General features: G+C 66.5%; 41 protein-coding genes and 2 pseudogenes (1 of these 43 running past the window's edge). 20 read left to right on the top strand and 23 right to left on the bottom strand.

Annotated elements, in window-relative coordinates; translation table 11 throughout:
- The 4 genes from AC1RWI_RS11330 to AC1RWI_RS11315 all read right to left on the bottom strand — a co-directional run.
- Positions 1-873: the 5' portion of a CaiB/BaiF CoA transferase family protein gene (locus AC1RWI_RS11330; RefSeq protein WP_492866440.1), read on the bottom strand. 342 nt of this gene lie to the left of the window's left edge; the window shows 873 of its 1,215 coding nt (coding positions 1-873); its start codon is at positions 871-873; its stop codon lies off the left edge, out of view.
- Between the two features lie 255 nt (positions 874-1,128).
- Positions 1,129-4,860, bottom strand: a complete 3,732-nt coding sequence (locus AC1RWI_RS11325) for an alkyl sulfatase dimerization domain-containing protein (protein ID WP_492866438.1) — start codon at positions 4,858-4,860, stop codon at positions 1,129-1,131.
- Between the two features lie 166 nt (positions 4,861-5,026).
- Complete coding sequence (locus tag AC1RWI_RS11320; protein ID WP_492866436.1) at positions 5,027-6,202, bottom strand: porin; 1,176 nt, start codon at positions 6,200-6,202, stop codon at positions 5,027-5,029.
- Positions 6,203-6,585: 383 nt separating this feature from the next.
- On the bottom strand, positions 6,586-7,485 hold the full coding sequence (locus tag AC1RWI_RS11315) for an enoyl-CoA hydratase/isomerase family protein (RefSeq protein ID WP_492866434.1): 900 nt from the start codon (positions 7,483-7,485) through the stop codon (positions 6,586-6,588).
- A 247-nt stretch (positions 7,486-7,732) separates the two neighbouring features.
- On the opposite strand from AC1RWI_RS11315, the gene AC1RWI_RS11310 reads away from it, so the two are divergent.
- Complete coding sequence (locus AC1RWI_RS11310; RefSeq protein WP_492866432.1) at positions 7,733-8,935, top strand: acyl-CoA dehydrogenase; 1,203 nt, start codon at positions 7,733-7,735, stop codon at positions 8,933-8,935.
- A 150-nt stretch (positions 8,936-9,085) separates the two neighbouring features.
- On the opposite strand, the gene AC1RWI_RS11305 is transcribed toward AC1RWI_RS11310, so the two are convergent.
- From AC1RWI_RS11305 to AC1RWI_RS11260, 10 genes are all read right to left on the bottom strand, one after another.
- Complete coding sequence (locus AC1RWI_RS11305) at positions 9,086-10,513, bottom strand: aldehyde dehydrogenase family protein (RefSeq protein ID WP_492866430.1); 1,428 nt, start codon at positions 10,511-10,513, stop codon at positions 9,086-9,088.
- Positions 10,514-10,557: 44 nt separating this feature from the next.
- A complete protein-coding gene (locus AC1RWI_RS11300; protein WP_492866428.1) occupies positions 10,558-11,568 on the bottom strand; it encodes a Bug family tripartite tricarboxylate transporter substrate binding protein in 1,011 nt (336 codons plus the stop codon).
- Positions 11,569-11,696: 128 nt separating this feature from the next.
- A complete protein-coding gene (locus AC1RWI_RS11295; protein WP_492866426.1) occupies positions 11,697-12,152 on the bottom strand; it encodes a MaoC family dehydratase in 456 nt (151 codons plus the stop codon).
- Positions 12,149-13,315, bottom strand: coding sequence for an acyl-CoA dehydrogenase family protein (locus AC1RWI_RS11290; protein ID WP_492866424.1), 1,167 nt, complete (start codon positions 13,313-13,315; stop codon positions 12,149-12,151). The genes AC1RWI_RS11295 and AC1RWI_RS11290 overlap by 4 nt, the downstream gene beginning before the upstream one ends.
- Before the next feature lie 21 nt (positions 13,316-13,336).
- Positions 13,337-14,530 (bottom strand): acyl-CoA dehydrogenase, encoded by a 1,194-nt coding sequence (locus AC1RWI_RS11285; protein WP_492866422.1) that lies wholly within the window; start codon positions 14,528-14,530, stop codon positions 13,337-13,339.
- Between the two features lie 60 nt (positions 14,531-14,590).
- The gene (locus tag AC1RWI_RS11280) at positions 14,591-15,502 is read right to left on the bottom strand and encodes an SDR family NAD(P)-dependent oxidoreductase (RefSeq protein ID WP_492866420.1); all 912 of its coding nucleotides are present in this window, start codon (positions 15,500-15,502) and stop codon (positions 14,591-14,593) included.
- A 69-nt stretch (positions 15,503-15,571) separates the two neighbouring features.
- Positions 15,572-16,156, bottom strand: a complete 585-nt coding sequence (locus AC1RWI_RS11275) for an AMP-binding protein (protein WP_492866418.1) — start codon at positions 16,154-16,156, stop codon at positions 15,572-15,574.
- A gap of 375 nt (positions 16,157-16,531) precedes the next feature.
- Positions 16,532-20,362 carry a LuxR C-terminal-related transcriptional regulator gene (locus AC1RWI_RS11270; protein WP_492866416.1) on the bottom strand — a complete coding sequence of 1,277 codons (3,831 nt, stop codon included), beginning with the start codon at positions 20,360-20,362 and terminating at the stop codon, positions 16,532-16,534.
- Between the two features lie 103 nt (positions 20,363-20,465).
- Entirely contained in the window at positions 20,466-22,361 is a 1,896-nt protein-coding gene (locus tag AC1RWI_RS11265; RefSeq protein WP_492866414.1) for an AMP-binding protein, read from the bottom strand.
- Positions 22,362-22,409: 48 nt separating this feature from the next.
- Positions 22,410-23,411 (bottom strand): Bug family tripartite tricarboxylate transporter substrate binding protein, encoded by a 1,002-nt coding sequence (locus AC1RWI_RS11260; RefSeq protein WP_492866412.1) that lies wholly within the window; start codon positions 23,409-23,411, stop codon positions 22,410-22,412.
- Positions 23,412-23,720: 309 nt separating this feature from the next.
- On the opposite strand from AC1RWI_RS11260, the gene AC1RWI_RS11255 reads away from it, so the two are divergent.
- The 8 genes and pseudogenes from AC1RWI_RS11255 to AC1RWI_RS11220 all read left to right on the top strand — a co-directional run bounded on the left by AC1RWI_RS11255 (position 23,721) and on the right by AC1RWI_RS11220 (position 31,221).
- Positions 23,721-24,230: a hypothetical protein gene (locus AC1RWI_RS11255; RefSeq protein ID WP_492866410.1), complete on the top strand. Its 510-nt coding sequence runs from the start codon at positions 23,721-23,723 to the stop codon at positions 24,228-24,230.
- Positions 24,231-24,277: 47 nt separating this feature from the next.
- Positions 24,278-24,853 carry a DUF2889 domain-containing protein gene (locus tag AC1RWI_RS11250; protein WP_492866408.1) on the top strand — a complete coding sequence of 192 codons (576 nt, stop codon included), beginning with the start codon at positions 24,278-24,280 and terminating at the stop codon, positions 24,851-24,853.
- Positions 24,854-24,933: 80 nt separating this feature from the next.
- Complete coding sequence (locus AC1RWI_RS11245) at positions 24,934-25,920, top strand: Bug family tripartite tricarboxylate transporter substrate binding protein (RefSeq protein ID WP_492866406.1); 987 nt, start codon at positions 24,934-24,936, stop codon at positions 25,918-25,920.
- Between the two features lie 78 nt (positions 25,921-25,998).
- On the top strand, positions 25,999-27,165 hold the full coding sequence (locus tag AC1RWI_RS11240) for a thiolase family protein (RefSeq protein ID WP_492866404.1): 1,167 nt from the start codon (positions 25,999-26,001) through the stop codon (positions 27,163-27,165).
- A 4-nt stretch (positions 27,166-27,169) separates the two neighbouring features.
- On the top strand, positions 27,170-27,568 hold the full coding sequence (locus AC1RWI_RS11235; protein ID WP_492866402.1) for a Zn-ribbon domain-containing OB-fold protein: 399 nt from the start codon (positions 27,170-27,172) through the stop codon (positions 27,566-27,568).
- Positions 27,569-27,622: 54 nt separating this feature from the next.
- Entirely contained in the window at positions 27,623-29,728 is a 2,106-nt protein-coding gene (locus AC1RWI_RS11230) for an acetate--CoA ligase family protein (RefSeq protein WP_492866400.1), read from the top strand.
- A 697-nt stretch (positions 29,729-30,425) separates the two neighbouring features.
- A pseudogene (locus tag AC1RWI_RS11225) lies at positions 30,426-30,584 on the top strand (tyrosine-type recombinase/integrase); the annotation flags it as partial.
- 52 nt (positions 30,585-30,636) lie between these two features.
- Complete coding sequence (locus tag AC1RWI_RS11220) at positions 30,637-31,221, top strand: DUF1294 domain-containing protein (protein WP_492866398.1); 585 nt, start codon at positions 30,637-30,639, stop codon at positions 31,219-31,221.
- 86 nt (positions 31,222-31,307) lie between these two features.
- On the opposite strand, the gene rpoD is transcribed toward AC1RWI_RS11220, so the two are convergent.
- The 3 genes from rpoD to AC1RWI_RS11205 form a co-directional block, all read right to left on the bottom strand.
- A complete protein-coding gene (gene rpoD, locus AC1RWI_RS11215; protein ID WP_492866396.1) occupies positions 31,308-33,269 on the bottom strand; it encodes an RNA polymerase sigma factor RpoD in 1,962 nt (653 codons plus the stop codon).
- A 366-nt stretch (positions 33,270-33,635) separates the two neighbouring features.
- Positions 33,636-34,961 (bottom strand): type II toxin-antitoxin system HipA family toxin, encoded by a 1,326-nt coding sequence (locus tag AC1RWI_RS11210; protein WP_492866394.1) that lies wholly within the window; start codon positions 34,959-34,961, stop codon positions 33,636-33,638.
- Positions 34,951-35,286, bottom strand: coding sequence for a helix-turn-helix domain-containing protein (locus AC1RWI_RS11205; RefSeq protein WP_043351885.1), 336 nt, complete (start codon positions 35,284-35,286; stop codon positions 34,951-34,953). Before AC1RWI_RS11205 ends, AC1RWI_RS11210 begins: the two co-directional genes overlap by 11 nt.
- A 220-nt stretch (positions 35,287-35,506) precedes the next feature.
- Here AC1RWI_RS11205 and AC1RWI_RS11200 point away from each other — a divergent pair, with 220 nt between their 5' ends.
- Positions 35,507-36,292: a TatD family hydrolase gene (locus AC1RWI_RS11200; RefSeq protein WP_052494592.1), complete on the top strand. Its 786-nt coding sequence runs from the start codon at positions 35,507-35,509 to the stop codon at positions 36,290-36,292.
- A 66-nt stretch (positions 36,293-36,358) separates the two neighbouring features.
- Here the strand turns inward: AC1RWI_RS11200 and AC1RWI_RS11195 are convergent, their stop codons facing one another.
- The 3 genes from AC1RWI_RS11195 to AC1RWI_RS11185 all read right to left on the bottom strand — a co-directional run bounded on the left by AC1RWI_RS11195 (position 36,359) and on the right by AC1RWI_RS11185 (position 39,893).
- A complete protein-coding gene (locus tag AC1RWI_RS11195) occupies positions 36,359-38,227 on the bottom strand; it encodes a flavin monoamine oxidase family protein (RefSeq protein ID WP_492866391.1) in 1,869 nt (622 codons plus the stop codon).
- A gap of 37 nt (positions 38,228-38,264) precedes the next feature.
- Complete coding sequence (locus AC1RWI_RS11190; RefSeq protein ID WP_492866389.1) at positions 38,265-39,569, bottom strand: cytochrome c; 1,305 nt, start codon at positions 39,567-39,569, stop codon at positions 38,265-38,267.
- 138 nt (positions 39,570-39,707) lie between these two features.
- Positions 39,708-39,893, bottom strand: a complete 186-nt coding sequence (locus tag AC1RWI_RS11185) for a DUF2970 domain-containing protein (RefSeq protein ID WP_043346490.1) — start codon at positions 39,891-39,893, stop codon at positions 39,708-39,710.
- Between the two features lie 191 nt (positions 39,894-40,084).
- On the opposite strand from AC1RWI_RS11185, the gene AC1RWI_RS11180 reads away from it, so the two are divergent.
- A complete protein-coding gene (locus AC1RWI_RS11180) occupies positions 40,085-41,500 on the top strand; it encodes an aminotransferase-like domain-containing protein (protein WP_492866387.1) in 1,416 nt (471 codons plus the stop codon).
- A gap of 56 nt (positions 41,501-41,556) precedes the next feature.
- Here the strand turns inward: AC1RWI_RS11180 and AC1RWI_RS11175 are convergent, their stop codons facing one another.
- Positions 41,557-43,062, bottom strand: coding sequence for a glycine betaine ABC transporter substrate-binding protein (locus tag AC1RWI_RS11175; RefSeq protein WP_492866509.1), 1,506 nt, complete (start codon positions 43,060-43,062; stop codon positions 41,557-41,559).
- A gap of 258 nt (positions 43,063-43,320) precedes the next feature.
- Between AC1RWI_RS11175 and AC1RWI_RS11170 the strand changes: the two genes are divergently transcribed.
- The 9 genes and pseudogenes from AC1RWI_RS11170 to AC1RWI_RS11130 all read left to right on the top strand — a co-directional run bounded on the left by AC1RWI_RS11170 (position 43,321) and on the right by AC1RWI_RS11130 (position 53,964).
- Complete coding sequence (locus AC1RWI_RS11170; protein WP_492866385.1) at positions 43,321-44,367, top strand: LysR family transcriptional regulator; 1,047 nt, start codon at positions 43,321-43,323, stop codon at positions 44,365-44,367.
- Positions 44,364-45,857, top strand: a complete 1,494-nt coding sequence (locus tag AC1RWI_RS11165; RefSeq protein WP_492866383.1) for an NAD(P)-binding domain-containing protein — start codon at positions 44,364-44,366, stop codon at positions 45,855-45,857. Before AC1RWI_RS11170 ends, AC1RWI_RS11165 begins: the two co-directional genes overlap by 4 nt.
- The gene (locus AC1RWI_RS11160) at positions 45,854-46,840 is read left to right on the top strand and encodes an ABC transporter permease (RefSeq protein WP_043346505.1); all 987 of its coding nucleotides are present in this window, start codon (positions 45,854-45,856) and stop codon (positions 46,838-46,840) included. The genes AC1RWI_RS11165 and AC1RWI_RS11160 overlap by 4 nt, the downstream gene beginning before the upstream one ends.
- Positions 46,837-47,769: an ABC transporter permease gene (locus AC1RWI_RS11155; RefSeq protein ID WP_492866381.1), complete on the top strand. Its 933-nt coding sequence runs from the start codon at positions 46,837-46,839 to the stop codon at positions 47,767-47,769. Before AC1RWI_RS11160 ends, AC1RWI_RS11155 begins: the two co-directional genes overlap by 4 nt.
- Positions 47,766-48,776: an ABC transporter ATP-binding protein gene (locus AC1RWI_RS11150; protein ID WP_492866379.1), complete on the top strand. Its 1,011-nt coding sequence runs from the start codon at positions 47,766-47,768 to the stop codon at positions 48,774-48,776. The genes AC1RWI_RS11155 and AC1RWI_RS11150 overlap by 4 nt, the downstream gene beginning before the upstream one ends.
- Positions 48,773-49,810, top strand: a complete 1,038-nt coding sequence (locus AC1RWI_RS11145; RefSeq protein ID WP_492866377.1) for an ABC transporter ATP-binding protein — start codon at positions 48,773-48,775, stop codon at positions 49,808-49,810. The genes AC1RWI_RS11150 and AC1RWI_RS11145 overlap by 4 nt, the downstream gene beginning before the upstream one ends.
- A 92-nt stretch (positions 49,811-49,902) precedes the next feature.
- The gene (locus AC1RWI_RS11140) at positions 49,903-51,477 is read left to right on the top strand and encodes an ABC transporter substrate-binding protein (RefSeq protein WP_492866375.1); all 1,575 of its coding nucleotides are present in this window, start codon (positions 49,903-49,905) and stop codon (positions 51,475-51,477) included.
- A gap of 13 nt (positions 51,478-51,490) precedes the next feature.
- On the top strand, positions 51,491-52,789 hold the full coding sequence (locus tag AC1RWI_RS11135; protein ID WP_492866373.1) for an acyl-CoA thioester hydrolase/BAAT C-terminal domain-containing protein: 1,299 nt from the start codon (positions 51,491-51,493) through the stop codon (positions 52,787-52,789).
- A gap of 45 nt (positions 52,790-52,834) precedes the next feature.
- Positions 52,835-53,964 (top strand): annotated as a pseudogene (locus AC1RWI_RS11130) (CMD domain protein).
- 19 nt (positions 53,965-53,983) lie between these two features.
- Here AC1RWI_RS11130 and AC1RWI_RS11125 read toward each other — a convergent pair.
- Together AC1RWI_RS11125 and AC1RWI_RS11120 are read right to left on the bottom strand one after the other, a co-directional pair.
- Positions 53,984-54,352, bottom strand: a complete 369-nt coding sequence (locus tag AC1RWI_RS11125) for a cupin domain-containing protein (protein ID WP_144409814.1) — start codon at positions 54,350-54,352, stop codon at positions 53,984-53,986.
- Between the two features lie 34 nt (positions 54,353-54,386).
- Complete coding sequence (locus AC1RWI_RS11120) at positions 54,387-57,074, bottom strand: DNA translocase FtsK (RefSeq protein ID WP_492866507.1); 2,688 nt, start codon at positions 57,072-57,074, stop codon at positions 54,387-54,389.
- Between the last annotated feature and the right edge of the window lie 597 nt (positions 57,075-57,671).

Below are 57,671 nucleotides of genomic sequence, written 5' to 3'. Positions count from 1 at the left end.
CACCATGCGGTACAACGCATGGATGTGCTTGTTGCGCTCGACAATGGTGCTGAAGCGCGGATCCGACTCCATCAGGTCGGGCTGGCCGATCAGGGCCAGGAACCTGCGCCACTGCTTGTCGTTGTAGAGCAGCACGCACAGGTAGCCGTCCTTGGTCCTGTACGGACGGCGATGCTCGTTGAGGATGCGCGCGTAGCCGCTCGGGCCGATGGGCGGCTCGAAGGTCAGGCCGCCCATGTGGTCGCCCAGGATGAACTGCGCCATCGTTTCAAACATCGGCACCTCGATGGACTGCCCCTCGCCGGAACGCTCGCGGTGGTACAGGCCGGCCGTCACGGCGTTCACCGCGGCCAGCCCGACGATGCGGTCGGCAATGGCGCTCGGTGCATAGCGCGGCACGTCCCCGCCGGCCAGCTTGGCCAGTGTGGGAATGGCGACTGCGCCCTGGATCAGGTCGTCATAAGCGGACTTTGCGGCATAGGGGCCACCCTGGCCATACCCGTACAGGCCCACGTAGAGGATGCGCGGGTTGACCCTGGCAAGCTCTTCATAGCTCAGGTTCAGCCGTGCCATGGCCTGTGGGCGCACGTTGTAGATCAGCACGTCGGCCTCGGCCGCGATCCGCAGCAGTGCGTCACGTCCGCCTGGCGCCTTCAGGTCAAGGACGATGCTGCGCTTGCTGCGGTTGGCATGCAGGAAGATGCCGGACATGCCTGCGTGGCGGCGCGGACCGACTTCGCGCACGGTGTCGCCGTCGGGCGGCTCTACCTTGATCACGTCGGCGCCCAGGTCGCCCAGGATCTGGGTAGCGTACGGGCCCATCAGCACCGTCGTCATGTCGATGATGCGCACGCCTTGCAAGGGGCCGCTCATGCCTGGCTCCCTGCGGGTGCCATGCGCTTCGGATTGCGGGCAACGGCTGTCATCTTGTCTTCTCCAAACGTATTGATGGTGATGCTACGTTTGCCGATGACACTCGAAAAATACTTTATGTATGTCGAGCAATACACAGCTTGTATCAACCGAGCAATGACAGGTGGAGCTGCCGCAGGACAGTCGCGCTCGATTGCCGGGATCACGCGCCTTCTCCCGCAAGCGGGAGAGGGCGCACATTGCCGGCGTGGCCACTTACGGCGTGACGATGTTGAATGCCGGATCGAAGGTCGTGAGCATGCCCATCAACTCCGGCAGCTTCTGGCCGTTTCCCTCCACCTTGATCTCTGCCTGCCGCAACGCGGTGGGAAAATCGAGCTGGCGCAGGCTGATGCGGTCCAGTGTCGTCTTGCTCATGGTGACAGTGGCATCCGCGTTGGCATGCAGGCTGCCTTCCCGATAAGTCAGCACACCGTTGCGAACAGTGAGCGCAAACGGCTTGCCCTGGTCGGAGAACACCCAGTTCAGCGTCATGTCATGGCCCCGGGCCTTGTCCGAGTCCAGCCGCACGGCCATGTAGTCGAAGAACATCGCGGGCTCCAGCGCCCTGACCAGGTCCGCAGTGCTGCGTGCCGCGGCAGCTTGAGTACCGTCGCGCAGTTCCCGCGCGCCCGTCAGATACATGTTGCGCCACAGCGAGTTCTCGCTCTGATAGCCGAGCTGCTCCAGCGCGTCGGCCTGTGCCTCTCGCGCCGCCGTGTTGCCGGGGTCGGCGAACACCAGGTTGTTGCCCAATTGCGCGGCCCAGCGGTAGTCGCCTTTGTCCAGGGCCTCACGCACCAGCCCGAGCACTTTGCCCCCGCCACCCATCGCCTGCACGTAACGCCGGCTGGTTTCGACCGGCGGCAGCGGGTTCAGGTTGGCCGGGTTGGCATCGTAGAAGCCCAGGTAGCGCTGGTAGACGGCACGCGAGTTGAAGCTGAGCGAGCCATAGTAGCCGCGGGTGTACCACTTCTTCTCCAGATCGCCCGGCAGCTTCTGCATGGCTTCGGCGATTTCCACCGGCGTGAGCCCCTGGTTCAGCAGGTGCAGCGTGCGGTCGTTGAGGAAGGTGTACATGTCGCGCTGGTCGGCCAGCATGGTGCGGATGTGCTCGCCGCCCCAGGTGGGCCAGTTGTGCTGGGCCAGCATGACATCGGCCTTGTCGCCGTAGCGCACCAGGCTTTCGTCCAGGAACTTGCCCCAGGCCTTCGGGTCGCGTACCAGGGCGCCGCGCGGGGTGAGGATGTTATGCATGGTCTGTGTGGCGTTCTCGGCCATGCACAGCGCACGCATCTGCGGCAGGTAGAAATTCATCTCCGCCGGCGCTTCGGTTCCCGGTGTGAGCTGGAATTCGAACTCGACGCCGCCGATGCGGTGAGTTTCATAGCGGCCCTTCACCAGCACCGTGGGGGCGATCAGGCTGATCGTGCCGCCCGTGGCGCCGCCCTTGCCGATGCCCGTGTCGACCTGCCCCCGCTCGTTGCGGGGCACGCCCGCGCCGGACTGGAACAGCGCACGGCGGAACATGGCCGTGCCCGCAAAAACGTTCTCGCTGACTGCCTCCTCCATGAAACCGGCAGGCGCATAGATTGCCACCTTCCCTGCCCTGACGTCGGCCTCCTCCACGACACCGCGCACGCCGCCGAAGTGGTCGGCATGGCTGTGCGTGTAGATCACCGCAACGACAGGCTTCCTGGCGCGATGGCTGTAATAGAGTTCCAGCGCCGCCCTGGCGGTCTCCACCGTCATCAGCGGATCGACGACGATGATGCCGTGCTCGCCCTCGATGATGGTCATGTTGGCCAGGTCCAGGCCCCGCACCTGGTAGACCCGGTCCGTGACCTGGAACAGGCCGGCATTGGTGTTGAGCTGCGCCATGCGCCACAGGCTGGGATTGACTGTGTCCGGGCTCTTTGCCGCCTGCTCGAAGTCATAGGCTGCCGTGCTCCAGATCACCCGGCCCGCGGCATCCTTGATTTCGCCGCGAAACGGTGCCACCAGGCCGCGCCGGACCGACTCGTAGTCGCTCCGGTCGCTGAAGGGCAACTGCCGGAGCACGGCAGCATTGGCGGCGACTGTGGCTGCGCTCGCCGGCTTGCCCGGCGTGGGCGTCACCGATCGCGGCTCGGCTGCGTGGATGCCCGTGGTCAAAGCGAGCGCCACGGCAGTGGCAAGCAGTCTGCTGCCGCGCATGGCGGTAGTCTCCGCGTGCTCGGCCCGGCTGTCTTTGCGGCCTTGCGCTGCGGCCGAAGTCTCGGGCTCCACGGCCGCGGCACGCCGGTCGTCCCGCGGTGCCGCCGTGGCCATTGCGCCGGCCCGCTCGATGCCGCGCACCAGGTCTGCCGCCTTTTCGCCGATCATGATGACTGGCGCGTTGGTGTTGCCGCCGACCAGCGTGGGCATGACCGAGGCATCGGCCACGCGCAGGCCTTGCACACCCCGCACGCGCAGCTGCGCATCCACGACGGACTGCGCATCGCTCCCCATGCGGCAGGTACCCACCGGATGAAAAATCACGTCCGCGTGCTGGCGAATCAGCTCGCGCACGGCTTCGTCGTCGCTGCCGTCAAAGCGCAGGTGCCCGTGGGTATGCGGCTTGCCACCCAGCCGGGCAAGCGATTCCTGGTCCAGCACGCGCTTCACGACATGCAGCCCCGCCAGCATGGTTTCCATGTCGCGGGTGTCGCCCAGCAGGTTCTGGTCGATCCTTGGCGCCTCACGCGCATCCGCAGATGCCAGCAGGACCTGTCCCCGGCTGTGAGGGCGCAGCACGCACACATGGAGGCAATAGCCATGCGTGCTGCGTGCCTTGGCATCGCCAAGCGTCGTGGAAAAATGCAACTGCAGGTCGGGATCCGGCAGGCTGGCATCGCTCTTGATAAAGCCGCCGGCCTCCGCGATGTTGGACGCGAACATGCCATAGCGCTCCTTTTTGTAGCGGCGCCATTCGCGCAGCAGGCGCAAGCCGCCGCGCAGGGTGAAGGCATATAGATCGGTGCTGGAGAGCTGCTGCTGCAGCTTCATGTCGGGGTGTTCCTGCAGATTCTGCCCAACCCCCGGCGTATCGTGCACGACGTCGATGCCCTGCGCGCGCAGGTGCCCGGCCGGGCCGATACCCGACACCATCAGCAGCTGCGGCGATCCGAAAGTGCCGGCGCTGAGAATGATCTCGCGCCTGGCCCGCAGCGTGTGCCGGATCCCGCCGCGCTCCACCAGCACGCCCACCGCGCGTTTGCCTTCGAACAGAATGCGCAGCACCTGGCTATCGGGCAATACGTCAAGATTGTCGCGGCCGCCATTGAGAGCGCCAGCATCGCCGCCGTGAAGGTAGGCGCGCGCCGCATTCCAGCGCTCGCCGTCGCGCTGTGTGCGCTGATAAAAGCCGACGCCTTCCTGCTGCGCACCGTTGAAGTCATGGTTGTAGCGGTAGCCGGCGGCTTCGGCGGCTTCGATGAAGCGGCGGTCGAAGGGGTTCAGCGAGCGCGTATCGACAACGTGCAGCGGGCCGCGCCCGCCATGCCAGTCGTCTTGCGGCAGGCCTCCAAGGCGTTCATTGCACTCGGCACGCTTGAAATACGGCAGCACTTCGTCCCATGCCCAGCCGTCGCAGCCCAGCGCGGCCCAGCGGTCATAGTCGGAAGGCGTGCCGCGGATGTAGATCATGCCATTGATCGACGAGGAGCCCCCCAGTCCGCGGCCGCGCGGCTGGTAGCCCCGCCGCCCGTGAAGCGCAGGTTGCGGCTCGGTAGCGAACCCGTAATTGAACGGACCGGCCCTGGGCACGGTGGCGGCAATGCCGATGGGAATCGTGATGGCAGGCTTGCAATCGTGCCCGCCTGCTTCCAGCACGGCAACGCTGCCGTCGCCGGCATCGGCCAGGCGGCTCGCCACGGCACAGCCGGCCGAACCCGCGCCGACAACGATGTAGTCATAGGTATCGTGCATTTCGTTTCCTTGATGAATGATGCGAGTCTGGGAGGCAGCCGCCCGATCCAATGGCATCCCGCGATCCGGGCAGACGTCTCAGTACCGCAAACCGCAGTGCAAAGCGCAGGCGGGGAGCCTCCGCATGGGCAGGCTCCCCGCTGGTACCACATGCTCAAGACGGGAGTCAGAAGATGTGGCGGATACCCGTAGTCACGCCAACCATGCCCTTCTGCCCGGCCATCGTCGGGTAGTTATAGAGGTACAGCGTCTGTGACGAGTCGAAGTTCAGGCCGGCGTTGCGCGAATAGGCGACCGACACATAAACATCGGTGCGCTTGGACAGGCTGTAGTCGGCGAGGAAGGACGCCTGCCACGGGTTGGCCGGATTGCTGGCCAGGGCGGTCTGGCCCAGGCTCAGGCGCTTGAAATCCGAGTAGTAGTAGGCCAGCGACAGGGCCAGCGCGCCGGTGGCCTGATAGTTGACGCCCGCCCAATAGTAGTCGTCGCGCCCCAGCGTATTGCCATTGGCAAAGTCCACCTTGGCCCAGCGGTAGCCGGCCATCGCCTTGAAGGGGCCGGTGGCATAACTGAGCGCACCGCCTGCCTTGCGGCTGTTACCCTGTTGGCCCGAGGTAACGGTCGGGTGCCACTGGTCATACGCAATCGTGGCACCAAAGCCGTTGCTCAGGTACGTCAGCGATGCGCCGTAGCCATTGTTGTCACGGAACGAGCCTGGCGTCTCGCCTGCACCACCGTTGGCCAGCGGCGACGAGCCGATTGCCGGTACGCCCACGCCGAACGAGTAGTGGGCCACGGCCTGCAGCGGGCCATAGTTGCCGACGTACTTGACCACGTTGTCTTCGCGGTAGTTTATACCCAGTTCCCAGGCCACCGGTTCATAGGTGGTGGCAAAGCGCATTGGCGCGAAATTGGCCATGCCTTCAAAGAAGGAGGTGTACTGTCGGCCCAGCATCAGCTTGCCGTAGGTGCTGTTCTGCAGACCGACGAAGGACTGGCGGCCGAACAGCCTGCTCGACTGCATGGTCCCGGTATCGGGGCCAAAGCCGCTTTCCAGCACAAAGATGGCGCTGTTGCCGCCGCCCAGGTCTTCCACGCCGCGCAGGCCCCAGCGCGACGGCGAAAGGCCGCCTAGAGTCGGCATGGAAAAGCGGCTGCCACCATTCGTTGCAAACGCCGGCTGGCCGTTCACCACGGTAGGCTGAGCCGATGCAACGCGGTTTACATACTCAATGGAACTATCGATCACGCCGTACAGCGTGACGCTTGAATCCGCCCATGCTGTCTCGCTAATTCCGCCGAAAGCACCCAGCGCCGCCAGTGCGAAAATCGTCTTCTTCATTTGTCATCTTCTCCATTTTGTTTAACTGCACCGCCAGGACCTGCCGCTTCCCCGACCGGCGCCAGCCGCACCTCCCTCCTGAAGGCGCGCCGCTTCACGCTTGTTCTGCTCGTGTGCGCACCTGCAAGGAGACCACTGCCCGGGCCATGCGCCCCCCCCTGTCGGGAGGCGTTTTCCCTACCCGCACACCCCCTCAGGTCGAGGGGGAGCAAGCCCGCCCCGATCATGGGTGGACATCCACGCCAGAGAAAAAAAGCTCCGGCGCCAGGGCCGGAGCTAACATCCCGTCACATCGAGAAATGACGGGCGTGGAGACAACTGGAATCGTGCAAGGCACTGCTGGCGCCTGTCACCTTATGCGCCGCAATGGCCGCAACATGCGGCTAGGCCTGCTTGTTCGCTCCGCGGCATTGCGTAGCCATGCGCGCCCCTTCGTCTGCAACAGCAGGACCAGGACTTTCCCTGTCCCAGTCGAAGCGGGCCGGCTTGCCGCTCAGGAAAGCGTCGACCGCCTCGGCGTAGTACGGCATGGCCGAGGCCAGGGCTTGCGCCTGGCACTCCAGGTCGAGCACAGCGTCATAGGAGCTTTCGAAGGTGCGATTGAGTGCCCGTTTCATCAGCGCCAACGCTTCCTGCGGCGCCGTAACAAAGCGCCGCGCAAAGCGCCTTGCCTCCGCCGCCAGGCTGTCGGCGGGGTAAATGGCATGGACAATGCCGCAGCGCTTGGCATCGGTCACGTCCAGGCGCTTGCCCGTAAACATCAGTTCCTTGGCCAGCATCATGCCCACCGCGCGAGGCAGCGCGTACAGCGAGCCCATGTCCGGCAGCAGACCAACCTTGGCAAAAGACATGCAGAACGACGCGCGCTCGGACGCCAGCACAAAATCCGCAGCTAGCGCCAGCGAAAACCCGGCACCCGCGGCCGGGCCGTCCACTGCGGCGATCACCGGAATCTCGAGGTCGCGCAGGCGCCGCAGCCATCTGTGGATGTCCTGCAACCGGCGCCGCATTGCATCGGGCGCGCGGGCCGACGGATCCGGGCTGGCGAACATCTCCTTGATCGATTTCAGGTCGCCGCCCGCGCAGAAGCTGCCGCCGGAGCCGGTCAGGATCAGCGCGCGGATACTCCTGTCCCCCTCCACACGGTCAAGCATGTCGTGGTAGTCCTGCCGCATCTCCAGCGACAGCGCATTGCGCGTCGCCGGGCGCTGGTGGGTGAACTCCGCCACGCCGCCGGCAAAGGTGAGTTGCGCATGGCGCAATGGGATCTGCTGGGCCTGCATAGTCGTCTGTCCTCGCTAAGGGGTGGGATAGCCTGCAGTGTCATGAGCCACAGTGTCGCGCCCTCGGCCCGGTCCCGCCCTACTCTTCTTAAGGGGGAACGCAGGCCGTTGCTGATGAACCGGCGCGTATTACCCGGTATGGACCCCCAACGGTGGGGGGCGTTGCCAGGCAGCGCGCCCCTTAATGTGGAAGGCATCAAGAATGCGGGCAGGCATGCCGTCCGCCAACATATTGGAGAGCCTTTTCATGAACTTCCAACCTGACCCGAACCTGGATGTCTTCCGCCAGGAGGTACGCGAATTCCTGCGCCTGAACCTGCCGGCCAACCTGGCGCGCCGCAAGGACGGGCTGCGCTCGCCGCGCGCCGACGTGGTGCGCTGGCAGCGCATCCTCAATGCCCACGGCTGGGGCGCGCCGTACTGGGCAAAGGAGCATGGTGGCACCGGCTGGAGTGTGCTGCAACGGCTGGTGTTCGACGAAGAGTGCGCTGCCGCAGGCACGGCCTCCCAGGACTCATTCGCGCAGAAGCTGGTTGGGCCGGTGATCAACCACTTCGCCACGCCGGAGCAGAAAGCCGAGCACCTGCCACCTATCCTCAACGGCGACCGGCTGTGGTGCCAGGGGTTCTCGGAGCCCGGCTCGGGGTCGGACCTGGCCTCGCTGCGTACCCGCGCCGACCGGGACGGCGACCATTACGTCGTCAACGGGCAGAAGATCTGGACCAGCTATGCCCACCATGCCGACTGGATCTTCCTGCTGGTACGCACCAATCCGGAGGCCAAGAAACAGGCTGGCATCAGCTTCCTGCTGGTGGACATGAAGACCCCCGGCATCACCGTGCGCCCCATCATCAGCATTGACGGCTGCCACCACCTGAACGAGACCTTCTTCGACAACGTGCGCGTGCCGGTGAAGAACCTGGTGGGTGCGCAGGGCGATGGGTGGAAACTGACCAAGTTCCTGCTCAACAACGAACATGCCTCCACCGCCGACCTGCCCACCCTGCGCCGCCTCATGGGTCAGCTGCGCGCGCTATCCAGCACTGCGCGGGCCGGCGGCAGGTCCCTCGCCGAGCGCCATGAATTCCTGTTGCGCCTGGCCCGCTACGAGGCGGAACTCAAGGCAATCACGGTGATGGTCCAGCGCGTCGCCGCCATGGAGGAAGACCACAGCCCCGCGGCACATGCGATAGGCTCGATGCTCAAGATCCGCGGCACCGAGCTGCAGCAGAAGATGAGCGAGTTCCTGGTCGAGACGCTGGGCGACCACGGCGCTGTGGCCTATCCCGGCACCCATGCACAAGGAGCCGGAGAGCAGTCGGTGCTGCCGATGCAGGACACCGCGCAAGGGGTGGCTGCCGAGATGTTCTTCCGCCGGGCCACAACCATCTATGGCGGCACCAGCGAGGTTCAACGCTCGATCATTGCGAAGTCGCTGTTCCAGTTTTGAGGAATGGTGATAACCCCGTTGCTCCCGCCTGTGCGGGACGACGGACAAGGAAACAGAAAGGTCCTTCAGCAAACCGCCTGAAGGACCCGCTGCGCACCGCAGCCTTCGACGCTCCATGGCGGAGCACCGGCGGGAGCACCCGCACTCGGACTAGGCGCAGCCAACCATCGTCTTGTACTCAAGAAACTCCGCCAGCCCGTACTCACCGAACTCCCGCCCGTTGCCGGAGGCCTTGTAGCCGCCGAACGGCGCCGCATAGTCAGCCCGGGCACCATTGACCTGAACCAGGCCCGCACGTAGCTGCCCTGCCACGCGATGCGCGCGATCCGCGTCGCCGGACCAGACACTGGCGGCCAGTCCATACTCGGTGTCATTGGCTATCGCTATACCTTCCTCCTCAGTGTCATAAGGAATTATCACCAGCACCGGGCCGAAAATCTCCTCGCGCGCTATGGCCATCCCGTTGTGCACGTCGGCAAACACCGTGGGCCGGACGTAGAAGCCGCGCGACAATCCATCCGGCCGACCGATACCGCCCGCCACCAGCCTGGCGCCTTCGTCCATGCCTTTGGCGATCATGGCCTGCACGCGCTCATGCTGGCTGCGATTGGAGATCGGCCCCAGCTTGCTGTCAGGCGCCGAAGGATCGCCAACCTTCAGCGCGTTTGCCGTGGCTACCGCCACCGCCACAGCTTGCTCATAGCAGGTGCGCGGCACCAGCATGCGGGTAGCTGCCACGCAGGTCTGGCCGGAGTTCATCATGCAGTTGACCACGCCTGCGGATACCGCGGCAGCCAGGTCGGCGTCATCAAGAATCAGATTCGGCGACTTGCCGCCCAGTTCCTGCGTAACACGCTTGACCGTGGGCGCGGCGTGGATGGCCACGTCGATGCCGGCGCGCGTGGAACCGGTAATCGACACCATGTCGACATCCGCATGGCCCGACAGCGTGCGGCCAACCAACTGGCCATCGCCGTAGACCATGTTGAAGACACCAGCCGGCGCGCCGGCTTCATGGAGGATCTCGGCAAAGATGCGCGCGCTCAGGGCGGCGATTTCAGAGGGCTTCAACACCACCGTGCAGCCTGCCGCCAGCGCGGGCGCCACTTTGGCGGCGATCTGGTTGAGCGGCCAGTTCCACGGCGTGATCAGCGCGGCGACGCCGATGGCTTCGCGCGCCACCTCGGTCGTGCCGCGCCGGCTGACGAAGGCAAAGTCCTTGAGCGCGGCCATGGTGGACTGGATGTGCGCCAGGCCGGCCGGCACCTGGTACTGCTGTGCCAGCCACGCCGGCGCACCCATCTCCGCGCTGAGCGCGGCGGCCAGGTCGGCGCTGCGCGCCCGGTAGCACTCGGCAATGCGCCCAAGCAGCGCAAGCCGCGTCTCGCGCGTGGATTGCGACCACGCAGGAAACGCAGCGCGCGCCGCGGCAACGGCGCGCCCGACATCCTCGGCGCCGCCCATGGCCACCTGGCCGATTGCTGCCTCCGTGGCCGGATTGACGATATCGGTCAGCGAACTGGCCGCAGATGCCTCGACCCACCGGCCATTGATGTAGAACTTATTGACAAGCTGCATTGAGTCTCCTGTCTCCTGGATTGGCTGCAAGATGGTTCGCGTCATTACTCCGGCTTCAGCCCCGCCGACGCGATCAGCTTCTTCCAGGTCTGCTGATCGGCGAGCACCGCCTTGCCAAGCTCGGCGCCGGTGCCGGGGTTCGCCATGCTGCCGCGGCCGGCGTAATGTGCTGTCGCCTCTGGAGAATTGACGAACTCCAGCGTGAGCTTGCCGAGCCTGTCCACGATCGGGGCAGGCGTGCCCGCAGGCGCAAACAGGCCGCTCCAGTTGATGCGCGATACCGTTTCGACCAGCGCATTGTTCCGCATGCCGACTTCAGCCAGCGTAGGCACGTCGGGCAACAGCGATACCCGCTTCGGGCTTAGCACCGCGAGCGCACGCAGCTTGTTCGACTGGATCAGCGGCAGTGCGGCCGCGAATTCCACCATCGTGAAATCGACATTGCCGCCGATCAAGTCTGGCAGCAAGCCGCTGGTGGCCTTGTATGGCACGTCGGTGGTCCTGATGCCGGCAGCCTCCGTGAATGCGGCAGCCATCAGCCGGTAGCCGGTGCTGCTGCTGGCGCCGTTAAGCTTGCCTGGCGTGGCCCGCGCCGCGCTGACCAGATCGGCAACCGTCTTGTAGGGCGAGTTGGCCGAGACCACCAGCGCCACTGGCAGCGCCGACATGCGGGCCACGGGCACAAAGTCCTTGCCCGGCTTGTACGGCAGTTGCTTGAAGAGGAACGGATTCGCCGACATCGCACTGGATGCGGTCAGCAGCAGGGTATAGCCGTCCGGTGCTGCCTTGGCCACAAAGTCGCTGGCGATAATCATGTTGGCACCGGGGCGATTCTCCACCACCACGCTCTGCCCCAGTTTCTGCGCCAGGAACTTCGCCAGCAGCCGGGTGTAATCGTCGATGCCCGTCCCCGGACTGGCAACGGAGACGATCCTGATGACGTGGTCAGGATAGCTATGGGCCTGCGGCCTGGCGGGCGATGCCAGTGCCAGCAAGGTGCTGCCGGCGGCCAGGGCAAGGATGCTGCGCCGGCGGGTTGAAATGGCTCTGGCCATGTGTGTCTCCTCCTTGCGTATGCGGCGGCCACAGGGGCCGCTTCTTTTCTTGAAAGTGCCCGTTTTGCACGGGCCGGGTGGTCTGCGAGCAGACCACCCGCCATCGCCACATTGCAGCGGGCGTCCGCTTACGGAAACCGGCGGATGATCGATTCCGCGATGCACACCGGCTTGCTGCCACCCTGCCGCTCGACGAGCATCTCGAGCTTCAGTTGCGCGCCGCCGTTGTCGAGCGGGTCAAACGCCAGCAGTTTGAAATGCGCGCGCAGCAGGCTGCCGACCGGCACCGGCGCGGGAAAGCGCACCTTGTCCAAGCCATAGTTCACGCCCGTGCTGCTGTTTTTCACCTTGTATGCGGTGTGCGAGAAGGCTGGCAGCAGGCTCAGTGTCAGGAAGCCGTGCGCGATCGGCACGCCGAAGGGACCGCTCCTGGCGCGCTCCGGATCCACGTGGATCCACTGGTGGTCGCCGGTGGCATCTGCGAACAGGTTGATGCGCTCCTGCTCGAGCGTGAGCCATTCGCTGGTGCCGATGATTTCCCCGACCAGCGGCTGCAGGTCGCCAATGTTTTCGTAGATCTTCACCCTTGCATCTCCTTTCCGGTCAGGGCTACCTGCTGGGCCCGGGCGTTCCCCGCCTCATGCAGGTCAGCGTTGCCAAACAGCACGTCGGCCACGACCGCGCGCTTGAAGTAGTGCCCGACGGTGTATTCCTCGGTCATGCCGATGCCGCCGTGCAGCTGGATGGCCTGGCCACAGACATAGCGGGCAGCACGGCCGATCAGCGCCTTGGCCTGCGAGACGGTACGGGCGAGCCCCTCGGCGTCGTCGTTCTCCATCGAAGCGAGCAGCGCGTAGAGCATTGAGCGCGCCACCTCGAGTTCCGCGGCCATGTCGGCCATGCGGTGCTGCAATGCCTGGAAGCTGCCGATGGGCACACCGAACTGCTTGCGCACCTTCAGATACTCAGCAGTGATCTCAATCGCCTTTTCCATGGCACCGACCAGTTCGGCGCACAGTGCGGCCGTGCCGTGTGCCAGGCCATGGCGCAGGGCCGCGAGCCCGTTGCCGGCTTCGCCCAGCAGGGCATCCGCCGGCACGAATGCGCCGTCGAGGATGACTTCTGCCGCCCAGCTACCGTCGTGCAGCGGCAAAGCACAGCGCTTCACGCCCTGGGTGCCGGCGTCCACGAGGAACAGGCTGATGAGGGAAGCCTTGCCCGCCTTGCCCGGCAGTGCCGCCGAGACAATGAGGGCATCGGCATCGCAGCCGCCCAGCACCAGCGTCTTGGTGCCGTGCAGTGTGTAGCCGCCGGGTGCCGGCTCGGCGCACGTCGTTACCGGCTCGGGCAGGCCGCGCGACTGTGCCTCGCTGTAGGCCAGCGCGAAGCGGCGCGAGCCATCGGCCAGCGCCGGCAGCAGTCGTTCCTGTTGCGCTGGCGTAGCCGCTGCCGCCAGCGTTTGCGCGGCCAGCACAGCGCTGCCCAGGTAGGGCTCCACCACCAGGCCGCGGCCGAATTCGCCGGCGATCAGGACGGTATCGATGATGGTGCCGCCCAGTCCGCCCGCCGCCTCCGGCAGCGCCGCTGCCAGCCAGCCATTCTCGGCAAAGGTGGCCCAGTGGCGCTTGTTGCTGGGTTCGCCGGACCTCAGGCGCGCCGTGCGCGCTTCGAAGTCATAGTCTCTCTCGACAAAGCGGCGCACGCTGTCCTGCAGCAGGCGCTGTTCGTCATTCAGGTTGAAATTCATGATCAGTCAGTGCCTTCAGAGTTAGAACATCGACTTGGCGATGATGGTGCGCTGCACCTCGCTGGTGCCGCCGTAGATGGTCGAAGCGCGGCGGAAGAACATCTCGTTGGCCATGCCGCGCGCCACGTCCTGCATGGGCAGCGGCTCGGCGGCATCGCGTGCCTGCGGGATCGGATACGCGACGGCGCCGTAGTCGCCCAGCGATTCGACCAGGAAAACCGTCATCTTCTGCAGCAGCTCGGTGCCGCGGATCTTGAGGATCGAGCCCATCGCATGTGCCGCGGGGCTGTGGTCCTGCTCCATCGCGGCCACCCTCTGCACCAGCATGGCAATGGCGGCGAGCTCGGCTTCGAAACGCGCGAGCTGCTGTGCAAATTCGTGCCGCTCCAGCAAGACGCTGCCACCGGCGCACTGACGCGTGGCCAGCGCCCGGACCTGTGCCATGTAGCGTCGCAGCATCGGCAAGTCGGCCGCAGTGGCGTGCTCATTGTTGAGCAGGAACTTGGTGATCTTCCAGCCTTCGCCTTCCGCACCCACCAGGTTCTTCACCGGCACGCGCACGTTGTCGAAGAAGGTCTCGTTCAGGTGGTGGCAGCCGTCGATGGTGACGATGGGGCGCACGGTAATGCCCAGGGTCTTCATGTCGGCCAGCAGGAAGCTGATGCCGGCCTGCTTCTTCACTTCCGTATCGGTGCGCACCAGCAGGAAGATCCAGTCGGCACGGTGCGCGTAGCTGGTCCAGATCTTCTGGCCATTGACCACATAGTGGTCGCCATCGCGCTCGGCGCGGGTGCGCAGCGAAGCCAGATCGGAACCGGAACCCGGCTCGGAGAAACCCTGGCACCACTGGCGTTCGCCGCTGAAGATGTGCGGGAGGTGCTCGGCCTTTTGCTCGGACGTGCCAAATGCGTTCAGCACGGGGCCGAGCAGTTTCTGGGCCCCCGTGTCTTGCGAGGGCGCGCCCACGGCCGTGCATTCTTCGTCGAACGCCAGGCGCTGCAACACGCTCCACCCGGTGCCGCCGTCTTCCTTCGCCCAGTATGGGGCACCCCATCCCTTCTCGTTCAGGATGCGCTGCCAGCGCACCAGTTCCGCCTGGGGCGAACGCGTGCCGATGCGGATGCGCCCAGCCAGGTCGTCAGGCAGGTTCTCGCGCAGGAAGGCGCGCACTTCCTCGCGGAAGGCCTCCTGGCCCAGGTCAGGTTGAAAATCCATCGCTCGTCTCCTCGGATGCCGGCGGCATGCCCGTTCAGGCTGCCGCCGACGTAACTACGCTCAGACCGGATCCCAGCCGAACACGTCGCGCGACAGGTCCAGCTTGTAGAACGATCCCTGGAACATCGGGATGGCGCGCTCGACGCAGGAATCGACGGTCCAGCCTTCGCTGTTGTGGGCGGTGCGGATCGGGCGCGGCTGCGAGAACAGGTATATCTCGTTGTTGCGCACGCCGAAGATCTGCCCGGTGACTTGCTTCGCCTGGTCGGTCAGCAGCGCCAGCGTGAACGGGGCGATCTTGCCGGCCTCCAGGCGCATGTTGATCTTCATGCGCTCGGCCGCTTCCGGCGTATTGGTCGGAATGCTGCCGACCATGCGAGTGAAGGCAAACGGCGCGATGCAATTGGAACGCACATTGAACTTCTGCATGTCCACGGCGATGGACTTGGATAGACCAACGATGCCCAGCTTCGCGGCCGCGTAGTTGGCCTGGCCGAAGTTGCCGATCAGACCGGCGGTGGAGGTCATGTGCACGAAGGCGCCGCTTTCCTGCGCCTTGAAGTGCGGTGCCACCGCGCGCGAGACGTTCCAGCTGCCCTTCAGGTGCACGCGGATCACGGCATCGAAGTCATCTTCGCTCATCTTGTGGAAGATGATGTCGCGCAGGTTACCGGCGTTGTTGACCACGCCGTCCACGCGGCCATACAAGTCCAGCGCCTGCTGCACGATCTTCTGCGCCGCACCCCAGTCCGCCACGCTATCCGTGTTGGCGGCAGCTTCGCCGCCCGCCGCCTTGATTTCGTCGACCGCCTGCTGCGCAGGGCCTGTGCTGCCGCCAGAGCCGTCGATGTTGACACCCAGGTCGTTGACAATGACACGAGCGCCCTGTCGCGCGGCTTCCATTGCGATGCCCTTACCCACGCCGGCGCCGGCGCCGGTCACGATGATGACTTTTCCTTCAAGCAGGCTCATGGTTGGTACTCCAGTTAGATTTGGTTGAAGATTTCAGGATTTCAGGGTTTAGGATTTCAGCGAGGCACCCTATCGCTGTACTGGACGCCCGGCCTGGCCGTGGCGCCGCATCGGCGCCGGCGCAATGCCGGCGGCCAGTGCGCCAGCAAAGTCGTGCACGCGTGGCTGCAGGATGGGCACGCGCGGGTCGCGCACGTATTCGGGGGCCGCCTGCCACGCAGGCGTGCCTGGCTCGCCAGCGAATTCCGAGTAGGCGCCCACGATGCAGCCGCGCAGCCCGTGGGCGCAAAGCAGCGGCGCCACGCGCGGCAAGCCATCCTGCATGGCCACCACCGCGCTCGCGCCGGATTCGGCTACGCGCCCCGCCACTTCCTCCTTTGTACTGAGCGGGCTGATGGCCACGACTTCCGCGTCACAGCGCAACACGGCATGCGTGGCCATGGCAAGCTGCGGGCAGTCATGCATCAGCAGCAGCACACGGTCGCCGTGCCGCACGCCCAGATGCTGCTGCATATACCCAGCCAGCGTCAGGCTGGCATCCAGCAGCGCGCGGTGGGTTAGCCTGCGCCCGTGATATTCGATGGCGATCTCGTCGGGACAGGCTTCGGCCTTCGCCTCGAGGCATAGGATCAGGCTGTGGTCTGGTGCTCGCACGGCCGGCAAAGTACCTGGCGTGCGGACAGCGTCTTGCTGGTTCGGTCCTGACATGGCGGTGCGATGTTCGAAGTTGCTGCCGAGGAGATCATGATTGCGGCTGGCGCGGTGCCGGGCACTCCCCGACGTGGGGGGCCGGTGGAAAGCGGAGCTTATAGGGACAGGAAGGGGGGGAGCGGCGCGCGAATGGAACATGGCGCACGACGGCGCTGATCGGACTGGCGGCGGCAGACCGCACGGATGCCATCTGAATACGCCCAGCCGCCGCGCCCGCACGCCGCGCAGGCCGAAACCCAGTGTCGCGGGGTCACCGGGTACATTGCCAACACGTCGCTCCCGCCTTCGCGGGAGCGACGAACAACGCCAGAAAGACGCTCAGCCGTGCATGCCGCCGCCAGCGGCAGGGCCAGCCAGATCGCGCAGGCGCGCGGCGGCGCCACCGCGTCCACCTACCCCTAGCTTGGCGTAGATGTTCTTCAGGTGCCACTTCACCGTCTCGGTGGAAACGTTCAGCACCTTGGCGATCTTCTTGTTCGACATGGTCTGCCCCACCAGATCCAGGATCTCGCGTTCACGCTCGCTCAGCAGGTCAATCGGCCCGCCGACCGCCTCTACGCGAGCGGGCCCGGGCTGCCGCGCTGCACTGGTGACCGCCGCCCCTAGCCGCTTGATGTAGAACGCAAGCACCGGATCCGGCTCGCTTTCGCGAACCAGTGCGGCCAAGGCATCCAGCGCGCCGCCAGCCACATCGAGCAGCGAGCGCGTCAGCCCCAGCCGGTGACCGCGCCGCATGGCTTCGATGAAGTCACGGCGCGCGGCATGCTCCTCGCCCAGCCCGAGCCTGGAGATGGCCAGTTGCAGGCGCAGGCTGGCCGCGCACAGCGCCTCGCCGCTTCGCTCCGACGCAGCCACAAGCGGCTGCCCGTGATCGATGGCGGCGACGAAGTCCTTGGTGTGCAGTGACATCTCGATGCTGGCGCGAGCGGCGGCCGACGCCGTCTCGGCCGCTTTCTGCACGCCCGCGCCGGCATGGCGCGCGGCAATGGCTTGCACGCATTCCAGGACGATATGGGCGCGCTCCATCTCACCCAGCTGCAGGTGGCGGCGCAAGCGCAGCAGCAGGGCTTCGGCAAGCAGCCGGTCCAGGCCATAGCGCACGGCATAGGCCTCCAGCCGGTCCAGGTAGGCCAGCGCCTGCGCCCGGCGGCCGGCCAGCCAGTGGGAATTGGATAGCACCAGGCAAGCGCGCAGCACGACCTCCGGCAGCGACACGCGCTCCAGCATGCCGATGCGCGGCTCCAGCAACTGGCAGGCCGCTTCGGTCTCGTCTAGTTCATAGAGCGTATCGGCCAACAGGCCGGCGGCCATGCAGGCCAGGCCGACGTACGCCGCGCCATGGCGCTCGGCCTCCTCCATCACTTCCCGCACGATCTTGCCAGCCTGCCGGACCTTGCCTTCCCGTGCCAGGCTGATGGCATGGATGCAGCGGCCAAGCTGGACACTGCGCGGCGCGCCTGCACGCAGGTCGGTTTCCTCCAGCACCTTGCGCGCCAGGTCGTACTCGCCGCGCGAGGTGAGCAGCCATGACAACACGTTGCCACGGGAATGCCACGCAAAATCTTCGGCGTCAGGCGGCACCTGCCACAGCTCCGGCAGCATCGCTGCCGCGGCATCCGTATTGTCGAGTTGCAGCGCCAGCCCGGCACGCAGCAGAAGCAGCGTGTAGCGCCCGGGCGCTCCCAGGGTTGCGTGCTGCGCGTCCAACTGTTCAAGGCTTTGGCGCAGTGCCTCGAAATCGCGCCCGTAGAGCTGCATATAGGCCATCACCACGTGCAGGCCGAAGCGCTGGCGTACCTGCTCGATCGGCAGCAAGCGCATCAGGCCCGCAAGCTGGTTCAGTTCGCCGCGCTCCAGCAGGGTCTGCGCGCAGGCTTCCACCATGACGGCCGCCGCCGTTACGTCGCCGGCCCTGACGGCATGAAATACGGCGTCGTCGATCTGGCCGCACGCGTCGAACCATCGCCATGCCACGGTATGCAAAGCGCGCAGCTCGGCTTCGCCGCGCTCGGCCAGGTGGTTGAGCAAAGTCTCGCGCAGCAGCGGATGGATGCGGTACCAGGCCTCGTGGTCATGGCTGCCGATGATCGTAATGAACAGATTGTTGGCAACGAGCTGGCACAACCGCGCCCTGAGGGGCAGGATGGCCTGGGGCTGGCCCAGGATGTCGGCACAAAGCGGCGCGCAGAACCGCGGGCAGATGGCCACACGGGTCAGCATGTCCAGGTCCTCCGGCGCGAGCCGCATCAGCACCTCGCGCTCGAAATAGCTGGCGAAGGCACGTGCGTCGCGCACCTGCGTCAAAGGATAGTTGTGAGAATTGCCGCCCTGCTTGGTGCGCAGGTCGATGGCAAAGAGCTGTAGCCCTGCCACCCAGCCATCGGTCAGCGCATGCAGCGCGGCGGCGTCAGCGCCGCTGATGTTGCCGAGCTGCTCGCGCAGATAGCGCTCGGATTCTTCCGGAGTGAAGCGCAGGTCACGCATATCGAATTCAGCCAGCGTGTCCTGCAGCCGCAACCGCTCCATCGAAAGCACCAGGGCGCTGCGCGAGCTCAGCGCCAGATGCAGTTGCGGCGGGGCATAGTCCAGCAGCCATTGCAGCGCCTGCAGGCTGCGCGAATCGGTGATGTGATGCAGGTCATCGATCATCAGCACCAGGTTGCGCTGGCGCCTGGCGAGCGCCTGCACCAGCGTGACCACCCAAAGTTCGATTGCGGCTTCGTCGCAGTCGCCCCCGACTACCAGCGACGCCTCGCGCACCGCGGCCGGCTCCGCTTCGGCGATACTGGCCAGCAGGTAGTCGAAGAAGCGTGCCGGTTCATTGTCTTCCACAGCGAGCGACAGCCAGCAGACGTCGTAACCCAGTGAGATCATTGCCTTGCGCCAGGCCATCAACGTGCTGGTCTTGCCACTGCCTGCCTGGCCCTGGATTACCACGCAGCGTTGCCGGCGCGCTTCCAGCAGGCGCGCCATCAACGCTTCGCGCGGCACAAGCTGGCGCGCCCCGCGCGGCGGCAGCACCTTGGTGCTGGCGATCGGGCATACCGTGCGCATCACAGCGACCGTGGGCTGCGGGCTATCAACCGGCGCAGCAGCATTCGCCGCGCACGCTGCCAGTTGGCCTGAAGCCGGAAGCACAGTCGCTGTCGCCGGCTTCGGATTCGCGCGCAGCCATCGGTACGGTGCGGCGGCACGGGCATGGGTGGCGGCTTCAATGGCCGCCAGCACTTCCGGTACGCCAGCCGGGAAACAGGTGCCGGCGCGCGCGCCCTGGGCATCGCGCAGAAAGCGCTGGATAACACGGATCCAGGCCGGCCCGTTCGGCGCCAACTGCACGCTGATATGCGGATGACGCTGCAGCCACTGCTCCATCTCGGCGTGCTGATGGCTGAGATGATTGTCTGCCACCACCCACAACGCCTTGCCTGCCGGCGTGGCCGCCTGGATCTCCTGCAGAAAGGCCAGCCAGGCGGCGGGCCGATCGCCGCCGGCGCCGGACTCCGCAATTTCGGCATCCAGCACATTCAGCGCCGTCACCAGCGACGCCGCAAGGCTGCGTCGGTGCCCGGGCAGAGCGCGCACGTTCGGGCTGACGCCGGCGCTTGCCGGGGCATCGTACCCGCCGGCGGCGTCGAATGACAGGACCAGCGCGTGTTCGGGCGGCGACACATACAGCCCGACGACCTCTGCCGGGCGGCCGCTGAAGTCGGGCGCGCCGGCAGTGCTGCCATGGCCGGCCGCGCCGCTGGCGAGGCCGGCGGCGCGCCAGTGGCGCGAGACGCTTGCCGCGCTCACGCCCAGTTCCGCAGCCAGGCTCCTGGTGCTCCAGTGCCGCGCCGCGCCGGTGTCGTCCGGGCGGGTCAGCATCACCAGCCGCGTCATGTCCACCTTCACTGGCGGCGCGCCGCGCGGCAGGTCTTGCAGGATCCCACCGATCCCGGACATCGCATAGCGCTCGCGCCAGCGTGCCACCTGTGCCCGCCCGATGCCGAGTTGCGGGGCGATGGCATTGTTCTGTTCGCCCCGCGCGGCCAGCAGGATGATATGCGCACGCTGCGCCAGTTTTTCCGGGCCGTCGGCTGCCGTGGCCAGCGTTTCCAGTTCGGTGCGTTCTTGTTCAGTCAGGGTGATCTGGGGTGCAACACGCATATACAGCCTCTGCGGATTGGCTAGGAATGGCCTTGGCCGCCGTGTAGGCGGCCTGTGCCGGATAAACGGCGGCACGGGGTGACGTGCTGCCGGTGCGACTTTCTCAGTGCCTACTGGCGACTGCTGCGGCCACAGGCTCCTCATACAGCGTGCCGATCATCCCGGCGCGGCGCTCACGGGTAGTTGCCTGGTTGATGTAGCCTTTGTCGGCCACCTCGTTGGCGTCGATGGAGGGCGGCTCGGACATCAGCATCACGCGTCGCACCTGCTGGCTCACACTGCCGCCCGGGCCGCCGCACAGCTTCTTGCGCAGTGCCTCCACCACCAGCGGATGCGCCACCAGCGCTTGAGCCGGCAAGTCGGCCAGCTCGGGGGCGAGCTGCTGGCACGCCACCAGGTTGGGCCAGGCCAGCGCCGCGACGAAATCGCGGTCATGGCCACAAATCACGGCATCGGCCAGTAGCGGCGCGCACTGCTCCAACAGCGCCACGCGCACGGCCCCAGTGCGTACCCAGGTGCCATTGCTGAGCTTGAAGTCTTCCACGCAACGCCCTGCGTAGCGCAGGCCTTCGGCCGGCGCATCCGGCACCGCGAGCCGTGCAGCGTCGCCCATGCAGAAATAGCCTTCTTCGTCGAAGGCCGCCGCGGTCAGGTCCGGGCGGCGCAGATAACCGGAGAACAGGTTGCGGCCGCGCATGCGGACTTCGTAGCGGCCATCGCCGCCGTCGAGCGGCACCAGCTTGGCTTCGACGCCCGGTACCGGCGTGCCGAGGTTGCCGATTTCTTCAGCTTGGCGGCTAAAATTCAGGCCCATCGCCGTGGTCTCGGTCGAGCCGAAACCACTGGTAAACAAGATGCGCTCGCCGACAGTGCGCTCGGCCACGCGCTGGAACCTGGCATAGACATCCGCCGACAGGCTGGCACCGCCGAAGCTGACGAACATCAAGCGCGCAAAGAAGGCGCGGGCCAGTGCCTCATCGCGCTCCAGTTCGGTGACAAGCATCGCCCACGCCGCCGGCACGGTAGCGAACATGGTGGGCGACACCTCGCGCAGGTTCTGCAATGTGCGCGCGAACTGGCCCGAAACAGGGCGGCCGTCGTCGATGTAGTAGGAAGCGCCCAACACGAACGCGCGGCCCAGGTTACCGATGCCGCCGAAGACGTGGTTCCACGGCAGCCAATCCAACACTACCGCGCCCTGGTAGGCGGGAGCAGCATGCGCGAAGAGGAACTGCCCCATCAGTGCCTGGACAGCGGCATACGACACCTCCACGCCCTTGGGCGCGCCGGTGGACCCGGAAGTAAAGAAGATGCGCGCCGTGTGTTCTGCCCGAATGGCAGCATGGGCCGCCTCGATCCGTTCCAGGCGCTGCGGCGTCAACTCGCTGGCCAGCAACGTAGTCCAGGCAAGCTGCCCCGGTGCTGGGCAATCGACCGCGATGACCCCGCCGGCAGGTACGGCCAGGGTGTCGAGCGCGCGCGCAAAGGCCGGCGCCGACTGGACAAAGACGGCGGCTGGCTCAAGCAGTGCATTGATGTCCTTGAGGCGGGTAAAGTCGCGGCTCTGCAGCGAGTAGGCCACCGACACCGCAGCGCAAGGAATGCCGACGTATTCGGCTGCGGTAACCAGCAGCGCATGTTCGATCGAGTTGCCCGACAGGATCATCAGCGAGCGTTCGCGTGACAGGCCCAACTCCAGCAGCCCTGCCGCCACCGCCAGCATCTGACGGTAAAACTCGCCCCACGTCACCACCCGCCACGCGCCGTTGCTGTCGCGCTGGGCCAGTGCGGTCTGCTCGCCGCGCTGCTCGGCCCAGCCCCTGACAAAGCCGCTGAAGCCCGGATGCGGCGCCGGCACCGGCGCCTGCGCGGCGCGCAGCAGCAGCGTGCCGTCCGGACGGCGCTCGTGCACCACCGATGCCACTTGCAGCGCAGCATCGCGGTATTTCGGTCCGGCGCCCGGCGTATGCGGGCTGGTCTGTGAAGCGTATTGAAACATCTTGTTCAGTCTCCTCGTTTGCTCTGGTTCATACTGCCGGCCGCAGACTCAGTCGATGGTGGCGCCGGCATGCTCGATCGTCGCTTTCCACTTGATGCGCTCTTCACGCACAAACTTGCTGAACGGCTCGCCGCCGAGCGGCAGAGGCACGCCGCCCATCTTGTGTATCGCCTCGATAGCGGCCTGGTCCTTGAGCAGACGGCTCACGTCCGACTGCCACTTCGCCACGATCGCGGCACCGGTGCGCGCCGGAAAGAACAGGCCGATCCACGAGGTGGACTCCGCCCCCGGATAGCCGGCCTCGGCAACGGTGGGCACCTGCGGCAGCGTTGGCAGGCGAGTCGGTCCGGTCACCGCCAGTGCGCGCAGCTTGCCGGCCTGGATCTGCGCCAGGGTGGAAACAGGGTAGTCAAAGGTCATGTCGACCTGCCCGGCCAGCAGGTCATTGATTGAAGGCGCGCTGCCCTTGTACGGGACGTGCACGAACTTCACCCCGGCCTGCGCCTGGAACAGTTCGGCGGCCAGGTGGGTGCCGGTGCCATTGCCGGCTGACGAAACCGCCAGCTTGCCCGGGTGCGCCTTGGCGTACGACACCAGGTCCTTGACCGACTGGTACGGCAGCTTGCTGTTCACCACAAAGACGTTCGGGATGGAAACCAGGCCCTGCACCGCAACGAAATCCCTGGCGGGGTCGAAGCGCAACGACTTGTAGAGAAACTGGTTGCTGGCCATGGTGCCCTGCGTGCCCATCAGGATCGTGTAGCCGTCCGGCTCAGCCCGGGCAACCAGGTCGGTGGCCAGGTTGCCACCGGCGCCGGGCCGGTTGTCGACAATTACCCGCACGCCGTAGTCGCTCGTCATCCGGGCGGCGACCAGGCGGCCGAGCTGGTCGGTAATGCCGCCGGGCGGGCCGGGCACCACCAGCGTGACCGGCTTGGCAGGATAGTTGGCCTCAGCCAGTGCCTGCGGCGCCGCGACGGCAAGCCCGATAACGGCGGCACTCCCAAGACTTGCCGAACGGGCAAGCAGATTCCTGAAATGGGGCTTCATTGGCAATGTCTCCTGTGAGTAAAAAGTACCGGAGTCCCGGCATTTCCCGTGTCTTTTCTGATGGTCCGGCTTTTGGCTTTATCTACGATATGCCGTAGACAAATTTGCAACCTCGTAGATTGCACAAAGTCTACGTCATTTCGTATATATTTACTACCAGTCGTATTTTGGGGGCGTGGGGAGCACATCCAGCCGATTGCCACATGGCTGCCGGCCTCGTTTCACTGTTGGCGGGGCATATGGCGCCCGGGAGACCCCGGCGGCTCCGTCCCCCCCCTTCGTTGAGTGGGGCGGTTCCTTCCCGGTCGCGTGAAACTGATCCCGGATTTCGCACGCGAGCCGGTATGGCCTGCGCATAACCACCTTTTAGGCAAGACGATGCTGGCCCAAGAAACACCACAGCCGGAGATCCGCACACATGGCCAGCATGGCCTTGGCAGCGCAGTTGTGTCTGCGCAGGCGATCGCGCCGATGGAACGGCTGATGGACCTCCTGCAGGAAGTCCGGCAGTGCAGCCGCCAACTGCAGCGCTGCGCACGAGAAGCGTCGCGCAGCCTGGGCCAGGCCGCCTACGCGGACACGCTGCATGCGTTGCTGGATAGTCGCATCCGTGGCGGCGACGCGCACATGCGCATTGTCTGTTACGCGTCGGCAGTTGAACTTGGCGTGCCGGTTGAACTGCAGGCAGACCACTGCAGGCAGGCCATGAGCGGCGGCATGGGCTTTGCGCTGCGCGTGCTGTTCTGGGCTGCGCACCGGCGCATGCAGAAGACCAGGCAGCCACATCACCGCGCCCCTTTCACTGAGCCTAAGACCTGACGACAAAGCCGGGCGCCCCGCACCAGCTTCCGGCATGGAAACCACCAATGAATCCAACCACATCCGAGCGCAAGGCCATCCACACGCGACGCGTGACCTGCAACGGCTACGAGCGTAGCGATGGGCTGCTCGATATCGAGGCCGAGATACAGGACATCAGCCCGACGGGCACCGACCTGCTCTTCAAAGTCGTACCAGCGGGCGGCGCGATCCACCATATGCGCATCCTCATGACCGTGGACCGCGACCTGGTCATTCGCGATGTCAAGGCAACCATCGCGGCGGGCCCCACGGAATACTGCACGGCCATCGAGTCCGCCTATGCCGGGCTGAAGGGACTGCAGATCCGCGCGGGCTTTCGCCAGCAGGCAAAGACCATTGTCGGCGGTGTGCGCGGCTGCACGCACCTGACCGAACTGCTAGGGCCGCTGGCCACCACCGCCACGCAAACGACCATGGCCATCGGCCGCAGGGAGCGCGGCGGGCGCTGGCCGGGCGAAGGCACCGGGCACATGCCAAGGCCGGTGCTGATCGGCAGCTGCCATACCTACCGAGAGGATGGCGAAGCGGCAAAGCTGCTGTGGCCGGAGCATAGGCGAGCCCCCGCCGCGGAGGACGCCTGAGACCGGCCCAAAGGCACCTGGGGAGCAACCCGGGGACATTGACAATGTCTGGCAGCAATTGAAATCAAAGGAGGTGACCGATGTATGGATTCCTGGAGTGGACGCGCAAGCCGCTGCGGACTGCGCTCGCCCTATTTGCTGTCATTGGCGTGGCAGTGCCCGCGACCGCGCAGACGTATCCGCAGCGGCCGGTGAAGATCGTCTCGATCACCAGCGCAGGCACCGGCGCGGACGATTACACGCGCCTGCTCGCAAAATACCTGAGCCAGAAACTCGACCAGAGCTTCGTAGTGGAAAACAAGCCCGGCGCCAACATGATCCTGGCCAGCGACTACGTGGCCAAGGCGGCCCCCGATGGCTACACGCTGCTGCTGTCGGCCTCTGGCGCCATGGCGGCCAATCCCTTCCTGTTCAAGCGGCTGCCCTATGACCCGCTGAAGGACTTCGTGCCGATCGCACGCATGTCGGTGATTCCCGTGGCGCTGGTGGTATCCGGCAACTCGCCTTACCACTCCGTGGCCGAACTGGTCGCCGCCGCCAAGGCAAAACCCGGCAGCCTCAATTTCGGCACCTCCAGCACGGGCTACCGCACCATTGTCACGGCCTTCAACGACACGGCGAACATCCAGGCGGTCAGCGTGCCGTACAAGGCCATGAGTACGCTGTTGCCTGACCTCATGACCGGCGTGGTGGACTATGGCGCTGTGGAAGTATCAGCCGCGGTGCCACATGTGCAATCCGGCAAGCTGCGCGCTCTGGCGGTCACCTCGCCTGCGCGGCTGCCACAACTCAAGGATGTCCCGACCATGGCCGAGGCGGGCATGCCCGGCGCCGCCGTCAACAGCTGGACCGGATTGTTCGCCCCGGCGGGCACGCCGCCCGCCATCGTGGAAAAGCTAGCGCAGTTCACGCTGGAATTCGTCAATTCTCCTGAAGCCGTGGCCCATTACGCCACACGCGGCAGCATGCCCTATCCCGCCAGCGGCGCCGAATTGCGCAAGACCATTGTCGCCGACCAGCAAATGTGGAAGCGCCTGATTGCGCTAGCGGGCATCGAGCCGGAATAGTCCGGCGAACCCCACGGATTCTCCGCCCGGGACCTGCGCTGAGTCCCCCCCCAAACTCTGACCCAACAGGAAACAAGCATGAGCATCAAAGGCAAGGCATACATTGTCGGGGCCTATGAGCACCCGACCCGCAAGGCCCCGGACAAAACCGTAGCGCAACTGCACGCGGAAAGCGCCAAGGGCGCGCTGGAAGACGCCGGCCTGACCCTGGCCGACGTCGACGGCTACTTCTGTGCCGGCGACGCGCCCGGCCTGGGTGTGCTGAACATGGTGGACTACCTGGGCCTGAAAGTGCGCCATGTGGATTCGACGGAAACCGGTGGCTCGTCCTACCTGGCGCACGTGTCGCATGCCGCGCAGGCCATCGCCATGGGCAAGTGCAATGTGGCGCTGATCACGCTCGCAGGCCGCCCCCGCTCGGAAGGCTCCAGCGGCACCAAGGCGCGCAACTGGGGGGACAACGTGCCCGACCTGCCCTTCGAGGCGCCCTTCAGCCCGCTCACCGTCAACATGTATGCCATGGTGGCGATGCGCCATATGCACGAGTACGGCACCACGCCCGAGCAACTAGCGTGGATCAAGGTGGCCGCGTCGCACCACGCCCAGCACAACGCCAACGCCATGCTGCGTGACGTGGTGACTGTGGAAGACGTGTTGAACTCACCATTGATCTCTGACCCGCTGCGCAAGCTCGACTGCTGCGTGGTATCCGATGGCGGCGGCGCGCTGATCGTGGCGCGGCCGGAAATCGCCGCAAAGGTGAACCGCCCGAAGATCAAGATCCTTGGCGCAGGCGAGCACGTGAAAGGCCAACTCGGCGGCCAGGTTGACCTGACCTGGTCTGCCGCCAGGGTATCCGGCGCGGCGGCCTTCGCTGAAGCAGGCGTGACCCCGGCGGACATCCGGTACGCCTCGATCTACGACAGCTTCACCATCACCGTGCTGATGCAGCTGGAAGACCTGGGCTTCTGCAAAAAGGGGGAAGGCGGCAAATTCGTGGCCGACGGCAACCTGATTTCTGGGGTTGGCAAGCTGCCTTTCAATACGGACGGCGGCGGCCTGTGCAACAACCACCCGGCCAACCGCGGCGGCATCACCAAGGTGATCGAAGCGGTGCGCCAGCTGCGCGGCGAAGCCCATCCCGCCGTGCAGGTCAAGAACTGCGACCTGGCTCTGGCCCAAGGCACCGGCGGCCTGCTGGGCTCGCGCCATGGCAGCGCCACCCTGATCCTCGAACGGGAGTAACAAGATGAGCACCCCTTACACCCCTACCGTCTTCAAGGCCCCTTCCGAGCAGCCTGACAACGCCGAGTTCTGGGCCGCCGCGCGAGATGGCCGCCTGCTGGTGCGCCACTGCGACAGCTGCGGCAAGCCGCACTGGTATCCGCGCACCCTGTGCCCCTTCTGCATGGGCACGACCCACTGGAAGCAAGTCAGCGGCCGCGGCACGATCTATTCATACAGCGTCACACGCCGCGCCGGCCCCACGCCATTCTGCATGGCCTACGTGACGCTCGACGAAGGCGTAACCATGATGACCAATATCGTCGATTGCGACCTGGACTCGGTGCGCATCGGCCAGAAAGTGCAGTTGCGCTTCTCGCCGTCCGAAGGCGGTGCGCCACTGCCGACCTTCACGCTCGCCTGAGGCGGCAAGCCGATTCGCCCCGCAACCCAACCCATGCCAGCCCGATCCATGAATATGACTGCCCCACTGGAATGCCTGTTGAACCCGCGTTCGGTCGCCATCATCGGCGCGTCGGACGATCCTTCCCGCATCGGTGGACGCCCGATCGCATCCATGCGCAAGCTTGGTTATGCGGGGCGCATCCTGCCGGTCAATCCCAACCGCCGCGAGGTGCAGGGCCTGCAAGCCTACCCCTCGGTCGCGACCCTGCCCGAAGTGCCTGACGTGGCCATCGTCGTCGTGCCTTCCCAACAGGTGCTGGAAGTGATTACCGCCCTGGGGGACAAGGGCGTACCGGCTGCCATCCTGTTCAGCGCCGGCTTTGCCGAAGTGGGCGGCGCCGGCGTCGCCATGCAGGCCGAACTGGTGGCCGCCGCGCGCCGTACCGGCATGCGCTTGCTGGGGCCGAACTCGCTCGGCCTGGTGAACCTGCATACCGGCTTTGTCGGCAGCTTTTCCTCGCTCGCCGGCATCGATGACGTGCGCGCTGGCCGCGTCGGTATTGTCAGCCAGTCGGGCGCCTACGGCAGCCACCTGGTGTCAGCCATGGTCGATGCCGATATTGGCCTGTCCAACATCGTCATGACCGGAAATGAAGCCGACCTGACGCTGGGCGAAATCCTGAAGCTGATGGTGGCGGACCCGAACACCGACGTGATCGCCCTCTATTCCGAGGGCATCAATGACGGTGACGGCCTGGTGGACGCACTGAACGCGGCACGCGCGGCACGTAAGCCGGTGGTGATGATGAAAGTCGGCCGCAGTGAAGTCGGCGGCGCGGCGGCGCGCTCGCATACTGCGTCGATTGCCGGCAACGATGCCGTGGTGGACGCCGTGCTGGAAGAACTCGGCGTGGTGCGCGCCTACACCTCCGAGAGCATGCTGGACGTCGTGCGCCTGGCCACGCGTGGCGTGTTCCCGGCCGACAATACGCTGGGGGTGATCACCGTGAGCGGCGGCGCGGGCGTTATCGTCTCCGACGCAGCCGAAGAGTATGGCCTGCCGATGCCGGAGATGCCTGCCGCCGACCAGGCAAAGATGCTGGAAATGCTGCCGATCTGTGCCCCGCGCAACCCGGTGGATACCACGGCGCAGTTCATCAACGATCCAACGCTGGTGAAGCCGTTCATGGAAATGATGCTCACCAACGGCGGCTACCGCTCCGTGCTGGGCTTCTTCAGCTATGCCGGCACCACCGCGGAAGTGGCACCGGTGCTGCGCGAACAGCTCTCGCGGATGCGCGCCACCTACCCGGACAGGCTTTACGTGCTGGTGCTGCGCGGCCCGCGCGAAGTGCTGCGCAGCTACGAGGCCGAAGGCTTCACCGTATTCGAGGACCCGACCCGTGCCGTAGCTGCGATTGCGGCAATGGGCCGCTTCGGCCGCGCCTACGCGGCAAAGCCGCTAGCTCCCGCGCCGAAGGCGCCAGCTGTCGTGCTGCCCGCACAAACGCCCAGCGAGGCGCAATCCAAGGCACTGCTGGCCGAGGCCGGCATCGCCAGCGCGCCCGAGCGTGCCTGCAGCGCCGTTGAGACCGCCGTGCTGGCCGCGCGGGCGATCGGTTTCCCGGTGGTGTTGAAAATCCTGTCGCCGGATATCCTGCACAAGTCAGAAATCGGCGGCGTGCTGCTCGATGTGCGCGACGAGGCCGCCGTGCGCAGCGGCTTCGAAACCCTGATGGAACGTGCCCGCGAGGCCGCGCCCGAAGCCCGCATCGAAGGCGTGCTGGTGGCCAAACAGCTGAGCGGTGGCGTGGAGTGCATCATGGGCATCAACCGCGACCCCGTGTTTGGGCCCATCGCCATGTTCGGCCTGGGCGGTGTGTTCGTGGAAGTGCTCAAGGACGTGGTCTTCCACCGCTGCCCGTTCGGCGAGGACGTGGCCGAAAAGATGATCCGCTCGATCAAGGGCGCGCCGTTGCTCCTGGGCGCGCGCGGCAGGCCGGTGGCGGACGTTCCGGCACTGGCGCGCACGCTCGCGCGCCTGTCGGCATTCGCAGCCGCGGCCGGCCCGTGCCTGCAGTCGGTGGACGTCAACCCGGTGTTCGCGATGCCTGAAGGCCAGGGGGCCTATGCGGCGGATGCGGTCATCGAGATCAACCAGGACGCGCGACAATCCTGAACCCGACTGCGGAGTCACGAACTGGCTCCGGGTTGCTCGCTTCTCACGCTTGCGGGAGAAGCGAGCAACGCGTTTGCGCTACCCCATACGACACAAACAGGAATAAACCTTCAGGACAAAGTGGTCATCGTCAGCCGTCGCAGACCAAATCGCGGCAGGGATACCGGTTACCCGGTACCCCCCCGGCACAGATCCCGGCGTGCCCAATTCGGGCACCGGGCTCCTACCTTGGGTGCTTGACGACAAAGCGCTGTTCGGGCCTTGGATGAAGGATTCTTCGAGTGCGGCTATTCCCAGCGAGCGCTGCTTTCCGTCCGGCTCTGGGTTGTACTGCGTCCAAACGGGTAGTGCCCGATACGCGCCGCCTATGACTTGCGAGTGCAGACGCTGGAGATGCTCTTCCAGTTCCGCCTCGCAGTGCCGCCACGTCGGGCCATCCACTCCCGGAGTCATGTTTCGCTTGCGCGCACAAAGCGAATCCCGAAGCCGGCCGACCGTGGCGTGACGCATCAGCGCGGTGAACTTCTCCTTTTTCCGCTGCGTTGCAGCTTGCCGTACACGTCCCAGTCCCTGTGATACGCTTTCCCGGTTCTGCTCCCGGCACGTACTTGACTGCCCCGTGTTCCCCTTGGTCCCCGCCCGTCGCTCCACCCACTTCGCAGCCGATCTCCCGGCGTTGTTCACAGGCTTCCTCGCCATTACGGTTCGGCAGGTCGACCTGCGCTTCGTGCGGGACAATTTCGGGCATGCGTCCATCGCCACAACCAGCGCATACCTGCATACGGAAGACGATGCGCGGCACCAGGCCACGCAGAAGCGCCACCGGCTGGGCTGGGGCACTAAGCAGGATCGATGACCATGCACATCAAGGGGGAGCTAGAATGCGTATCGCCGATGGACAAGCAAAAATGAAAAAAGCGGGCCGCATCAAATCCTGGCATGCCGACAAGGGCTACGGGTTCATCGACATCCATGCGGACCTGAAAGACATCTTCTTTCACATCACCGCGTTGCAGCACCGTGCCGTCCAGCCCAAGGCTGGCGACCGCGTGACGTTTGAACTGGGCAAGGACAAGGACGGCCGCATGCGAGCCACCAGCGTCTCGATACTGGGCGCGCCGAAGGGGCGAAGCCAGGCGAGCCGGCCAAACCTGTTGCCTGCCTTCCTGGCGGCAACGGCGCTGATGGCCATTGCGGGCGGCGCCCTTGGCGGGTACATGCCACGATATGCCGGCCTCGTCAGCCTTGTGATGAGTGCCGTTGCGTTCCTTGCCTACGCGCTCGACAAGGACAGCGCCAAACGCGATGCCTGGCGCACGCCCGAGGCCAGGCTGCACTTGCTGGCGCTGTGCGGTGGCTGGCCGGGCGCGCTTGCCGCGCAGCACCTGCTGCGCCACAAGAATCGGAAGCAAGAGTTCCAACTGGTTTTCTGGGGCACCGTTGCCTTGAACCTTGGCGCCCTCGTCATGTGGAAGACGTACGTGCCTGGCTGAAATAACAAAGGGGGTTACGGCTTTCAACTTTGCCGTAACCCCCTTCGACCAGCCTTCGCCCGGCAGGCGCCGGGGCAGAACCTTGATCAGCCTTCCTTCAGGAACGCCTTCAGATGGTCCGCGCGGCTGGGATGGCGCATCTTCTTCATCGCCTTGCTTTCGATCTGGCGAATCCGTTCGCGGGTCACATCGAACTGCTTGCCGACTTCTTCCAGCGTGTAGTCGGTCGACATGTCGATGCCAAAACGCATGCGCAGCACCTTGGCCTCGCGCGGCGTCAGATCGTCGAGCATTTCGCGCACGGTGGCGCGCAGGCTAGCATGCAACGCGGCTTCGGCGGGGGACGCGGTGTCCGAGTCGGCAATCATGTCGCCCAGGCTCGTGTCGCCGTCTTCGCCAACCGGCGTTTCCATCGAAACCGGCTCCTTCGCGATCTTCATGATCGAGCGGACCTTCTCTTCGGGCATCTCCATGCGCTCGGCCAGGGCAGCGGGATCCGCCGCCTTGCCGGTGCGCTGCATGATTTCGCGCGAGATCCGGTTGAGCTTGTTGATCGTCTCGATCATGTGCACCGGCACCCGGATGGTCCGGGCCTGGTCGGCGATCGCGCGCGTCACGGCCTGGCGAACCCACCAGGTTGCATAGGTGGAGAATTTCCAGCCGCGACGGTACTCGAACTTGTCGACCGCCTTCATCAAGCCAATGTTGCCTTCCTGAATCAGGTCCAGGAACTGCATGCCGCGGTTCACGTACTTCTTGGCGATCGAGATGACCAGGCGCAGGTTGGCCTGCGTCATCTCGTGCTTGGCCTGGCGCATCTGCCGCTCGGCTGCCAGCATCTGGCGATTCACCTGCTTCAGTTCCGACAGCGGCAGCACCACGCGTGCGTGGATGTCGATCAGCTTTTGCTGATGCGCTTCGAGGTCCGGCAAGCTGCGGGAAACGGAATCACTGTACGAACGCGACTCGCCGGCGATCGCGCGGCCCCAGGCGAGATTGGTCTCGTTGCCCGGAAAGCGTTCGATGAACTCCTCACGTGGCATGCCGCAACGCTCGACCATCAGTTGCAGGATCTGGCGCTCGACCACGCGTACTTCTTCCACCACCGTCTGCACATCGGCGCACAGGCGCTCAATGGTCTTCGCGGTAAAGCGGATCGACTTGAGCTCCTCCCGAACCGCGAGCTGTGCCACGAGGAAGCCTTCCGACTCCACGCCGTGCGCGGTGTAGGCCTTGCGCATGGCTTCGAAATGATTGGCGACGCGCGCGAAGCGGGTCAGGCAATCGTCACGCAGCTTGGCCAGGCTGGCGGTTTCGTTGGCTTGCGCGGCCGCACCTTCGTCGACGGGCTCGTCCGAGGTACTTTCATCCTCTGCGACGACTTCGTCGCGGCTGGTGTCTTCCTCGGCTTCGGCGACGTCGCCTTCCCCTTCGATCAGGCCGTCGACGAGCTCATCGATACGCGTTTCGTCGCGGGCGACCCGCTCCGACAGCTCAAGAATCGTCGCAATGGTGGACGGGCAGGCAGCGATGGCGTGCACCATGCGGTTCAGGCCGTCCTCGATCCGCTTGGCGATCTCGACTTCCTGCTTGCGGGTCAGCAGCGTTGCCGAGCTCATTTCCCGCATGTACATCCGCACCGGATCGGTGGTGCGGCCGAATTCGGAGTCGACCGTCGAGAGCGCGACTTCCGCCTCTTCATCGGCCTGGTCGTCAGACGCGGCGACCGCGCTGTCGCGCAGCAGCAGCGCTTCGGCATCCGGCGTCTGCTCATAGATCGTCACGCCCATTTCGGCGAACGTGCTGACGATGCTTTCCATCGCCGCTGTGTCCGTGAAATTGCCCTGCAAATGGTCGCTGATATCCGCGTGCGTCAGGTAGCCTCGCTCCCTGCCCAGCTGGATCAGCGCGCGCAGCTGCTGGCTGCGTTCCGTTGCTTCGGTTGCGGGATCAGCTTGAGTCGTGGACGCCGCACCCCTGCCGACAGGCTTTTTGCCGGTCAATGCTGTCTTTGTTTCTGCCACCGTCCGTTGTGCGCCACTCGCCATTAACTGCTGCTCCCTTGCTGAATTACTGCTTAACTGTTGCTGTTGCCCGTACGAGGGTACACCCAACGCACCTCCGGCTGTCAAAGCCGCCACAGGATGGGTACCTGTCGAGAGATGCATGGCTGACGCCACCACTACCGGGTTCTTCCAGTATGGTGGTCCGCGCTCGTTTAGGCCAAAGGGCGATATTCTACATTCGTTGGTGCGACGCAGCACGTGATAAAAGTTTTTTACCGCATCGCCGAGGCCCTTCAGCCCCTCTTAAATTTGCGTTGCCACGTCACTCCATGCTAGGCAATAGCCCTATTTTCACGCACAAAGCGGGCGAATTACCCGCGATATGTGACACAAAGATTACATACAACCTCATCGGGCCTTGTGACCGAAAGCACCGTCAGGATTTACATACAGATTTGTTTTTTTCTTGCCAGCCAGGCTACCGGGCCCAGAAAGGCCGGCTTCTTCTCTTAACGGGGTGGGTGTCGATTTCCCCGGCCGTGCATCCGGCTTGATGTCCTCCAGCCCTTGCGCCCATGCCGCCAGCATCCGCTTGGCGATTTCCCTGAATTCCGGGTAGCGGCCAGCGCACTCAGCCACCATCGGCAGCACGGCTCGAACCGCCTCGGTCACCTGCGCCACGCACGCCGCCATGTCGGTGCGGGACAGCGACAACCGGGCACCGCCGTATTGGGTCAACCACTGCCCGGATGCCCAGGCCCGCTTGCCGGCCAATGGCAGGCCCGGAATATCTGCCTGGTACTCGGGGTAGGCCGTCACCGTGACTATGTCGTAAACCGGCGCCAGCCGCACGTCCTCTGCAGAGGTATAGACCACTGCGAAGTTTTTCAAGTGCGCGTCTGCATTGCGCAGCGCATAGTTCACGAGCAACAGCGTAAACAGCCGCCTCGCGCTCTCCTTGCGATGCGGGGCACTGACGTAAATCGACGACAGTTTTGCCAGGTCCTCAAGACTGCCTTTGTACTTGTTAACGGGATCCAGCCCCTTGAGTGCGCAGAAATCTTCGACCGCCAGGCGGCCCCCGTTGGCCAGCCGGTCGAAACGCCGGATGGCCAGCACCTCCCCATCCTCCGAGAGTTGTGTCTCGGGGACCTCCAGGCCCGCATGCCGCGCGACCTCCAGGCACAGGAACTCATTGACGGACAGGCCGGGCAAGTCGGCCGGACCGGTTTTCAGGATGAACTCGTCGGTCCAGACCGTGGCTTTGTCCTCTGGCCTGGCAAGCATCTTCGGCATGACGCCAGAGACACCTTCGGTAATGCCGGCTTCCAGCTGCCGCAACAGGTTGTCCCGCGAGCCTGTTGCGGCCAGCAGGCTCGCCATGTCCAGGCTGGAGGCGGGGGCGTCCGCCGATACGCCACGGGGCACCACCCTGACCCTGCCGATTCCGTTCGCGCCGGTCAGTGCCAGCAGGCCCTGGTCGCTCACGTCGGCATGGGCGCCAAGCTTTCGGCGCACCAGGTCTTTCTTGTACCCCTCGGGCAGGTTCATCTGAAAAAAAGGCAGCAATCCGGCAGCCCATTTATATGACGCTGCCCGCGCCGGGAGCAGGAGTGAGACGAGGTTGTGCGCCTGAACGTCTGGCAGGTAGGTGAAAACGCTCGCGCGCGCCTCTTCGACCAGCGTGCCCACTGGCGTTGCATTCACGTAGACGTCCAGTACCTTAGCGCTCATCCGTCCTCCCCATGGCTGCCTGGGGCTTGTTGTGGGCATGCCTGACCCGCCGGCGGAGCTCTCCCGCAGCGGCATTGCCTGTTTCGGACTCTGCCAGCACGTCGTCAAGGGTCCTTCGGTGGCCGGCAGGCCGTGCGAACAGCTCAAGCCCGACGGTTTCAAACAGGCTCAGCAGCTTCACGGCGCCCAACTCCGGCAAGCCGCCGGTCTCGAACCGGCTGATCCGCGCACGCGGCACCCCGCTGGAGTCCGCGACTTCCTGCTGGGTTTTGTTGGCAAGAAGCCTGGCGTGCTTGAAGGCCTCCCCCAGTTCGGCGAGATTCATATGCCACCTATAAAACATTAAGCCTTGAAATGCATTTAATGTACTGTATATGAAACAGAAGGCGGCATCAAGATAACGTGACACAAGTAGAACAATAATGGCCAATATCCTAGCAATGCTCCATATGAGGAACATTAAGAAGGTTGCACGGGCACGATATTCAAGAGGTTAGACTGCAAACCTGCCGAACCACCAGCCACCCCACCCCTTAGCCAGAGACATGCACCTGATCGACATTGGCGTGAACTTCCACTCCTCTCAGATTGCCCCGCACACCGCAGTGATCCTGGAGCGGGCTAAGGCAGCGGGCGTGGTCGGCATCCTTGCCACCGGCACCTCGCTGGAATCAAGCCGAGGGGCACGCGACCTGGCCAGCCGGCATCCCCATTTTCTCTTTGCCACGGCCGGCATCCACCCGCACAGCGCCAAGGACTGGTCGCCAACGGTCCTGCAGTCCCTCCAAGCGCTCTGGGAGAGCCCTGACGTGGTGGCAATCGGGGAATGCGGGCTGGACTACAACCGCAACTTCTCTACGCCAGCCGACCAGCGCCACGCCTTCGAGGCGCAACTCGAGGCGGCGGTGCGCTGGAACAAACCGCTGTTCCTCCATTGCCGGGACGCCTTCGACGATCTCTACGCCATGGTCGCACCCGCCGTGCGCGCGGGCGCCCACGGCGTGGTGCACTGCTTCACTGGCGCAGCCGATGAGGCAGCCGCTTTCGTAGCGCTAGGCCTGGACATCGGCATCACCGGCTGGGTCACGGATATCAAGCGCGGCCAGGCGCTGCGGGAGGCCGTGCAAGCCATCCCGCTCGAGCACCTGCACCTGGAGACGGACGCGCCGTATCTCGGCCCGAAAAACCACAAGAACCGGCGGCCGTACAACGAGCCCGCGAATCTTCCCTGGATTGCGCAAGCAGTCGCCGAACTGAAGGGACTGAGCATGCGCGAAGTGGCGGATCAGTGCACCCGCAACAGCCGCCGCCTGTTTGGCATTCCGGCCTGATGCGCTCCGCCCCGCACCAGCAACTTCAAGCTTTGCGCCTGAACGTGCCCGCATTGCGCCGCCACATCAGCCAGCCAACTCGCCCACCGCCCGCCACGCCTGATCAATGGCGGCCGTCAACGACGGGCTGCCCGCGCTATCGCTATTGGCGATCACCACATTGCCAGCGCGGGCGCGCGAGCGGTCCAGCACGGCCTGCGCCACCGCTTCTTCCTCGAACAAGCTGTTGGGCATATAGCTGTAACCGTGCGCCCAGCGGTTGACCGTGATGCCCCGGATGACGTCCTTGCCGGCAAAGCCGCCTGGCGCCAGCATGCGATCGAGCTGACTGCGCACGCCCTTCTCCAGTTCGCTGAACGGCGTACCCAGCAAGAAGGCGCGCCCCGCGCGAAAGCGCTCGCGCGCCTGCATGCCGCTGTCCGGCACGGTGGGCACATAGAGCATATGCAGCACCACCGGATCGGCCGGACGCGTGCCGGCTGGCTTCTCCAGCCACAGGTCGGTGTAGGCCATGGCCGGCGCGTGGATGCGGCTGGTCTTGAGCGCCTCGAAGGCACGCCAGTTGTCCAGCGCCACCTTGGTGTAGACCACAGGCGCCTTCACGTCGGAGCGCAACGCTTGCTTTTGCGCGTCCGGCAGGCCGGGCATGATGAACGGGATCATCATGTTGTAGCCCGCCAGCACCACATGCGCGGCTTCGACCCGGTGCAGGTTCCCACTCCAGCCGTAGGTCACGCGCGTGATGCGCTGGTCGGGCTCGATGGCGATGGCGGTGCTGTTCAGCCGCACCCTCACCTTTGCATCCTCGGCATCGAGCCGGTTGTAGTCGAAGCTGGCCGCTCCGATCGCATCGGGGCTGGCGATGCTTGCCACGCCCGGGATCAGGTTCTGCACCAGCAGCCGCGCCAGCGTGGCGTTGCCGTCGGCAAACCAGAGCTTTGACGCAGGCGACTTGCCAAGCCGCGGATTCAGGCTCGGTGGTGGCATGTTCTTGCCCGCCGGCAGGCCGATGGCGAGCGCGTCGAACACGGACACGCCGTCGGCGTCGAGTGCATAGGCATCGTTGCTGCGGCTGCGGAAAAAGCGCTGGCCATCCAGTCCCAGGCCGGCCTTCTCGCGCAGGAACACCGCGTAGCTGGTGCGCTTCAGGTAGGCCAGCCGCTCGCCTTCGCCCATGCCGGCCAGGTAATCCGTGCCGCCGTCGGCCAGCCGCGCCAGCGCGGCGCGGTCTTGCTGGGGCAACGGCGCCTTGTCGAGGAAGGCTTTGAAGGCGGCGGCATCCGCAGCCTGCGCGCCCGCCCCCTGCGTTCCTATTCCCTGCGTTCCTATTCCATTGCGGGCATCGATCAGCCCCGCAAACGGATCGCCGGCAAGCAACTGGTCCCGGCCGAAATGCTCCTGGTCGAAGAACACCGAGCGGCCCATGCCCAGCTCGCGGTAAGGGTCGCGTTCGGCGGCTTGATGGCGCTTCGCGTCTACACCGAGGCCGGCCAGCAGCGTCGCCACCGCGCGGCTGTCCAGCGCGGTCGATGGCATCTCGGCGCTGCCGCCGTAGGTCACCAGTTTCTGCCCGCGCACGGTAAATTCGTTGCGCTTGGCGTGCCCGCCGAAATCGTCGTGGTTGTCCAGGATCAGGATGCGCTTGCCGGCGCCAAAGCGGCGCTGGTAGAACCACGCGGCCGCCAGCCCGCTGAGCCCGCCACCCACCACCACCAGGTCGTAGACTTCGCGCGCCATGACGGCGGGATACTTGGCGCCCTCACGCGCTAGGCTGTGCGCGAGCGTATAGGTGCCCGCATGGTTGCCGCGCAGCCCGGTCAGCGCGGGCGGGTAGCCGGCACCGCGTTCGGCGGCCCGCAATAGCTGGGACGGCGCCAGCCCCGCGGCGATGGTGAGTGCGGCGCCGTTGAGGAAATCTCTGCGCGTGATGGTCATGGCAATAGGATTCGCTTGATGTAGGTGGCGCGCGGGCTCAACGGGATTCGGCGGCGTCGCGCTGGCGCCCGAGCGCGGCGCGGCGGGCGGCGACAGTCGCTTCCTTGACCGGGCTGGCCTGGTTGCCCCAGCCGGTGCGGATAAAGGTCAGCACATTCGCCAGTTCCTGGTTGTCCAGCGTCCAGCCATAGCCGGGCATGTGGTAATCGGTGGCCGCGGTGCCCACGTGCGCCGTCACGGCGCCATCGAGCAGCAGGTTGGCCAGCGAGGACGGATCGGGATCCACCACGGTGGGATTGCCCGCCAGCGGTGGGAAAACGCGGGCAAAGCCCTTGCCGTTGGCGCCATGGCAAGGCATGCAGAACTCGGCGTACTGGCGCGCGCCGGTAGCATCGAAACGGCCCTGCGCAAGCGCGTCGGCGGTATGGGCGTCATAGGCATACGGCGTTTCGTCGCTGCGCGCGCCGGGCACGGACTTGAGGTACACCGCAACGGCATCGAGGTCCGGGCGTGTCATGAACTGCGTGGACGACGCGATCACCTCGGACATCGGCCCGAAGGAAGTCGCATGCGCATTGCGACCGGTATGCAGGTATTCGGCAATGTCCTCGCGCGACCAGGTGCCCAGCCCAGTGCGCGGATCGCCGCGCAGGTTGGTGGAGGCCCAGCCTTCCACACTGGCGCCGGCCAGGAAGTGCCGGCTGCGCTCGTCCAGCCCCTTCTCGGCCATCAGCATGCCGCGCGGCGTATGGCATGCGCCGCAGTGGGCCACCGCCTGGACCAGGTAAGCCCCGCGATTCCACTCGACGCTCTGACCTGCATTGGCAGGAACCGGGCCGGACTCCAGGAACAGCCAGTTCCAGACGCGCAGCAGCCAGCGCATGCCAAACGGCCAGCGCATCTCGGGCTCGGCGGTTGCTTGCCGCACGGCTTTCACTTCGGTGCGCAGATAGGCGTATAGCGCCCGCACATCCGGCTCGGCGAGCCTGGCGTAGGACGGGTAAGGCATGGCGGGATACAGCCGCTTGCCATGCCTGGCCACGCCCTCGCGCAGCGCGCGGTCGAATTCCTCGAACGAGTAAGCGCCAATGCCGCTGTCCACGTCCGGCGTGATGTTGGTCGAGTAGACGGTGCCGACGCCGGTCTTCAACGGCAAGCCGCCGGCAAACGGCGCGCCGCCGACGCTGGTGTGGCAGGCCGCGCAATTGGCAACCTTGGCCAGGTAGCGGCCGCGCTCGACCTGCGCGGCACCGGGGGCGTCAGCCGCCGCCGCGAAGCACGGCGCCAGCAATAGGACAGCAAAGGCAACGGTGGCGGAAAACCGCCTTGTGGCAAGGCTCATGGGGGCTGTTTGTCGTTTCAAGCGCCGCGATGGCATTCAGTACGGCGAACGTGCACAGCCCGCACGCGGCGGGCTGCACTTCGTGGTTGCGGGCCTGGATGGCCCCGTGGGCACGGGAAAAATTGGCGGGCTCGCGGCTCAGGCGTGGGTCACCGCCCAGTGCGCCAGCGACACGAGCAGCAGCACCAGCCCCGCCGCCAGCGCCACCCCCGTCAGGATCAACGGCACCGGCCGCACGGCCTGCAGGTCGCGCAGATGTTCCTGGCCCTTGCGCAGGCCAAAGAATCCCCACAGCACTGTGAGCACCAATCTCAAGGGGTTCATTTCGCTCCTCCTTACATGCGTGCCAACCGCCGCGTGACCTTGCGGCGCTTTGGCTTTTGGTAGTTACGGGGGATTATGGCGTCGGCTGGCAAGGAATAACAGAATCAGATCTGCGATAATTTTGCGTATCAGTTTGAGCGCCTGAGACTGCGCTCATCGCCACGGCAACGCCCCCTGCCCCCCCTGCCCCAATGAAGCGCTACGAAGAACTGGCGGAAACGCTGGCCAAGGACATCCGCAACGGCAACCTGCCGCCCGGCACCAAGATGCCGTCGATCCGCAAGACCGTGACCCAGTTCGGCGTGAGCCCCGCCACCGCGTTCCAGGCCTACTACCGGCTGGAGGAGCGCGGCCTGGTGCGGGCACGCGAGCGCTCCGGCTATTACGTGACCGGCCAGGCCGGCCGGCCGCTGCCGCAGCCGGCTGCGCGGCCCTCGCACCAGGTCTCGACCGACGTTGATATTTCCAAGCTGGTCTTTTCCGTGCTGGACGCCGCGCGCGATCCGCAGCTCATCCAGCTTGGCTCGGCCTTCCCTTCGCCCGAGCTGTACCCCTGGGAGCGGCTGGGCAAATCGCTGGCCCGGGCCGGGCGCGAGCTCGACCCCTGGTATTCCGTCAACGACATGCCCGCCGGGCACCTTGCCCTGCGCCAGCAGATCGGGCTGCGCTACCTCGGCGCGGGCGCGCCGCAGCCCACCGACGAGATCATCGTCACCAACGGTGCGCTGGAAGCGCTGAATCTGTGCCTGATGGCGGTGACCCAGCCCGGCGACGTGGTGGCGATCGAGTCCCCCGGCTTCTATGCCGCGCTGCAGGCGCTGGAGCGGCTGCGTCTGCGGGCGGTGGAAATCCCGGTGGACCCGCGCGAAGGCATCGACCTGGACGCACTGGATACCGCGCTCCAGCGCCATCCGATCAAGGCCTGCTGGTTCATGACGCAGTTCCAGAATCCAATGGGCGCGAGCATGTCCGAGGCCAGGAAGCAGGCGCTGGTGGCCTTGCTGGCGCGCCACCGCGTGCCGCTGATCGAGGATGACGTCTACGGCGAGCTGTATTTCGGCAATCGCTGCCCCCTGCCCGCCAAGGCCTTCGACCAGGAGGGGCTGGTCATGCACTGCAGCTCGTTTTCCAAGACGCTGGCGCCAGGCTTCCGGGTGGGCTGGGTGGCCCCCGGGCGGTATGGCGAGGCGATCAAGCGGCTGCGACTGATGACCACGCTGTCGGCGGGCGTGCCCACGCAGGTGGCGCTGGCCGAGTACCTGCAGAACGGCGGCTACGACAAGCACCTGCGGCGCCTGCGCCATCTGCTGGAGATGCAGCAAGGCCAGCTGATCACGGCCATCGGCCGGCACTTCCCGGAGAACGTGCGGGTCTCGCAGCCCGCCGGCGGGTACTTCCTGTGGGTGGAGTTTGCGGCCGGATTCGATGCGCTGGCGCTGCATCGCGCGGCGCTGGAACATGGCATCGGCATTGCGCCGGGCCCGATCTTTTCAGCGCGCCAAGGCTATCGCAACTGCATCCGGCTGAACTATGGCCACCTGTGGAGCGATGCCGTGGAAGCCGCCGTGGCCAAGCTGGGCGAGCTGGCGAAAGCGCAATTGCAATAGGGAAAAATAGGGCGTAATAAGGCGCAGTAATTCGCAGTACGGTGCAATAAGGCGCATCAGGTTACCGTCCCGCTCCGGGCATGCCTGCCCAGATACCATTCCCCCAGCCCGAAGCCGGCCTGCACCAGCAGCGCAAGCGCCGCGGCCGGGATGGCGCCCGCCATCAGCAGCACATGGTCGTTCAGCGCCAGCCCGGTGGCGATGCGCTCGCCATAGCCGCCGGCACCGACAAAGGCGGCAATGGTGGCGGTGCCCACGCTGATGATGGCGGCGGTCTTGATGCCGGCCAGCAGCACCGGCATCGACAGCGGCAGCTCCACATAGCGCAGCACCTGGCCGGGCGTGAAGCCCAGGGCGCGCGCTGCCTCGCGCATGCCGGCTGGCACCTGCTGCAAGCCGGTCAGCGTGTTGCGCACGATGGGCAGCAGTGCATAGAGGAACAGCGCCACCATCGCCGGCCAGACGCCGATGCGCCCCAGCAGCGGGATCAGCATCGCCAGCAGGGCCAGCGACGGCACGGTCTGCAGCACGCTCACCGTGGCCATCAGCACCTGCCCCAGCCGCCGCCGGCGTGCGGCGACGATGCCAAGCGGCACGCCCAGCAAGCTGGCCGCGCCAACCGCGCCCAGCACCAGGGCCAGGTGGCGGCCAGTCAGCCGCAAGGTATCGCGCCCGAACAAGGTGCCGGCAAGGCCGGCCCGCGCGCTTGCCGTTGCATCGGCCACGCTGGCGTTGCCATGCGCCAGGAAGGCCCTCGCCACGGCGGCAAAGGATTGCCCATCCAGTTCCGCCGCGGCATTCATGGCGATCATGTCCGCCGCGCTCACCTTGCCGGCCAGCCCCGTCAATGCCTGCCAGGCGGCCGGGAAGCGCTGCGGCAGGTCCAGGCGGTACAGCACCACGGCGTCATAGCGGGGAAAGTAGTGGCGGTCGTCCGTCAGCACGCGCAGACCGTATTTGCGGATCTTCGCATCGGTGGAATAGATATCAATGGCGTCGACCTGCCCGTTGGCCAGGGCTTCGTAGGCCACGCCGTGGTCCAGCCCCAGGGGCCGCTGGGGCAAGCCGTAGCGCCGCGCCAGCCCCGGCCAGCCGTCCGCCCGGCCCAGGAATTCATGCGACAGCCCGAGGCGCAGTTGCGGCTGCGCGGCCAGGTCGCCTAGCGCCGCCAGCCCGAGCTGCCGGGCCTTGTGCTCCTCCATGGCAAGCGCATAGGTGTTCTCGAAGCCAAGCGGAATCCCTGCCGCCAGGCCCAGCGGCGCCAGCGCCTGGTTGATCTGCGCCAGGCTGGCGCCGGCGGGCAGCTTGAGGATTTCACTGGAGACGGTGCCGGTGTAATCGGGATAGAGGTCGATGCTGCCGGCCTTGAGCGCCTCAAACACGATCGCCGTATTGCCAAGGCCGGGCGTGTGCTGCGCACTGGCTTGAGCCGCGGCGGTCTGGGTGAGCACCTCCCCGAGGATGTAGGACTCGGTAAAGCGCTTGGAGCCGACCCGCAGGGTATCGGCGCGGGCCGTGCCGGCTGTGGCCAGCAGCGACAAACAGGCCAACGCCCAGCACAGGAGCAAGGCCAGCCAGGGCTCGGCACGGCGGGGATTTCCGGGTTGCAAGGTCAAATGAAGCGCTCTCCTGGGCATCGTGCGTGGCACGCGGACTGCCGGGCCGGTTCATCACATGATACGTGCATGGCCGCGACGGCGACGCCGGCGCGCACCCACTTTGTGCCGCATGAGCACATACGAAAATAGTATTTGCAATCCGAATGCTAGCGGGGCGAGAATCCACAAAACACATACATAGCATCAGCAACTCGGGCCCCCATGGAAATCCGGCAACTGGAAGCCTTCGCGGCAGTCATGACCAGCGGCAGCGTGACCGCCGCCGGGCGCCTGCTGGGGCGCTCCCAGCCGGCCATCACGCGCCTGATCCAGGAGCTGGAAAGCGAGATCGGCTTTGCCCTCTTTGCCCGCAGCGGGCCGCGCGTCAGCCCGACCGAGCGCGGCTTCCTGCTGTACGAGGAGGTGGAGCACGCGCTGGTTGGCCTGCAACAGATCCGCGCCCGCGCCGCCGAAATCGCCCGCGAGGAAAACCGCTCGCTGCAGATCGCGGCCACGCCGGCCCTGGCGGCCGGGTTATTGCCCCTGGCCCTGGCCGGCCACCAGCCGGACCATGCGACGGCCGGGGCGGCCGCGGTGGCAAGCGGGGCAGCCCACGCCAGCCATATCCATATCAGTAGCGCCTCCCCCGAAAAAGTCGTGCATTCGGTGCTGACCGGCGCGGCCGAGATCGGCCTGACCAGCTTGCCGCTGGAGCATCGCGGCGTCACCGTGCACTGGATCGGACAAGCTGCCTGCGTGGCCGCGGTGCGTGCCGACGATCCCCTGGCGGCGCTGGCTACGATTGCGCTGTCAGCCTGCAGCGGCCGGCGCATCGTCACCATGCAGAATCCCTACCGGCTGCGCCGCCGCCTGGACGAGGCGTTTGCCCGCGCCGGGGTGGAGCCGGCCGCGCTGATCGACACCAACTCCTCGCTCAATGCGCTCACCGCCGTGCGCGCCGGGCTGGGCATTGCCGTGCTAGAGCCAGTGACCGCGCGCGGCGTGCCGCTGGCCGATATCGTGGTGCGCCCGATCGATGCCGACATTCCCTTTTACTTTGGCGTGATCACCCCGCAAGCCAGGCCGGCCAGCGCTGCGGTGCTGGCGCTGATCGACACGCTGGCCGACGCGGCCCGCGCGCTGCTGCCGGATTTCACCCAACGCGGCCCGGAGCAGCACGGTGCGCTGCTGCAAGCGCTGTATGGCGACGCCACCGCCACCGAGCCGGCCGCCGGCACGCCCTACGACACGGAACACACCGACCTATGAATTCGCCCGCTGACACCTTCCCGGCCGCCGCCAACGCCGCCGGCCTTGCCGCCCTGGAAGCGCGCCTGCGCCAGGACCTGTCCTGGCTGGAACTCCCGGCCAAAGGCTGGACCGTAGCGCGCACGCATGACGGCGAGCCGGTGCTGGACGTTGCCGTGATCGGCGGCGGCATGGCCGGCATGGCCGCGGCGGCTACGCTCAAGCACCTGGGCATCAACGCGCGCATCTTCGATCGTTCGCCGGAAGGCTTCGAAGGCCCTTGGGCTACCACCGCGCGCATGGAAACGCTGCGCTCGCCCAAGCAACTCACCGGCCCCGCGCTCGGCCTGCCCGCCCTGACCTTCCGAGCCTGGTTCGAGGCACAGTTCGGCGCCAGCGCCTGGGAAGCGCTGGACAAGATCCCGCGGCTGCAATGGATGGATTACCTGCGCTGGTACCGCCGGGTGCTGGACCTGGACGTGCGCAACGAACATGTGGTCGAGCGTGTGGTGCCCCGCCCCGATGGCCTGGTGGCACTGGAACTCCGCTCCCCCGCCGGCGCGCTGAGCGTGCTGGCGCGCCGCGTGGTGCTGGCCACCGGCCGCGACGGCCTGGGCGGCGCGCATGTGCCGCCCTTCGCGCAGGACCTGCCGCGCTCGCGCTGGGCGCACTCGAGCGATGTGTTCGACTACACCACCTTGTGTGGCAAGCGCGTGGGCGTGATCGGCGCCGGCGCGTCGGCCATGGACAGCGCCGCCACCGCGCTGGAAGCGGGCGCGGCCAGCGTGGACCTGCTGATCCGGCGCGCCGACATCCCGCGCGTCAACAAGGGCAAGGGCGCGGGCAACCCTGGCCTCACGCATGGCCACCCGAGCCTGCCGGATGACTGGAAATGGCGCATTCGCCACTACATCAACGCGCAGCAGGTGCCACCGCCGCGCGGCAGCACGCTGCGCGTCTCCCGCCACGAGAATGCACGCTTCAACCTGGCCTGCCCCATCGAGCGCATCGAACAGGCCGGCGACGCGCTGCTGGTGCATACGCCCAAGGGCGCGTTCGAGCTGGATTTCCTGATCTTCTCCACCGGCTTTCGCATCGCGCTGGAGACGCGCGAGGAGTTCGGCGCCTTCGCCCGCCATATCCGCTACTGGCGTGACCGCTACACGCCGGCCGCGGGGCAGGAAGACCAGGAGCTGTCGGACTCGCCGGACCTTGGCCCGGCCTTCGAATTCCAGGAGAAGACGGCGCACGCATGCCCCGGCCTGTCGCGCATCCACTGCTTCTGCTATCCGGCGGCGCTGACGCACGGCACGGTATCGGGCGACATCCCCGCCATCAGCGACGGCGCCAGGCGCCTCGGCCAAGGCATCGCCGCGCTGCTCTACCAGGAAGACGTGGCGCTGCACTACGCCAATATGGAAGCCTTCGACGAGCCCGAGGTGTTCGGCGATGAGTGGGTCCCCGCCGGGCCACCCCCGGCGCTGCCCAGCGACGCGGCGAACGCATCATGAGCCGCTGGCCGATCCGATGGCTGGCCAGGCGGCTGGCGCAATCGCTGCTGGTCGTGCTGGCGATGACGGTGATCGTGTTTGCCGGCCTGCACGCGATCGGCAACCCGGTCGATATCCTGATCGGCCAGGACGTGGACCAGGTCGAGCGCGCGCGCATCATCGCCAGGCTGGGGCTGGACCAGCCACTCTGGCGCCAGTATCTCGCCTTCCTGCAAGGCGCCCTGCACGGCAACCTGGGCAACAGCTTTGTCTATAACGTGCCCGCCATCGGGCTGATCCTGCAGCGGCTGCCCGCCACGCTGGAGCTCGCCGTGGCGGCGCTGCTGCTGGCGGTGCTGGTGGGCGTACCCTGCGGCCTCTTTGCCGGGCTGTATCCGGAGCATCCGGTCTCGCGCTTGCTGATGACCGGCAGCATCGTCGGCTTCTCGCTGCCGACCTTCTGGGTCGGGCTGATGCTGATCATGGCCTTCAGCGTGCGGCTGGGCTGGCTGCCCTCGGGCGGGCGCGGCGCCACCGCCGAGTGGCTGGGCGTGCCGTGGTCGTGGCTGACCACCGACGGCCTGCGCCACCTGATCCTGCCGGCCATCAACCTGTCGCTGTTCAAGGTGTCGCTGGTGCTGCGGCTGACCCGCGCCGGCGTGCGCGAGGTGCTGCCGCAGGATTGGGTCAGGTTCGCGCGCGCCAAGGGCTTGTCGCCGATCCGCGTGGTGCTGGGCCATGTGCTGCGCAACACGATGATTCCGCTGGTCACCGTGCTGGGGCTGGAGTTCGGCTCGACCATCGCATTTGCCGTGGTGACCGAGAGCATCTTCGCCTGGCCCGGCGCCGGCAAGCTGATCCTCGACAGCATCAACGCGCTCGACCGCCCGGTGATCGTTTCCTACCTGATCGTGGTGGTGTGCCTGTTTGTCACGCTGAACCTGATCGTGGACATTCTCTACAAGCTGCTCGACCCGCGCGTGCGGCTGGAGGCCGCCACATGAGCGCCATCGACAACCCCGTTGCCACCGCCCCGGCGGCGCCCCAGGCGCTGCGCCGGGAATCGCCGTGGCGCCGCATGGCGGCGGATTTCTTCGCCTCGCGCACCGCCGTGTTTGGCCTGGTGCTGCTGGCGATCCTGGTGCTGGCCGCGGTCTTTGCACCGCTGGTCACCCCGCAGAATCCGTATGACCTGCTCCAGCTCGACGTCATGGACGCGCGCCTCGCGCCCGGCACGCCAAGCGGCGCCGGCACCTACAGCTATTGGCTCGGCACCGACGGCCAGGGGCGCGACATCTTCTCGGGCATCCTCTACGGCCTGCGCATCAGCCTGAGCGTGGGCGTGGGCTCGGCGCTGATCGCCGGCGTCATCGGCACCCTGCTCGGCCTGCTGGCCGCCTATGCCGGCGGCCGCGTGGACAGCGTGATCATGCGCACCGTGGACCTGCTGCTGTCGTTCCCGTCGATCCTGGTCGCGATGATGATCCTGGCCTTCCTCGGCAAGGGCGTGACCAATGTGGTGCTGACACTCGTGATCCTGGAGTGGGCCTACTACGCCCGCGCCGCGCGCGGCCAGGCGCTGGTGGAAAGCCGGCGCGAGTACGTGGAAGCCGCTCGCGGCCAGGGCATTTCCAACTGGCGCATCGTGGTGGGCCATATCCTGCCGAACTGCCTGCCGCCGCTGATCGTGATCGCCTCGCTGCAGGTGGCGCGTGCCATCACGCTGGAGGCTACCCTGTCGTTCCTTGGCCTGGGCGTGCCGGTGACCGAGCCCTCGCTGGGCCTGCTGATTGCCAACGGCTATCAGTTCATGCTGTCCGACGAGTACTGGATCAGCTTCTTCCCCGGCGTCGCGCTGCTGGTCACGGTAGTGGCCATCAACCTGGTGGGCGACCGCCTGCGCGACGTGCTCAACCCGAGGTTGCAGAAATGACGGCGCCGGACATCGACAACGCCGTGCCGACGCTGGAGGTCCGCCACCTGCGCACGCACTTCGACACCCGCGCCGGCGTGCTGCCGGCAGTCGACGACGTCTCCTTTACCGTGCCGCGCGGCCGCATTCTCGGGCTGGTGGGCGAATCCGGCTCCGGCAAATCGGTCACGGGGTTTTCCATCATGGGCCTGGTGGATCCGCCGGGACGCATTGCCGGCGGCGAGATCCTGTTCCAGGGACGCGAGCTGACCCGCATGCGGCCCGCTGAGCTGCGCCAGTTGCAGGGCAACCGCATCGCGATGATCTTCCAGGATCCGATGATGACGCTCAACCCGGTGATGCGGGTGGACGCCCAGATGATCGAGGCGGTGCGCGCGCATAGCCCGGCGAGCCACAAACAGGCGCGCGAACTGGCGCGCGATACGCTGGGCATGATGGGCATCCCCAGCCCGGAGGAGCGCCTGTGCGCCTATCCGCACCAGCTCTCCGGCGGCATGCGCCAGCGCGTGGCGATTGCCATCGCCATGCTGCACCGGCCCGACCTGATCATTGCCGACGAGCCCACCACCGCGCTGGACGTCACCATCCAGGCGCAGATCCTGTCCGAGGTGCAGAAGCTGGCGCGCCTGCACGGCACCGCGCTGATCTGGATCACGCACGACCTGTCCGTGGTGGCCGGGCTGGCCGATGAAGTCGCCGTGATGTACGCCGGGCGCATCGTCGAGCAAGGGCCGGTCGATGCCGTACTGGACCATCCACTGCACCCCTACACCGCCGGCCTGATCGGCAGCTTGCCCAGCCTGAACCAGCGCGGCCAGCGGCTGCGCCAGATCCCCGGCATGACGCCCAACCTGCTGACGATGCCGCCCGGCTGCGCCTTCGCGGCGCGCTGCCCGCGCGTCTCCGGGGCGTGCGTGCAGGCGCCCGCCATCACCTCGCCGCAAGCGCTGCGCCAGGTGCGCTGCTTCCATCCGGGCCAACCGGCCATTGCCGCGGAGTTCGCATGAAACCGACTGAACACGCTGCCGGCGAGCAGCCGCAATTACCTGCCCTGATCGATGCCCGCCATCTCGCCAAGCGCTTTGGTGAGCAGCATCCCGGCCGCATTGGCCGCGCGCTGCAGCGCATGGGCTGGTCGGTACCCGCGCCGGTCACGCACGCCGTGGACGGGGTGGACCTGCAGATCCGCCGTGGCGAAGTGGTCGGCCTGGTCGGCGAATCCGGCTGCGGCAAGTCCACGCTTGGCCGCATGGTGGCCGGCCTGCTGCACCCTTCAGCGGGGGAAATCCGCGTGGACGGCCAGCGCATCGAGGGCCTGGACGCCAGCGCCCGCCGCGCACTGCGGCTGAAGATCCAGATGGTGTTTCAGGATCCGTACGCCAGCCTCAACCCGCGCCTGCGCGTGGACCGCATCGTCGGCGAAGGCGCGCGCCTGCACGGCCTGGTGGACGCGGCCGGCTTCGACGACTACGTCAGCGCCCAACTGGAGCGCGCCGGGCTGGACCCGGCCCTGCGCCAGCGCTACCCGCATCAGTTCAGCGGCGGGCAGCGCCAGCGCATCGGCATTGCGCGCGCACTTGCCGTGCAGCCGGAACTGCTGGTGTGCGACGAAGCGGTGGCCGCGCTGGACGTGTCGATCCAGGCGCAGGTGCTCAACCTGTTCATGGACCTGCGCGAGCAGCTTGGCCTGACCTATCTCTTTATCAGCCACGACCTTGGCGTGGTCGAGCACGTATCGGACCGCGTGGTCATCATGTACCTGGGCCGCGTGGTGGAGAGCGCGCCGACGGAAGAGATCTTCCGGCAGCCCAACCACCCGTACACACAGGCGCTGCTGGCGGAAATCCCGCGCCTGGACTCGCGCCACAAGACCTTCACCGCCATCAAAGGCGAGATCCCCAGCCCGCTGGCGCCGCCACCGGGCTGCCACTTCCATCCGCGCTGCCCGCATGCCATGGCGCGCTGCCGGACCGAGGTGCCGCGCCTGCGCGGCATCGCCGTGAACCATCTCAGCGCCTGCCACCTGAACGAGGCTGGCTAGATGTTGCACATCGGCTGGCTAACTGTTGGCTAACTGTTGGCCAATGCGCGCCACGCCTCTCAACCCTTCTCACGCCCCGAGGAAACCTGCCCATGAAACGCCTGCTGTCCCTCTCGATCAGCGCCGCCGTTGCCGCCATGCTCTGCGCCGGCGCGGCCAGCGCGCAGTCCCTGTCGATCGCGTTTGCCGATCCGCTTTCGTCGCTGGACCCGCAGCTCAACAATCATGCCGGCGACCGCTCCGTCGACCTGCATTTCTGGGACCTGCTGATCGAAAACAAGGACAACAAGCTGCAGCCGGGGCTGGCCCTGTCGTGGAAAGCGCTGGACGACAAGACCTGGGAGTTCAAGCTGCGCCGCGACGTGAAGTGGCAAGACGGCAAGCCCTTCGGCGCGCAAGACGTGATCTTCTCCTACCAGCGCGCGCGCAACGTGCCGGGCAGCGTGGCGTCGTACGCGGGCTACCTGCGCACCATCGAGTCGATGAATGCCAAGGATCCGTACACCCTGGTCATCAAGACCAATATCCCCAACCCGGATCTGCCCCTGAACCTGGCCTCGATCCACATCGTCAGCAAGCACGTCGGTGAGAAGTCCAGCACCGAGGACTACAACAGCGGCCGCGCCGTGGTTGGCACCGGTCCGTACAAGTTCATCTCCTACACGCCAGGCGATCGCGTGATGATGGCGCGCAATGATGGCTACTGGGGCGGCAAGCCAGCCTGGCAGCAGGTCAGCTACCGCTACATCAACAACGGCCCGGCACGCACCGCCGCGCTGTTGTCCGGCGACGTCGATGTGATCGACAAAGTCTCGGTGTCGGACCTGGCCAAGCTCAAGCAATCGCCCAGCATCAGCGTGTTTCCCTATTCCGGCCTGCGCGTGATGCTGCTGCAGCCCAGCTTCAAGCCCGGCCCCAATCCGTACATCACTGACAACGCCGGCAAGCCGCTGGACCAGAACCCGTTGCTGGACGTGCGTGTGCGCCGCGCCCTGTCGCTCGCCATCAACCGGCAGGCGTTGGTGGGCCGCATCCTGCAGAACACCGCTAGCGTGGCCAACCAGTGGATGCCGAAAAACACCTTCGGCTACAACCCGGAGGTCAAGGACATCCCCTTCGATCCGGAGCAAGCCAGGAAGCTGCTGGCCGAGGCCGGGTTCAAGGATGGCTTCAAGCTGACCATCCACGCCCCCAACGACCGCTATCCGCAAGGCCCGGAGACGGCGCAGGCGGTTGCCCAGTTCTGGACCCGCATCGGCGTCAAGACCCAGGTGGAAGTGGTGCCCTGGTCGGTCTACTCTGGCCGCGCCAACAAGAACGAGTACGCGGTTAGCATGCTGGCCTGGGGTAACGGCACCGGCGAGGCCAGCTATGCGCTGGTCAACGTGCTGGCCACCGTGGATGCCAAGAAAGGCCTGGGCGCCTCCAACTGGGGCCACTACAGCAACCCGGCCGTGGACAAGGCCCTGGACGAATCCACCGCCGAGTTCGATGTGCCCAAGCGCGAGGCCATCCTGCGCCGCTCGGTCAAGCTGGTGTCGGACGACGTAGGCGTGCTGCCGCTCTACCACTACCAGAACATCTGGGCCGCCAGGAAGGGCCTGAAGGTGGCGCCGATGACCAGCGACCGCACCGCGGCGATGATGGTCACGCGCGACGGCAAGTGAGGCGGGGGCGGACATGGCACAGCTTCATATCACCCCGGCCGACGACCTGATCGACGTCGCGCGGCGGATTTCCGTGTCGGGACTGCGTCCCGGCGAAACCATTGCCATCGCCACGCGCACGCTGCGCGGCCCGGAGCTTGCCTGGGCCAGCGAAGCCACGTTCGCGGCGAACGCCGCCGGCACCGTGGACCTGGAGCGCGACGCGCCGCTCTCGGGCAGCTACACGGGTGTGAGCCCGATGGGCCTGCTGTGGTCCCAGCGCCCGGTCGATAGCGACAGCCGCGAGCAGTTCCATGCCGACGCCACCCGGGCGCTCGTGACCGAGATCACGGTGCGGGCCGATGGCGCGCAAGCACGCGGCGAACTGGTGCAGCGCCTGGCGGCTGCCGGCGTGACCCGCCGGGAAGTGCGCGAGGACGGGCTGGTCGGCACGCTTTACCTGCCCGCGGGCCCCGGCCCGCATCCGGCGGTGATGGTGCTCAATGGCTCGGGCGGCGGCATCAACGAACCGCGCGCCGCGCTCTACGCCTCGCGCGGGTATGCCGCGCTGGCCTTGGCCTACTTCAAGGCGCCGGGGCTATCGGACTACATCTCCAACACGCCGCTGGAATACTTCGAGTGCGGCCTGCGCTGGATCCGCGAGCATGTCCGGCCTGCGCGCAACTTCATCGCGCTGTCGGGCCAGTCGCGCGGCGGCGAGCTTGTGCTGCTGCTGGGCGCAACCTTCCCCGAGCTGGTCTCGGCTGTGATCGGCTACGTGCCCGGCGCGGTGGTGCACAGCGCGCAGAACGCCGCCGATCCCGCCATCGGCCGCGAAGGCCTCGCCTGGCTGCACCACGGCAAGCCGCTGCCGCATGTGTGGGAGAACAACCGCACGGCAAGCTGGGCGCCCTTTGACGAAGGCCCGGCGCCCCACCGGCACGAACGCGCCATCCTGACCGCGCTGCAAGACCCCGAAGCGGTGGCGCGCGCCCGCATCCGCGTGGAGGCGATCCGCGGGCCGGTGATGCTGCTGTCGGGGACCGATGACGGCTCCTGGCCTTCCAGCCTGTATGCGCGCATGGTGGCGGACAAGCTGGCCGAAGTGGGGCATGCCCACGACGTCAGGCACCTTGATTTCGAGCAAGCCGGCCACGCCATCCTCTTCCCGTATGTGCCGACCACCCAGATGGTCTATGCGCATCCGGTATCCGGACGCATCAGCACCACGGGTGGCACGGCGGCCGCCAATGCCGAGGCGGACGAGCAATCGTGGATCGCCGTGCGCGACTTCCTGGCGCGCGCCGTGGCGCGCCACGCTGGCCAAGCCTGAGTTGCCGAACAACAAAATCACTGAGTCAAGACCGAGAACCCCATCATGACCCAAGCCAATCCAGCCACCGCCGACGTGGTGGACAACGTTGCCGGCCTCGCCGCCGGCTCGGCCACCCACGCACTGCGCCATCAGCGTGAGAAGGTCGCCGCCGCCACGCAAGGCAGCTATGACGCGCTGTTCGATCCCGCCCTGCCCGGCCTGCCGCTGACCGAGCGCCTGCTGGTGGCGCTGTACGCCGCGCGCCTCACGCCCGCGCCGGAACTGGTTGCGCATTACAGCGCGCGCCTGGCGCAAGCCGGCGCCGATGCCGACCTGGTCACCGTGGCCGGGCAAGGCAATGCGGATTCGCTGGCCGATCCGCGCCTGCGTGCCATCCTCGCCTTCACCCGCACGCTGATCGAGAACCCGGTAGCGGGCGACGAAGCCGCCCTCAAGGCCCTGCCCGCCGCCGGCCTGGCCACGCCCGAGGTGGTGACGCTGGCGCAGCTGATCGCCTTCCTGTCCTACCAGGTGCGCCTGGTAGCCGGCCTGAAGGCCCTGAAGGCCCTGAACACCCTGCAATCCCAGGGGGCTGCAGCATGAGCGCACCCATCAAGGCAAACGGCTTCACCAACGAGGTGCTCGACTGGAAAGCCTGGCTGGACGTGGTCCAGGTGGACCAGGCCACGCCAGAGCAGATCGCGGTGCTGGAAGAAAGCCATCCCAAGGCCAAGGTATCCGACTACTACCTGTTCCTGGTGCATCAGCCCGAAATCCTGCGCCAGCGCTCCACCGCCTTCAACGCCATCATGTACGCCCCCGGCGGCATGGCGCGCGCGGAGCGCGAGCTGGCCAGCACGGTGGTGTCGCGCATCAACGGCTGCGTGTACTGCGCGTCGGTGCATGCCCAGCGCTTCGAGCAACTGGCCAAGCGCAACGATGTGATCACGCAGGTGTTCGAGGACCCGCATACGGCGGGCACCAGCGCGCGCGAGCAGGCGATCTCGAAGTTCTCGATCGCGCTGACCGAGCGGCCGGATGCGGTGAATGCCGACACCTTGCGCGCGCTGCGCGAGGTGGGCGTGAGCGATGCCGAAATCCTCGACCTGATTCACTCGATCGCCATCTTTGCGTGGGCGAACCGGTTGATGCTGAACCTGGGGGAGCCGGTGTTTCCGGCTGCGGAGCGTTAACGCAGGGCGCTGACGCCAGTCAGCCCTGCGCGGCCGGCTCGCAATGCACCGCGAGCCAGACCGTAGGCTGTTGCGCATCCGTCCACGCCACGCGATGCCGGCAATGCGCCGGCAGGTGCAGGTAGTCGCCGGGCGCGAGCGTGCGCGGCGCGGCCTCGCCGTCCAGGTGCAGGCCCGCGCTGCCGCTCAGCAGCAGCACCCACTCGTCCTGCGCGCTGTCGTACCAGAAGCCCTTTGGGCTGGCCTGGCCGTTCGAGACGATGCGCTCGATCTTCAGGCCGGGCCGCTCCAGCAAGGCTTCGAAGCGCTCGGCAGTGCGGTCGACCGGCACCTGCGCCAGCAGGTTGCCCTGTGGCGCAGGCGGCGGGTTGCCCTTGGCATCCATCATCGTCTCCGGTTGGGCGCAACGTCTGCCGCCAACGTCAATCGCCCGGGCCCGGCGCAAGCACGTCGCGCGCGCCGTTGCGGCCCATCGGCGAGACCAGTCCCGCCACTTCCATCTGCTCGATCAGGCGCGCCGCACGGTTGTAGCCAATGCGCAACTGGCGCTGCACGGCGGAAATCGAGGCCCGCCGGCTGGTAAGCACGAAGGAGGCCGCTTCGTCGTATAGCAGGTCGGCCTCCACATCGCCACCACCTTCGCCGAACAGGTCCGACGCTGCGGCCTCGGCGGGATCGCCCGCGAGGATGGCCTCGTCGTAGTCGGGCTCGCCGAACTGCTTCCAGTGCTCCACCACGCGGTGCACTTCGTCATCGGCCACAAAGGCGCCGTGCACGCGTTGCGGATAGCCGGTGCCCGGTGGCAGGAACAGCATGTCGCCCTGTCCCAGCAGGCTCTCGGCGCCCATCTGGTCAAGGATGGTGCGCGAGTCGATCTTGGACGAGACCTGGAAAGCCACCCGGGTCGGGATGTTGGCCTTGATCAGGCCGGTGATCACATCCACCGACGGGCGCTGCGTGGCCAGGATCAGGTGGATGCCCGCGGCGCGGGCCTTCTGCGCCAGCCGTGCGATCAGTTCTTCGATCTTCTTGCCCGCCACCATCATCAGGTCGGCCAGCTCATCGATCACTACCACGATGAACGGCAGCGTGCGCAGCGGCTCGGGCGCATCGGGCGTCAGCGAGAACGGATTGGGCACGTGCTCGCCCGCTGCCTCGGCGGCGCGGATCTTCTGGTTGAAGCCGGCCAGGTTGCGCACGCCCAGCGCCGACATCAGGCGGTAGCGCTTTTCCATTTCGCCCACGCACCAGTTCAGCGCGTGCGCGGCCTGCTTCATGTCGGTCACCACCGGCGAGAGCAGGTGCGGGATGCCTTCGTAGACCGACAGCTCCAGCATCTTGGGGTCGATCATGATCAGGCGCACGTCGTCCGGCGTGGCCTTGTACAGCAAGGACAGGATCATGGCATTGACCGCCACGGACTTGCCCGAGCCGGTGGTACCGGCCACCAGCAGGTGCGGCGCGCGCGCGAGATCGGTCACCACCGGGTTGCCGGTGATGTCCTTGCCCATCGCCAGCACCAGGTGCGAGTTGTGCGCGAGGAACGATGAGGCTGCCACGATCTCGGACAGGCGGATCATCTGGCGCCGCGCGTTCGGCAGCTCCAGCCCCATGCAGGTCTTGCCCGGAATGGTCTCGACCACGCGGATCGAGGTCACGCCCAGGGCCCGCGCCAGGTCCTTCATCAGGCCGACCACCTGCGCACCGCGCACGCCCATGGCGGGATCCACCTCGAAGCGCGTGATGACCGGGCCGGCCGAGGCGCCAACCACCGACACCGGCACCTTGAACTCCGCCAGGCGCTGCGCGATCAGGTTGCCGGTTTCCTGCAACTGCGCCTCGGTCACCTGCTGGATGTCTGCGGTGGCGGTTTCCAGCAAGCCCAGGTCCGGCAAACGGTAGTCCGAAATACGGGATGGCGGCGGCGTGACGGCAATGACTTGCGACGCCGGCACGGCGCTGGCTGCTGGCGCGGCGGCTACAACGAATGCGGCGGGTGCGGCGGCTACGGGCACATCGAGCGCCACCATCTTGCCGACCACGGCCGGAAGCACGATGCGCGGCTTGGGCGCCGGCGGCGTGGCTGGCAATGTTTCGGGCAGCGGAGCCGGCGCTGCCTCTATCTCGGGCGCGGGGCCGGCAGCGCTAACCTCGCTGCGGTGCTCGACCAGCAGGTTGGCATCGAGAACGCCTTCGGCGATCTCTTCCGTGGCTTCTTCAGCTTCGGCTTCAGGTTCCGCTTCAGGTTCGGGGTCGCCAACGGGACTCAGGTCTGCTTCGGCATCCTGAACGAACAGGATATCGGATGCGGCTTGTGCTTCTGCTTCCGGCTCTGCTTCGGCCCGCGCAGCCGGCTCAGCGGCGTCTTCCGGCTCCTGAAGCATTGTCGGTTCGTCCACCTCGGGCGCCAGGACAACCTCTGGCAAGGCAAACGCCTCGGGCTCGGCCGGGACAGCCACCTCGATATCCACGGCGGACGGTTCGGCAACGACTCCGTCGCTGGGTTCGGCTGTTGCTTCGGCTGTTGCTTCGGCTGTTGCTTCGGCTGTTGCTTCGGCTGTTGCTTCGGCCGGGCTTTCGATCGAGGCTTCAGCCACGACCAGCGCCGCTACCTCGCTTGCGCCACCGGCGACCACATCGGTGCCTGCCTCGGCGACAACAGCGGCAACTTCGGGAGCGGCTTCCGGCTCCGGCTCCGGCTGCGCGCCGGCCGCCGGAGCGGCGGGCCGCGTCGACTTCCAGGCGCTGGCCAGTGCGCTCAGCTCCGCCATCAACGCCTCGGCTTCCAGCCGGAGCGCATCCAGCGTCACGGTGGGCGCCGCGCCTTCGCCGGCGGATTCCGCGCGCGGCTCCGCAATCTGCGGGGCATCCACGGATGCAGCGGCGGGAATGGCCATGTCCTCGGTGGACAGCACCACCACAGGCTGCGGCTCGGCGGGCGCCACGGCGGGGGCGGCCTCGGCCTCCAGCACTTCCGTTTCCTGCGCCTGGCCGGACAGGTCTTCAGGCGCTGCCGGCCCGGACGGCACGGTGGCAACCTGTTCGCTTTGGTGCTTGCGCGCATCGTCGTTCTGCCCAACCGACATCACGACTGGCGTGACTACCGGCATGACAACCGGCATGACAACCGGCCGCACCGCGGCAGCTGTCGTCCCGCTCTTTGCCGCTGCGGGCTGGGCGGGTTGCGCGTTGGGCTGCACATTGGCTTGCGGCAGCGTCGTGATGGCCGAGCGTGCGCTCATCTGCGGCTGGCGCACTGGGCTGCTGGCCACGGCCGCGCGTGCAGCCGTAGCCGGGGCAGGACTGGCTGCCCGGGCCTGCATGGCCGCCGCGGCACCAGCAGCAGACGCCGCGACGGATGCAGTGCGCGCGGTTGCCGGGCTGGCGGCTTGCGGCTGGCTGGGGGTGCGCAACGGCGCCGGCCTGACGGGCGCCTTGGCTGCAGGTGGCGGCGAGGCGGGCGCAGGGGCCTGCGGCTTGGCGGCACCCGGCGGCCCGGCCTGCTGCAACCAGATCTCGCCCGGCTGCGGCGGCGAATTGCGGGTGCGCGCCGGCGGCTGCCAGACTGGCTGGCGTCGCGCCGATACGGCTTCGATGCCCTTGTGGCGCGGCACATAGTCGGTCGACCCCGGCACGGCGGTGTGCGTGGCGCCGAGGTGAGTGGTCTCCCAGCTGTCCGGCTCGCGCGCGGCGCGGGCGGGCCGGAC

The organism is Cupriavidus sp. MPR-AND1C (assembly GCF_058809705.1).
This window is presented reverse-complemented; position numbering and strand designations above follow the sequence as displayed.

Bases quoted from the DNA above. Each gene is read 5' to 3' on its own strand.
- AC1RWI_RS11220 (WP_492866398.1), top strand. From the start codon at position 30,637: ATGAAAAAAGCGGGCCGCATCAAATCCTGGCATGCCGACAAGGGCTAC.
- AC1RWI_RS11165 (WP_492866383.1), top strand. From the start codon at position 44,364: ATGAATTCGCCCGCTGACACCTTCCCGGCCGCCGCCAACGCCGCCGGC.
- AC1RWI_RS11260 (WP_492866412.1), bottom strand. From the start codon at position 23,411: ATGAAGCCCCATTTCAGGAATCTGCTTGCCCGTTCGGCAAGTCTTGGG.
- AC1RWI_RS11245 (WP_492866406.1), top strand. From the start codon at position 24,934: ATGTATGGATTCCTGGAGTGGACGCGCAAGCCGCTGCGGACTGCGCTC.
- AC1RWI_RS11185 (WP_043346490.1), bottom strand. From the start codon at position 39,893: ATGAACCCCTTGAGATTGGTGCTCACAGTGCTGTGGGGATTCTTTGGC.
- AC1RWI_RS11135 (WP_492866373.1), top strand. From the start codon at position 51,491: ATGGCACAGCTTCATATCACCCCGGCCGACGACCTGATCGACGTCGCG.
- AC1RWI_RS11320 (WP_492866436.1), bottom strand. From the start codon at position 6,202: ATGAAGAAGACGATTTTCGCACTGGCGGCGCTGGGTGCTTTCGGCGGA.
- AC1RWI_RS11195 (WP_492866391.1), bottom strand. From the start codon at position 38,227: ATGACCATCACGCGCAGAGATTTCCTCAACGGCGCCGCACTCACCATC.
- AC1RWI_RS11300 (WP_492866428.1), bottom strand. From the start codon at position 11,568: ATGGCCAGAGCCATTTCAACCCGCCGGCGCAGCATCCTTGCCCTGGCC.
- AC1RWI_RS11150 (WP_492866379.1), top strand. From the start codon at position 47,766: ATGACGGCGCCGGACATCGACAACGCCGTGCCGACGCTGGAGGTCCGC.
- AC1RWI_RS11205 (WP_043351885.1), bottom strand. From the start codon at position 35,286: ATGAATCTCGCCGAACTGGGGGAGGCCTTCAAGCACGCCAGGCTTCTT.
- AC1RWI_RS11160 (WP_043346505.1), top strand. From the start codon at position 45,854: ATGAGCCGCTGGCCGATCCGATGGCTGGCCAGGCGGCTGGCGCAATCG.
- AC1RWI_RS11305 (WP_492866430.1), bottom strand. From the start codon at position 10,513: ATGCAGCTTGTCAATAAGTTCTACATCAATGGCCGGTGGGTCGAGGCA.
- AC1RWI_RS11125 (WP_144409814.1), bottom strand. From the start codon at position 54,352: ATGATGGATGCCAAGGGCAACCCGCCGCCTGCGCCACAGGGCAACCTG.
- AC1RWI_RS11155 (WP_492866381.1), top strand. From the start codon at position 46,837: ATGAGCGCCATCGACAACCCCGTTGCCACCGCCCCGGCGGCGCCCCAG.
- AC1RWI_RS11190 (WP_492866389.1), bottom strand. From the start codon at position 39,569: ATGAGCCTTGCCACAAGGCGGTTTTCCGCCACCGTTGCCTTTGCTGTC.
- AC1RWI_RS11280 (WP_492866420.1), bottom strand. From the start codon at position 15,502: ATGAGCCTGCTTGAAGGAAAAGTCATCATCGTGACCGGCGCCGGCGCC.
- AC1RWI_RS11210 (WP_492866394.1), bottom strand. From the start codon at position 34,961: ATGAGCGCTAAGGTACTGGACGTCTACGTGAATGCAACGCCAGTGGGC.
- AC1RWI_RS11270 (WP_492866416.1), bottom strand. From the start codon at position 20,362: ATGCGTGTTGCACCCCAGATCACCCTGACTGAACAAGAACGCACCGAA.
- AC1RWI_RS11240 (WP_492866404.1), top strand. From the start codon at position 25,999: ATGAGCATCAAAGGCAAGGCATACATTGTCGGGGCCTATGAGCACCCG.
- AC1RWI_RS11325 (WP_492866438.1), bottom strand. From the start codon at position 4,860: ATGCACGATACCTATGACTACATCGTTGTCGGCGCGGGTTCGGCCGGC.
- AC1RWI_RS11180 (WP_492866387.1), top strand. From the start codon at position 40,085: ATGAAGCGCTACGAAGAACTGGCGGAAACGCTGGCCAAGGACATCCGC.
- AC1RWI_RS11230 (WP_492866400.1), top strand. From the start codon at position 27,623: ATGACTGCCCCACTGGAATGCCTGTTGAACCCGCGTTCGGTCGCCATC.
- AC1RWI_RS11290 (WP_492866424.1), bottom strand. From the start codon at position 13,315: ATGAATTTCAACCTGAATGACGAACAGCGCCTGCTGCAGGACAGCGTG.
- AC1RWI_RS11265 (WP_492866414.1), bottom strand. From the start codon at position 22,361: ATGTTTCAATACGCTTCACAGACCAGCCCGCATACGCCGGGCGCCGGA.
- rpoD (WP_492866396.1), bottom strand. From the start codon at position 33,269: ATGGCGAGTGGCGCACAACGGACGGTGGCAGAAACAAAGACAGCATTG.
- AC1RWI_RS11120 (WP_492866507.1), bottom strand. From the start codon at position 57,074: ATGCCGGTAGTCACGCCAGTCGTGATGTCGGTTGGGCAGAACGACGAT.
- AC1RWI_RS11145 (WP_492866377.1), top strand. From the start codon at position 48,773: ATGAAACCGACTGAACACGCTGCCGGCGAGCAGCCGCAATTACCTGCC.
- AC1RWI_RS11250 (WP_492866408.1), top strand. From the start codon at position 24,278: ATGAATCCAACCACATCCGAGCGCAAGGCCATCCACACGCGACGCGTG.
- AC1RWI_RS11200 (WP_052494592.1), top strand. From the start codon at position 35,507: ATGCACCTGATCGACATTGGCGTGAACTTCCACTCCTCTCAGATTGCC.
- AC1RWI_RS11140 (WP_492866375.1), top strand. From the start codon at position 49,903: ATGAAACGCCTGCTGTCCCTCTCGATCAGCGCCGCCGTTGCCGCCATG.
- AC1RWI_RS11235 (WP_492866402.1), top strand. From the start codon at position 27,170: ATGAGCACCCCTTACACCCCTACCGTCTTCAAGGCCCCTTCCGAGCAG.
- AC1RWI_RS11285 (WP_492866422.1), bottom strand. From the start codon at position 14,530: ATGGATTTTCAACCTGACCTGGGCCAGGAGGCCTTCCGCGAGGAAGTG.
- AC1RWI_RS11315 (WP_492866434.1), bottom strand. From the start codon at position 7,485: ATGCAGGCCCAGCAGATCCCATTGCGCCATGCGCAACTCACCTTTGCC.
- AC1RWI_RS11170 (WP_492866385.1), top strand. From the start codon at position 43,321: ATGGAAATCCGGCAACTGGAAGCCTTCGCGGCAGTCATGACCAGCGGC.
- AC1RWI_RS11310 (WP_492866432.1), top strand. From the start codon at position 7,733: ATGAACTTCCAACCTGACCCGAACCTGGATGTCTTCCGCCAGGAGGTA.